Below are 49,863 nucleotides of genomic sequence, written 5' to 3' on the forward strand. Positions count from 1 at the left end.
GGCGATTCACTCGCCGAGCAGTTTATGTTTTCCAACGAATTTTTGATGAAGAAATTCCCCTCATCTCACCCACCAAGAATTCAATATAAAAACAGCAAAATCGCTGTGTAAAATGGCTCCTACCTCAAGGCCAAACCAAGCAAAAAGCCGATACTGGCTCTTTGCTCTTCACATTTAACACTATTAAATAATTGTCTTACGGGTTCTTAGGCGATTGAAATTGACGTAAACCTCTTTACCACAGTCTAATTTAACAGTGAAACCCGAATACTCCTCTTTGATTTCAATGAGTTTTTCGTAATTCTCTTGGAAGTAGGTTTTCGTCGGAATGGATGCGTCTTTAAAGCTGATAAACGCGCCGTATGCCCCTTCTATGGTGGTGTCGCGGCTAACCTCAATCCAATCAAGTGCACGGTTTACATAGCGGTAGACTGGATTTGCTTGACCAAGGCGTTTGCTGTCGTAACTGCCGTCGTACTTTAACTCAGTATTCCACCAAGTTTGGTATTGAATGGTGTACTGCGCCGTTGTATACGGGAAGGCAACACGTTTCTTAGCATCATCACATGTATCATTGGCATAAAACTTACCCGAGATAGCACCTAGAGTGACATAACTAAATAGTCCAAGTGGGGCATTTTGTGCAAACAATAAAGGCGATGTGAGTGAACGCAATAGCGCCAACTTGCCTTGTTCGGTAAGGCCAGACTCACGCACGAGCTTTGAGGTGATTTTGTGTGGCGCTGGGGCGTCGAAGTCTGGTGTAAATGGTTCACCATCAAGGCTTGCGGCAAGCGTCCCCTTTAATCCCAGTTTTTTGAGGTTAGCCACAGAGTTTCGTGACCAGTCAGACATCAATGCTTCGCTATAGTTCTGCTTGGTGTCCGTGCCTGTCACCTGCACTTTAGCAGCAGGAAAATATTGCTTAGCAAACTGAATCAGCGCTTTTTCGGAGCCTTGCCAATAACCATACATGGTACTTGGGTGCTTTAAGGTCTTTTCGTAGCCAGATGACTTTTCACACTCGCTAACATCTGGGACCGCGTTGATTTTTAGGTTAGTACCAACTAAGTTCTCGGTATCCTTTCCCGTGTCGTTAATGGCATTTTCCCACTGGCTGAGCAACTGCCAAGTTGCTAAGTCTGTAGAGCCAACTGCCTCATTATTCCAGTTAATTTCAAAGCGGTGGATTTCTTCAGGTAGCTCAAAAGCTTTGACTCTAAACTCCGTCACTATTCCATAGCTTAACGCTCCGCCTCCGCGTAGCGCCCATAATAGATCTTCATTTTCAGTTTCAGATACCTCAACTCTTGAGCCATCTTGCAAAATAACCGTTGCACCAACGAGTGACTCACAGCACATTCCTTTTGCTCGCGTCCATGGGCCCCAACCACCGCCTTGAATATACCCAGCTAACCCAACCGTGGCGCAAGTGCCATGTGGAATGGTTAACGGTGGAATATCCTTGTAACCAGATTCTGCAAGCTTTGGGACTAATTGATAAAAGCGATAGCCCGAACCAATATGGGCAATATAATCGTCGCCTTTTTTCTCGATGGAGAAGTCTTTTAAACCGCTTAAATCCAGCAACACCACATCTGTGCCGCTGCACTCCCCTTCATGATCATGGCCACCTGAGCGCACCCGAATGGGTAAGTTAAACTCTATCGCTTCTTGATAGGCACGCATCACATCATCAGTATTGTTACACATTACAATCACCGAGGGCGAAAACTGAAATCGTGTGTTAAAGATAAGCGCTTTAGCTTGATATTCTCTGAAGCGCTCCATCGAAGTATCACCCGTTGGCAATAAAGTAAGTAACTGCTTTGCAGAAAAGCCATGCTTGCTTTCTAACGCAAGTATAAAACCTTGTGTCGCGCGCCAGTAGCGGTCAATACGCTTTTGTGCTTCGTCTAACTGATATTCTGGGATAGGTTTGCTGATTTGCTTAGGCATTATTGTTTCCTTGTGCTGTGCTCTTTCCACATGGACAGTCGTCCACTTTTTTACCCGTAATGGCTTCGGCGAGATCCTGTATCGCCGGTGCGAGGTCTTTTTTATCAAGATTTACTTTAATGATGTATGGCTTACATGGATTTTCATGAAGCGTAGCAAAAACCCCATTTAGATCCGCGACGGTCTCTACATGTAAATATTCGACAAAATACGCGCTCGCTAATGATTTATAGTCCCAACGGTGTAAATCATCAAATGGTGCAAATGCGCCAGCAGGTGTAAACGCACAGATATCAACAAACGACTGCTCAATTGCATACACTTGATTACTCATTACAAACACTGCCGTATTGAGTTTATTACGGCTAATGGTAGACAGTGTTTGGCACATCATCATGAATCCACCGTCGCCCGCAACCACAATACTACGTCGATTGTCAGCCAAGGCTGTGCCAAGTGAACAACCGGTTTCATGACCTAACGATCCCCAAGCTGCGTCACTAATAAAGCGACTTTCTTCAATACCAGTTAAACGAGCCGCCATATAAAGCGAAGAGCTTTCACCTAAAATAAGGTTGAAGTCACGCACCTTCTGGCATCGGGCTAGCTGCTTCTGGTATGTGCAAAAGAAGTTTTCGTAGGTGATGGCATCGCAATCATGCACGGGACTGTTCAAATAGGGGTTTTCCGGCAACGAGCAAAGCGTACGATGCTGCATGGGATAATGCTCAATATACACCGTTAAATCATCAATAAACTGTGCTAAATCAATATCACTAAAGCGCTCGCAGCTACCAATTCTTGCTTCGCCCATATTCACGCGGATCAATTCGTTTCCTTGCGTTTTTAACATGGTCAGGTAATCGTCGGTGAATATCGCTCCCAACGCTAAAATGCAATCTCGTTTGCTAACAAAATCAAATGTTTCAGGCCATGACGCTTCACCCGCATAGGTGCCAACAAATAGCTCTTTCCCAAGCCCTTGCGCCTCACTTAATACTGATTTAGCTAGCGTGGTCGTGGTATACGGAATATTGAGATTACAGAGCAAGTTCTCGACTTCCCTTTGTATGCCAAGCCGCGTGATCTCGATACCTAATAATACCAATGGCTTCTCAGCCTCTTTGAGTCGGTTGATTACTTTATCGAGTAAGCTTGCCATCATCGCAGGATTAGATGCAGGTCTTGGGATAACTAAATGGCCTTCTGGTTTATCACAAGTTTCGCCCCACACGTTCTGCCATGCTTCTAGATAAATTGGCCGCTTTTCACTCATGGCGAGGCGTAACGCATTATCAATAACCTCAGGGGCAGAAGCGGGATCCGAAAGAATTTCACTGGCAACAGTGACATTTTCAAACACCTTTTTATCAGCGCTATAGTCGCCGGTAGAGTGATGAAATAACACACCTGTTTCTTCGATGTCGGCACGGTTTTCAGCAGACGGGCTTGCCGATATAACGACAACAGGATTACGCTCGACATAAGCGCCGGCTATCGCGTTTAGTACGCTGAACGTGCCAACGCCGTATTGCACCGACACCGCGCCAATACCTCTGTATCTTGCATATCCATCCGCCGCGTACCCAGCCCCAAGCTCGGTAACATCGCCTACTGCGTCAATACCAGGAAAGTTATCCAGTGCGGTCATAAACTCTTGCACATAGTCACCAGGCACTTGAAATACCTTATCTAGGCCCAACTGCTTTAACCGCCACAGTAAATGGTCGGCAACCGTAAAATTAGCGGTACTCATGATTAATACCTCGATAAGCGAACTCAGTGACTTCGTCTAGCGTGTCTGAGCTGGCATTTGGCTGTTGCGCTGAATGCTGACACGAGCACCCACCTTTACGGCAATCTACTGGTAAGTAGTTGTGATGTGACTCAAGCCACTGTTCATACTGAGCTTTGTCTTTAGATAACCACTTCGGTGTTGGTAAAGCAAAAAACTCAGCCAATGTCGATTCAGCCGTATTTAACGCCCCTTCAACCCAGCCTTGTTCATAGGAATACGCTTCGCCAACAATATAGATTTCTTCGCTTGCAACAGGGTGGCGCATTCTGCACATGATCTCATCGAGACGATAATTGGCTTTCCATTCATGCCAGCCACCGCCATAAGGGTCATCCCCCCACTCTTGGTAGATTGCAGAATATGGCATTGGGAGTGCTTTTTGATTATGTAACGCTTGAATTTGGCGATGTGCCGCTTCAACCATCCCGGTGGTAATTTGATACTGATTTTTAGGTACTATCTCATTTTCGGTATAACCTTCTGCACCATAGGCTGGCATAAAGCCTTGGTAATGCTCGCCCTTTTCTAAACCTTTCCAGTAAGGAATAGTGCCAATATCATTGTATGAAGCCATTAGCAGCGAGTTGGTATTGGGCTCACCATAGGTATGCTCTACTTTACATACTTGTTCGCCTTTTTCGTTAGTCTCGTATTCAAGGCATTCTTTTTGGTCGCATTCCGTGCCCATGTAATAAGTTTGACGGATTGGTAAGTCAGTCACAGAGCGACCAGCAACAAGGCCCAAACTGCGCCACCAAGGTTGCTCGTAAGCCATAAACATCTTAATCGCTTTTTGGATAAGCACAGACGGAATGTTTTCTTTCAACCAAGGGTCGTCAAAGAACGGCGATTCAATTAGCTCAAGCGAGCGCCTTGGCATAGCCAAAATAAGCCGCTTCACTTTAACGCTGTAAGCTGGAGCATCTTTATCAACCACTTTCCCACTGCTAGTCACTTGTGTTGGTTGAAAAGTGAGTTCATAACGGTACTCGCCACAATGGTGCAGCTCAATTTTTGCAAGTCGATGCAACATGTTAACGCGCTTACTGCGGTCAAGGCAGCCTGGTGCCGCTGCAAACTCTTCACATAACTTCAGCGGTAACGCCTGAAAACCATCTTTGAGAGTTTTAAATACCGTATCATCGCTATATTCAGTGGCTGGCAACTGAGTAACCGCACTGGCATTCGCCACATTAGCATCGTAGCCACCCGCTTCTTTCATAAAGAGGTATGCTTCGTTACTCAACACATGCTCAAGCAAGTTCCAAAAGCCAAAGCGCCAAATTTCCTTGCCAAATACTTTGACTTTCATCTGCTCTGCAAGAGACATATCGGCAAAGCCCGGACAGATGAGGTTCATGACTTTAACTTGAAGATCTTCCGGTCCATAGCCTCGCTCTGTTTCTTCAAGCTTGTATGGGATTTTGTCTGGACATTCTGCGAAATCACGATATCTAAAATATTGTCCACGCAGATAAAAGAGGTTGTTTTCACTGCCCGCTTCAGGAGAGCTTTCTGCATTTGAGGGGTATAACGGCAGCTTTGAGCCCATCGGGAAGTCTTTGGTTTGGAGTTTTAGCTCATCTACCAGCGTACTCACCATCACATGATCGTCAGGAATAAACCGCATTCCACCAAGCTCAGCCACAACGTTGGGCAACCCCGGGAGTGTGCGACTATACAAACGACCACCAATACGATCACTATACTCAAATAAGCCTATGCGATGTGTATCACCAAGCTCTTGTTGAAGACGCCATGCACTATAGACACCCGATACACCGCCACCCACAATGGCAATATCTAGTTCTTTACTCATTTTAATATGCTCCTTTAGGCTATTACTCTAAAAGCATATTTAAGGGTGGTGATTTTATCTATTACATCAGGTTACAAGGGGTTACAGTGCAATTATGGCTAGTATAAACATCGTCTTTAATAAACTAGCATCACCTGACAGATTTCTTGCTCAGCAAAAAGCACCATTATATTCCAAAAAGTTAAAATTAAGTTTCACAAAAACAAAAGGTTGCTGTGTAACACAGCCCTACTCCGTAATGAAAACATGCTTGTATAAGGCGGTTCACCCGCCGAACCGTCATGAATGTTGACAAATCCAAAACCGTAAAGCTTTACCCTGTTTTGTACTTATCTTTGGCTTAATTACTCAACAGCCTTATCTCGTTTCTGGTGGGCGCATTTGAGACATGAAAATGCTCAACTTCAACATCATTTCCAAATGCCTGTGTAAGTAAGTCTGAAAATTGCTCTGAAGTACGCTCGGGATCGAGGGTGTAAAGCGGCTTTAGCGCTTCTTTTTCTATGCCTTTTTGCTTTGCAAGTTGAAGTAGCTTACTGCCCATATCAACAAAACCATTGCCATCCATACTGCCAACAACTTCGCCTTTCACTTTGAATACCGCAACTTGAGGCGCTTGATCAAACATCAGTTTACTTCGCAAAAATTCATCTCTCGCTAGTTGTTCTTGATGGTTAGCTTGCCTGCGCGTATTCATTTCATCGTGAACAAAACTTGTATACGAACGGCCATTAAAACGTTCAAAAACTTCAGCATTGGTTGGACGATTATTTTCGCCATAAACTTCAACTTTGCCTGAACTGGAGTACTGTTGCTGAACTAACGCTTTAAGCTGATTAATATCACCATTGGCTTGCTCTATCAAAGCTTCGACTCCACCTTTACCTGTAATATGTCCTTTGTCATTTTGATAGGCCATCAATTTGCCATCGACCACTATACCTAATTGCACCTCCCGCGCTTGCCCATGATGCAAGTATTGCCACTGGGCCGCCTCTGAAGAGACTTCACTGAGCTCGAATACCTGACTTAAATGAGTCATTTGTTCATGTGATACCCGAGTGGCCTTTTCTTCATCAACCATGTACATTAGATTGGTTTTCCCCACTAGGTCCTTAGGGTTCTCTTGGCTATGCAGATTTGACTGTTCAGCTCCCCCTCTTTGGGTATAAGCGTTCATATTTATGTTATTCGTCGAATTGATGTACATAACTCCACTCCTTGCTCTCACCTAATAACTTTATTCATTTGCTGCCTGTCTCATACAGCAATAAATAAGCCAAACTTTATTCAATCACATGAAAGTAGGAATATTCATTCACATATCGCAATTACGGTTCCTTTCGCATTTATTGCCTCTAACTGGAGAACTGAATTCCCCAAAAAGGGCAAATTGTTGCCACGAGCAAAAGGGATGAATCAAATTACTTCCCCACGGATCATAGAGGTAACTAGGTATCTGCTATTTGGCAGTGTAACTAGCCGAACAATTGAAATGAAAATTTCACACAAAAACTTTCAAAAAACTCAATTTTTACGCAAACAAACGTTGACCTTACCACCGTGGCAATCTTTACAGTTACTTAACTAATTTAACCAAACCTTAAGCATGACTTCACCTTGATTAACACTACTGAACTCATGGAGTACGGAAATTAATTTCCGTTTGATGTCCTTTTATTGGAGTTAATTAGGCGCGGCAGCCAAGGATAGTGAACACATTTAACTCAACAAAAAAATAGAGACTAACGAAATGAAATTAAAAGAAAAAATGGTTGGAAAAGTAGAGCAAAAGCTCCTAGAGATGATCCGTATGGATGTCGCTGAACACTACCCGACTGTCTCCGCCTTTTATCTAGAAGGTGGGCATTTTGATCCGCGTTATTCCGCTACCGAATTCTCAATAGATTCAATGGTAAAGGTGTTAAATGTCGCGAACAACGCGATTCTAGAGCACAAGAAAAAACTTAAAGTGGTGCTTGGCGTGTTGATAGACGATCTGGGCTTACAGTGCGGTAGTGAATCTTGTGATATTTCTGCATCCCCAGCAATGACCACCGACAGCCAAGGGCTTGCGCCATTACCTGACGAGCTAGAAGCCGTATTAAGTGATTACAGCATTGTAAAACGCGACCGTTTAGTACTTCAAGGTGAGCGCAATTGTAAAAACCGTGGGATCCAATCTTTACGTAAAATCATTGCGCAAGATTTAGCAAGTTTCCCACAATTGTCACTCGCAACGAGCAACGGTGTAACTAAAATTCTATTCGAAAACAGTAAGGGAGTAGACATTGTTTTAGCTGAATCAAAAGATAAGGATATATGGACTGCAAAATGCCCGCTTATCATGGCGCAGCACTATAAAGATACATACCAAAAAGCACTGAAAATGAACCCTCAGGCAGGGGTATTCCACATTATAGACTTCTCTGAAATGGATGACTTTCACAAAGTCGTGAACGGTACTGAAGTAGCGTTAGGACTTTTCCTACAAGACGAAAGCCTTGGCGACAATATCGTTAAGATCTCCAATATCTTCTTGTCTGACTTTGATATGGAAGATTATTCCATTAACACCCAAACCAGCACCCTAGCCGAAGCTTGCGACGCGTAACGCACGCATTTATCCGCATCAATTTGACTGTTGCCCCAATTTTATACGGAGATTTTTTATGTCACTCATTACAGCACTAGAGAGTAAGTCCACCACGGAAGCGTCGCTACGCTTTCCTATCTATTTAGATCATAACGCCACAACACCGTGCGACGAAGCAGTGTTACAAGCCATGTTGCCTTACTTTTGTAACGACTTTGGTAATGCTGCGAGCATGTATGGTTTACATGGCTGGAACGCCCATAAAGCGGTCGAACAAGCCCGTGAAAAAATTGCAGGTGCCCTTGGCGCACAACCTGAAAATTTTATCTTTACTTCTGGCGCGACTGAAAGCAACAACTTAGGGATCCGCGGCGTGTTTCGTGCTTGTAATCACAAAGGCAAGCACATTATTACCTCGTCGATTGAGCACCCTGCAACGCTTGCAACTCTTAGAGATCTAGAACATGAAGGCGCTCGCGTTTCTTATCTTGCGCCGTTACCAGATGGCAGCTTTGATATTGACGCAATGAAGGCCGCAATCACGCCAGAAACGATTTTAATCACCGTGATGTACGCAAATAACGAAATTGGCACCATTAATCCAATCGACGACATTGCCTTTATTGCAAAGCAACATGGCATTCTATTTATGTCTGACGCCACACAAGCGCTAGGCAAGGTCGATATCAATCTAACCACTTGCCCGATTGATATTTTAACTTGCTCGGCACACAAAATTTATGGCCCTAAAGGGGTTGGCGGCCTGTATTTAAGACATCAGCATGGCAATAGAGTGGTTGATATTAGACCGCAGATCACCGGTGGTGGAAGCGAGCAAGGACTACGTGGTGGCACGTTAAATGTGCCTGGCATTGTTGGTTTTGCCAAGGCTGTGGAACTTGCCCAGCGAGAACTGAGCAATGGCGCAATTGACAAAGTTGAGCAGCTAAGAGACAAGCTAGAAGACGGTTTATTGGAGCTGCGACAGGTGCAAGTCAATGGCATGAGCGAAGAAAGACTCCCCCATGTTTGCAACGTCTCTTTTCATGACACCGACGGTAAAAAAATGCTGAGCTTATTAAAGAAAAGCATCTCAGTCAGTACCGGCTCAGCTTGTTCGTCAAGCAACCTATCGCCAAGCCACGTATTAACCGCACTTGGGCTATCGGATGAACTGGCGCAGGCAACCATCCGCTTTAGCTTAGGCAGACATACTACAGAAGCCGAAATTAACTTCGCACTCAACAAGGTTAGAGAAGTCGCTGCGCTAACTTTACTCGTTTAAATAAAACTAAATTATTCCAGAGCATATGCTTAAGGAGAAAAATATAACAATGAAAAACCTATCAAATTTAGCCAATGCACTCGATTACTCGGACATTATTCACCTTGAGTTTTACGTGCAAGAGCAGCTTGCAAAGGGGAAAGAAATTTGTGATTTGATCATTGGAGATTTTGACACGCAACAATTTCCGATGCCCGACTACCTTACCGCACAGATCCAGCAAGCTTACGAGAACAAGCAAAACGATTATCCCCCGCTTGAGGGGGTGTTATCACTTCGCGATGAGGTAGCAAAACAAACTAAAAAGCGCTTTAACGTCAGCTATAACCCAGATACGGAGATGTTGATCTCTGGCGGTGCAAGACCTTTGCTGTATTCTGCGATGCTCGCCACAGTGAGCGCAGAAGACAAGGTGATCTACCCTGTGCCTTCTTGGAATAACATGTTTTACACCACCATGTGTGGTGGCAAGCACGTGCCAATTGAAACCAGCGAAGCAAATCAGTTTTTACCTACAGCGGAACAGCTTCAAGCGCATATATCTGATGCGCGCCTTATCACCTTATGCTCACCACAAAACCCTAATGGATCCATGTTTTCAAAGCAACAGCTCAGTGAAATCTGCGACATGGTTGTGGCAGAAAACACGCGCCGCAGAGCGATAAACGCCAAACCGCTATATGTTATCTACGACCAAGTGTACTGGATGCTGACAATGCAAGAGGTTGAGCATTATCATCCGGCGTCGCTTTGCCCAGATATCAAGCCTTACTTAATTGTGGTTGATGCTGGCACCAAAGCTTTTGCCGCAACAGGCATTCGAGTTGGGTGGGCGACAGGCCCACACGAAGTGATAGCAAAAATGCAGGTGATCCAAGAACATATAGGTGCAATGGCCCCAACGGCAGAGCAACTTGCCACCGCGGTGTTATTTCAAAATGAAGTGTATCTACAAAGTTATTTAGCCGGCTTTAAAGAAAAAATACTAGCCTCAATGGCGGTACTGCATCAGGGTGTTCAGGATATGAAAGGCGCAGGCATGGCAATCGATTCATTTATACCAAATGCCGGCATTTATATGACCTTGAAGATCGACGCCATCAATATGGAAACCCCCGATGGAAACGTACTCAAAAATGCAGATCAAGTCAGTCGATATTTAATTGATAGCGCAGGATTAGCACTGGTGCCATTCGCCAGTTTTGGCTGTCGCTCTAAAGCGTCACAGCTTTGGTATCGCGCCGCCGTTTGTACTATTTCACCGAGCGAAATTGAAGCGGCGCTGCCAAGATTACAAAGTGCACTGCTCGCACTTACCGAGTCAAAACTATTACTCGAAGCTTAGCGCTATTCTGCACAACAAAAAAGCCAGTCTTCATCATTGAAGACTGGCTTTTTAACGTTCGGCTACTTTAGGCTATTTTGGCAAAGCCCATCTAAAATTGGACAGTTTGCATTTTCGTCACCACTACAGTTATCCGACAGCTGCTTTAAGGTTTCACGCATTTGCTGAAGTTCATTGATTTTATGTTCAATCTCATTCAAATGATGCTGCGCAATCGATTTGACTTCACGGCTAGTACGGTCAGGGTTTTGTAACAAATCGAGTAAAGATTGGATCTGCACAATAGGAAACCCCAATTTTCGTGCTTGCTTTATCACACCTAGCAATTGTAATTGTTGCGAGTCGTACAGCCGGTAACCCGCTTCACTTCGTTTGCTGCACTTTAGTAGCCCGCTTGCTTCATAATGGCGGATCATCTTTGCAGAGAGTCCAGTACGCTGCGCGGCTTCGCCGATTGTGATCAGTTTTTCCATGACGTTTACTCCTTTGGTTGCCAACGTTGCAATAACAACGCATTGCTAATGACTAGTAAACTACTGGCCGCCATCGCCGCACCTGCAAAAATAGGGTTAAGGTAACCCAGTGCTGCCAATGGAATGCCAATGACATTAAAGATAAATGCCCAAAATAGATTTTGCTTGATTTTGCGATAGGTTAATTTTGCCATCGCTAAAGCAGATGCCACTAAGCTTGGCTCGCCACGCATCAGCGTCATTGCCGACGCGCTTACCGCCACTTCCGTACCTGTTGCCATTGCGATACCAAGATCAGCCTGTGCCAGCGCTGGGGCGTCATTGATCCCGTCGCCGACCATTGCCACACAGTAACCTTGCTGTTGGGCATTAGCAATATACTCAGCTTTGTGCTCTGGCAGAACTTGCGCTTTATAATCGTCCAGTTCTAGCAACTTAGCATTGTACCGTGCACTACTTTGGCTGTCTCCGGTCAACATTGCAACTTTGATCCCTTGCTGCTTAAGCTGTTTGACCGCTGTAAAGGCATGAGCTTTAAGCTCGTCAGTAAAGTAGAATAGCGCCAAAAACTCGCAGCTCAGTTCACTATTTTGGCTCACTAACCAAGATAAAGAAGCGCCCGGTATTTCTTCTGGTAGCGCAGGCAAAGTTAAGCCTAACTCTTGCATCCAAAAACCGCTCCCCAAATAGACTGTTTTATCTTGGTATTGTGCTTTAACGCCTCTACCCGCTACCACTTTAAAGTCGCTTACAGGAAGTAATGACAATTGCTTTTCTTGTGCTTTGTTTACCACCGCCTTGGCAAGCGGGTGTTCGCTGTATTGCTGTAACGATGCCGCCAGCTGTAGCACTTCGTCTTGATGATATGTAAAAGTGTGCATATTGCTAAGCTCTGGTTTGCCCACCGTAAGCGTGCCCGTTTTATCAAAAATTACCATATCGATGGCCGTTGCTTGCTCCAATGCACCAGCATCCTTTACTAAGATCCCATAACGCGCAGCAGTGCCAGTACCTGCCATAATCGCGGCAGGTGTTGCTAAACCAAGCGCACACGGGCAAGCAATAACAAGAACCGCCACCGCATTCAGAATACCTGTTGGCCAATCTCCTGTGCTGAGCCCCCATGCAAAAAATGTAATGAGTGCAATCACCAATACCGCAGGTACAAATACCGCACTCACTTTATCCACCAACGCTTGCACAGGTGCTTTCGCACCTTGTGCTTGTTCTACCAAACGAATAATTTTTGCCAAAGTTGATTCCGCGCCAACACTGGTTGCATCCACTTCAAGCACGCCATCAAGATTCACCGAACCACCAGTCACTTTATCTGTTTGTGCTTTATAAACAGGCACGCTTTCACCGCTGATAAGCGCTTCATCTACCTGTGAGTGACCTTCAGCTACAACACCGTCAACCGGTATACGCTCACCAGGTTTGATCAATAGTCGTTCGCCACTTTTTACTGCCGAAGCTGGGACTTCTTGCCAACTGTTATCACGCCAGACCATAGCCGATGTTGGCCTTAAGCTTTCAAGCGCTTTAAGGGCGCTGGTTGTACGCCGCTTGGCTCGGTGTTCAAGATACTTACCTAACAGCACCAAACTCAACACGGCACTGCTGCTTTCGAAGTATAAATGGGGAGCGCCATGCTCACCGCTGAATGTCCACCACAAATACAGCGACAGGCCATACGCTGCACTGGTGCCGATGGCCACCAGCAAATCCATATTCCCCGTCCCCGCTTTTATTGCTCCCCATCCGGCACGATAAAAACGCGCACCAAAATAAAACTGAACAGGTGTTGCCAGTGCCCATTGCATCCATGCCGGGAGCATCCAGTTTTGGTTAAACAGCATGGCAAACATGGGTAACACCATAGGTAGAGTGAGCGTCAGTGACGCCACTGCTGGGAACCAATCAGCGCGATAAAAGGGAGTTGCTGCAACTTGTTCGTTTAACTCATCCGAGTCAGCTTGTGGCTGTACCACGGTGTAACCGACGTCGTTAAGCTTGGCTTCTATTTCAGCGAACGGTAACTCTGCCACTAAAGTTAAGGTTAGCTTTTCAGTCGCTAAATTGACCTCGGCTTTAATTACCTGCGGTAATGCTTGCGCCGCCTTTTCCACTCGGCTCACACAAGACGCGCAAGTCATGCCTTTAACTTGATATTGCACTTCACTGGTATTGACCTTGTAGCCAGCATCTTTAACCGCACTCACCAGCGCCGACACTTCCGCACTGCCTTCAACAGACACCGCTTCCAAGGCTAAGTTAACACTGGCACTGACAACGCCAGACACTTTCTCTAAGGCTTTCTCAACTCGGCCAACGCACGAGGCGCATGTCATGCCCGATACATTAAATTTTATTACCTTGTCCATTTCTATCTCCGCAAACGCGTTAATTCTCATTGTTGGACACTAACCCTTACCCTCATGGTAAGGTCAAATAAAATTGTTCATTCATCTAACAGAAGCTTATTGTTAAATAGTAGTTGACCTTACCATCAAGGGAAGCTTCACAGTGCAAGCACTTTAATCCACAAAGGAAATAATGATGTTAAGACTAAGAGTAGAAAAAATGGTCTGTGGTCACTGTGTAAAAGCAATCACAGAAGCAATGCAAGCGGCTGATAGCCAAGCGCAAGTGAATGTCCGCCTAGACGATAAAATCGTTGAAATTTCAAGCACCAAAGGAGAAGACGAGGTTATCGCTATTATTCGTAATGCAGGCTATAACGCAGAACTCATCAACGAAAGCTTTGCCTAACTCCCAGAACTTATCAATCCAAGTCGACCCAAACCACTTTGCATTAGTAAGGTGGTTTATCCACTCACTTCCACCTTCATTGCCACTCGCACCTGTTTTATACAGCTCACGTTAATAAACGCTCACAATAATTCACACTTTGACAAAGCGCAGACAATGCGGAACAATTACGCCATTTGTATTAGGTAAAATCAATACAACTGCGACTAAAGGAATAATTTAAGGACAACACAATGAGCTTTATCGGCGCCGGTGCAGGCAGCGAAGCCCAGAGCGTGCAATACAATGTCGACGCGCAAACTGCCAAATTACGAACCTCAGGTTCAGCTTCTTGGCGACACAACAATCCAGCCTTACTGCCATTGAATATTAGTGCAAAGCGAAATCAAGCGCTGGGACAAGCCTACCGTATTGCGATATTTCCCGACCGTGCTGCGGGAGAGCAAGCCTTTTTAGAGGAAATCGAAAGAGCCAAATACGGCGATTTTACCTTAGGCCAAATGGTCAATGCGTTTATTCCTGACTACATCATCGACCCACCACAATGGGATGAACAAAACCAAACGGCTGTTCTACCCCATATTGAGCCAATAACGGGAATGGATGTTAATCTGCCTATTAGCGATCCACAAGCATTCTTAGATTTGGTAACCCTTAAACTGGGTTGGCAAGTAGGAACTGAGAGTGATGTTGCCAGAGATTTTGAAGCCGAAGCCAGACAAGCAGCTATCGTTTCAAATACCAATGTTCTCATTAACGGTAGAACCGCTGTGCATAGTGGCAGCGGCGGTGTGTTAAGCACAGTAGACGTATGTTTGACTAAGATAGGCAAAGTGGTTGTGCCTATTCCTTATGGCAACATCGCCCGCTCATCAGACGCCGCAAGCGTTGCCAGCTCAGTAAAAATTCAAGGTAACGGTGCAGCCAATATCAAGTCTAACTTTTCAAAAAGTACGGGAGACCAGCCCGGTAATAAAAAAGGTATCGCTAGTCGAACATTGGGTAAAAAAGCAGAGTTTCTGCAAGGCAGCTTTGATGTTTACATCGAGGGAAAACCGGCGGTTAGACAGGGAGATTTAATGGTATCTAATAATAAAAATACGCCCCCCGCACCATTAAACCAACCCGGTGGTGCCACTCCTGCAGGCCTTGATGTAGTAATTGGCGCAGAACCACTAAGCCAAGACGGTACGAATAAGATCAATATAAAAGTGTCGGGCAGTAGCAAACCTAGCGATGAAGAGGTGAAGATAGGATGAGCCACACTTTACCAACCAAAACCAATGCTAACGGTAATTTTAGAGAACTTGTTTTTGAGGGCTACGCAAGCGACAAAGAGGTGGTGTCTTTGATGCTCAAAGACACCTCGGTTGATGGCACGAAAGAAGGCTATTATAAGGTCCCCCTTTACACTTCAAACACGGTAGATCAACAAAGCAGCGATGCCGACATTGAGCTGGTTCACATTTATCCATTTTTATACGACACGCCAGAACAACAACTACAATCGGCCTCTCCGGTAACCAGCGGATTTATCTATATTTATGTCGATGGCTATTTATGGCGTGAACTACAAGTTATCGAGCCTGAAGACTTTGACGCTCCGGCGCTATTCTCAGATGTGAATTTGTATTGGCAAAAAGGTTTTTTAAGTTGGAAAAAGTCGGCCAATAAGCCTAACTCACGACCGCAAGGCACACGTGCAGCAACCTGTAAGCCAACCAGCAGCATTCTCGTCCCGCATAAACTAAATGGAAACGAAGTAAGCGTAGAAATCGCATGGTCTGAAGTACAGTGGTCATGGGAGCAGATCTTGTTGTTTGGCGGGTTTAATGAGCAGGATCCGCGTTTAAATACCGGCACGCCACTCGCTGACGAAGAAAGACATTGCCCTGCCCCAGAAGGTGCAGCAGCGCTCAGAGCACAGCGCATGACTAAGTTGGATAACTTAGGGCAGTTTGCCACAGGCTATAACGACCAAGGCAAAGTAGTTAACACCCCGACACTTCATCAAAAACTGCACCTTCCAGAGCGCGATAAAATCGCCCAAGTGCCGATTTTTGACGGGATCCATGTGGCTCGATATTTCATCTCACAAATTCAAGATCTCACCACGGATATTCAGCATTTACTCAACAAATTATCAGGGTTAGATAGTGCAACCGGTGAAATTGATCTGCAACAACAAGCTAAGTATGAACTCGCCAGCTTTATGGTGCAGGTTTTTTACCATCAAGCCGATTCGATTTTAGATAAAGACATTGAAATTCAAGGCAGTGGAGAGACTCTTGTAGAATCTGATGAAGATGCGGTCGACTTTGCCAATAAATTAAAGGACTGGCGCACTTCTCATTTAGAGGAAGATAAGTTCTTTAAGTTTTTGGAAGAAAAGGCCTTCCAAAAACTTGCTCGTCGCATTGCAGAAATCTCTGACGAGCTAGTCGAGTTCTTAAATCAAGAATCTCTTAGTGCAGGTTTTACTGAGTGCTTTAAAGACTATGCCTACCAATCAGATCTGAGGTTCTTTGAAGCATACGACTTAGTCACCGATGTATTTCTCGCGTTAAAGCCTCACCCAGCCGCACCGCTTGCACACCTTAATACAGACAAAGAGTTTTGGCATGAGTTAAGTTCAGGCTATCAGGGGCAAGATTTTATCCTGCAATGTCTGGGTCAACACCCGACAAAACCAGCTAAGCAAATCACCCAATTTTTGTTTCCAAAGCCCACAGGCGACAAACTACACGACTACGAAAAGGCGGAATATGATCGCTTTGCATTGCCTTTAACTAGCGCCAAAATACAAAAGATCCATGCTCAAGAAGCCATTTTGCCACAAGAAGAGAGTGAGCAAATGGGGCGCCGCCTCTCCCAAGTGATTATGGGTTTAGCAGGCAGTTTATTCGAAATTCCAGAGGCCGCTTATAACCTCTCTACACATCCGGGTACGCTTGGGGAACAAAAGGCCCAAACTCGAGAGGCAATGGATGCAACACAACATGAGATAGCGCAGTCAGAACAAGCCCTTATCAACGCTGAAAGAGAAAAAGCAAAAGCATTTAAAGAGTTACAAGAAAAGCGTGCTGAATATGAGTATAAGAAGAGTGTGCTTGAAAACTTAACAGAGCAAGAACATGGAATGAGCAGAGCGCAGCTTGATCAACAATTAGAACTGGAACGTGCGCGTCTACGAGAGTTAGAGGCTAAATTTGCTAAAGCAAAAGTTGCCGTCAGTCGTTCTAGAAAACAGGTCAACTCTTTTGTGAAGGTAAACAATGCTTGGAAGAAGTATCCGTTTGCAAAACTCATTGATGCAAAAGCAGATGTGCTGCAACCTTTGATGCGCTTGGTCGATATCTCAGCACCTGGGTACTTAGTTGAAGTGGAAATGAGAGTACAAGATTACCTCAACGGGAACTTTCCTGAAGGGTATATGCCACTTGATCCTCAGTCTCGAAAATTGGCTGCAGAAAAGCAAATTAAAGAACTCAACCAAATTATTCGCGGTAGTAATAAACGCAAAATAGACGTTGGATATAGAGGCTCTAAGCTCAAACTATCGTTAGAAGACGTACTAAATTTAAACAAACGACTTGAATTTCTAACCCAGTCTCTCAATCAAGCGGAAACCATCACAACGATAGAAAGCAAAAACAAAACCATCGCATACTTGATAAAAATTACTGGTGCTGATGTATCAGCCAAGTCAGCAGAATCAACAGCCCAAGCAATATATGATACGGCGGTAGAAGAAGCAAAACAGTATACAACAGAGCTAAATAATCAACATGCAACACTTAAAAAGTTGTCTGATAGGCTCGCAAACTTACAAAAATGGCAAAATGCGGCTGTTACGGAGTCTGTATCTGGGCAGTCGTTAAAGGGAGGAATGGCGGGTATACTCGGTATTGTATATATCTTTGAAGTCGCTAACTTTCGACAAGCTTTTTTGAATTTTGAATTCTCACAAAGAAAATTTGCTGATATTACTGGTGCAATTTTCGACTTAGCGGCTATTCATTTCTCTGCTCTCTCTATGGTCACAGAGATGAAAGTTGGGTTACCTAGCCTACGCCAATATCAAGAATTTCAACAGTACAAAATGGCGAAAGGAAATCTCAGCGCCATTCGTAAATTTGGCCCTGAGTTTGCGAAAAAAGCAAACATCATTACATGGACAGCTAGATTAAACCTCCTAGCATCTGCATATAGTGCCGGATTGTCAGGCTTTGATGCCTATTACGCGTTTAAGCGTGGCGACTCTGGTGGTGCTGCTGGCCTTAGTATTGCAACTGTAGGCTTTGTCGCGCTAGCGGTTGAAACCGCGCCAACCATACTTGCCACGATCACCAGAGGCGTTATTTTAAACCCCATGAGTAAACTGGGCTATGTAGGACTCATTCTAGTATTACTTGGATATGGTATTTATTATCTATTACGCGATGAACCACTAGAAGCTTGGATTAAAGCGTGCCCTTGGGGCAGTGACGCATATGGTGGTGGCGAGCGTGATTGGTTTGGTGATAACCCCTATTACTGCTGGAAGACAAACCCTGAATATGCACTTCATAGCCTCTATGATCAGTTATTTTCTCCAAAAATATTTAGTGACGTATCTGTTGTACAATTACACACTCCCTCTCGGATATATGACAAGGTAACCTCCAAAGGCAAGTTCCAAGTTGCAAAGTTTAATGTGCAAATTCCAGGTCATATTCCAGAATCAGAGCTTGGTTACTTAGACATTCAGCTAGACATTCGCCCACTATTAGCTGGAAAACCTTGGAGCTCGTTAATTGCTGTTGCACCCACGGGGCAAGCTCAAACAGCATTGGATTACTTTTGGCAAAATACCAATATCATCGTTAATCCTAATTTAACGGGTTTCATTATTGAATTTGAAGAAAGTGCACTTTATCCCTATTTTGATAAATTCAATCATTCTAAAATTCAAATCAGAATGCGGTGTCGAAAATATCCTAGAGGCAAAGGAGCAACAATATACTCAGGCTCATCTCAAGAGTTAAGGTTACCTGCGTCAGAAAGAGACGAAGAAGGAAAAATAGAAAAGCCAGATCTTTGGGCTGAGCAAGTCATTAACGTCGAAATCGAAGATTATGGCATGAGCCCTGCTGGCGTGTTGCAGCGACTCCTAAATTAACTGAAGGCTACCAATGAGAGACAAGTTAAAATCCAATCAATCAGTTCTTGCTTTTATAGTAATTTTGGTAAAAAAAATTGTTGAAAAGGTGATGGAAACTGAGGGTAAAAAGGAAACGCAAACGTTAACTCCTTCGGCACCTGTAGATAAGGTAGTGCATGATCGGCCAATAGTAGAAACACCGCTGCTAAAAATAGAGGACTCGACACCACGAGACTTTAACATTAGCAAAGGGATGCTGAAAGTGAGCCCTACCGTATCTTCTCACGCTCAACCAGTCCAACAAAATAACCTCTTTTCTTCTGATAGGCGAGTAGCGCTTGGTGGTGCTGACTTTTCACGGACTGGTAAATTAGCAAACATTGTATTTGCCTATATGGCATCCATCATCGCGCTACTTTCAATTATTTTTTATTTCGGTAGTGGTGATAGTTTGTATTTATGGCTCACCACGGGACTACTAGCATTTGCTTTGCCCCTGTTTGTCTATGTTTACCGTGTTAAACACTATACTTCTGAAGTGCTACGGGTAGACTTCTTCCGAAATACTGGCCTTGTCACTTTTCCCATTGGCAATAACGAAGGGAGCTTCTCGTTAACACTTGATGAAGTTGAACTGTATATTGTAAAGGTCTCCTCGGGTAAAGGTGTGAGGCATAATCTCGCGTTTTTAGCCCCACAGCGATACCCAAAAACACTTAAGCGCCAGACACTTTATTCAACCGATTGGGAGCCAAAGGATATGGACAGCAGCGTGCAGTTGTGGAGTGAAATCCACCGTTTTATGGATACCACTCAGCCCATACCAAGTTCGTTTTATAAAGGTTGGCAAGAAACGATAGAAAGCCCCTATCTTGACCACCAAGACCATATTCAAATATTAGGTGAAGATTTAGTAAATCAAGCCCCCTTTTATGACCTAAAAAATAACCGCCCACTAGATAAAGAGTTTTGGTAATACTCGAATTAATCTCTATGACATGGAGTTTTTGTGACAATAAAAAAGTTAATTAAGAAATGCGTTGAGCATATTCTAGATGAAGGAACGCCCACTCGTGCAATCAGTGATGTGAGTGTGCAAAATCAACAACCCAAATATGGTCAAGCTTATCAACAACAGTCGCAACAAGTAATACGGAATGGTCAGCAAGTCACGATGACAAGATCTCAAGTTTCAACAAAGCGAGAGCCCAACCCAGTCGCTGAATTTTTGATTAAAACCATTGTTATTTTGATAGGCATCTTTGCAGTTGGTGCTTTATGTTTCGATGCATATTATTTAAATAAACGAGGCGACAATGCAGCAGTCGGCTTAATGATGGCAGCCGTTGGTGTGATGTATGGGTATCACTTTATTATGGCAAAGCTTAGCGATTACACTCAGCTTGTAAAGACATCCCGTTTTGTAGGATGGGGCTTAAATGTAGCAGGTACGTTTTATAGCCTGTTTATCTTTGCTGATTTGCTGTCTGACTTTCGCGGGCACTCAGAGGATCAAGTAGCCCTTATCATGGCGTTCATCAATATCGTTTTTATAGGACTTTTGTTCTTTCTAATGCATAAGATAACGCAACCCATAAAGCAAATTGATTAAACTCCTTGAAATAGTAAGCCACCGCAAAAATCGGTGGCTTACTATTATGAGCCTGAGCGCATTCAGGAAACCTGATTTACTGACTCTTTTGCATTAACTTTAAATAGTTGTTGTAAATATGGCTTACTTGCATCGTTGATTTACCTGCACTTATACCATGGCAACTAAAGCAGTTAGACGACTTAATTTGTGGCTCACTGCCTGTTACATCACTATCGATGGAAGTTTGGGTATAAGTTTCCATAGTAATATTGGCAACCGCCAATGAGCCGCGTAACGCCTCGTTGGCTCCCTTACCCACAATATCGCCACTAATGCCATTTGCAAAATCGTAATCTTGCGTGCTCAGCCAGATTGATCCGGCGTAAAAGTAGTTACTCCAAACGGGATTCTTTTGTTCCAGTTTTACATTCACTAAGCTATTTAGTTCAGTAATATTATTGAAGTTAGTTTCATCTTGAGCTTGTTGTGCCTGACTCCCCACCAGCTCAGGGTTATTACCCGCTATATATGGATTGCCGTTTGGCACGCCGTATTGATATAACCGAAACGTGTTGGTCGTAGTTTCAGAAGCTGGATACGTTAAATGTGCATTTTGCACTTCTGTTCCGCCCCGATAAAATAGCAGATCGTGACTATTACTCACTACTTTATCTTGCTGTAAGTAAGCCGTGCTTTTCTTAAACTTTCCCTCAGAGCTGTAGTAATCTGGTGCACTCAATTTATGCTCGAACGTCGCCCAAATAAACTCTGGGTGATTTTCAACCACACCGACAACATGCATGCCAACGAGCGCTACTTCTCCCGTACCGCTATATTTATTGTCTTTTTGGTAAACCGCTTTTCGAATATAAAAATGCTCAGCTAAATCAAGCTTTGGATAGACTTGCTGCAGCGCCTTGACATCCATCCAAGCAACCTTTAACTCAACCGACCCCACAGCAAATTCAGCTTTGCTATCTGCTATAGGGTGAGATATTGCTGACTTCATATAAGTATCGTTAACGTGGATCGAATAATGTACGGGCGTCCCACCAAACTTGCTGTAAATAACACCACCTGATCCTGCTTGATTTATATCTTCCAAGATCAACACATTTGCGGGGCGAAGTCCGGTTGGATTTAATAAATCATTCCAAGGAGCAAAATAAGGTTTGAGCGCATTATCAACCTGCCAAAACCCAGAGCCAAACATCAACAAGCCGCCAGGAGCACGCTTGTCAGGCTGCGTTAAATAGAGAAACTTATTCCACGACCACTGATGAAAATCGCAGTTTGTCGAGAGATCTTTACCATCTTTAAATGCAAACGGACTATTTGCACCTTCAGGAGGGTTTGGCACTGGGCTGCCAAACCAATCGTTATTCGGTTTACAAGAAGTATCGTTCGAGTAAGCAAGCGCACTTGGCGCAGCCAGTGCACTTGTAGCAAGCAATAATGACATTCCAAGTAGTTGGAGTGTAGTGCGTGTAATTGATGACGGTAGCATGATGCTTTCCTTAAGATGTAAAACTCCTGTTAAATCTAGTTCATCAAAACAGAAGTTATCAATTACACAGCATTACATTCAATCTGTATTTCACCCTTTTTAATTGCTTAAAACCGCATGTTTATCGCCTGCTGATCCGTTACTCACTGCGGTGAGCGAAGCTAAAGCTTTGCTCTGGCACCAGCTGACCGCTTAAATCATTTGGTGTTGAGTAAAACGACACATTGAGCATGTCTTTTTGGTTGTCTAATTCGATATGCGCAAAACCCCAAGTAAAAGCTTTATTCCAGACTAGATCGTACTCTGGGTAACGCTTTTCTTGATAGTTAGCAAGCGGTGTATGCGTGCCGCGCATTTTTGATGCGGCGCCACTGATAATAAGTGGTAACTTAGGCTTTGTGTTTCCGGGAAGTACACGCGAGCAGTCGTCCGTTAACAGTTCCAGATCATGCTCATGGCCTGCAATATATGCATCTGCGTACTCACATAGTTCGGGTAAGATTAAGCGGCGTAATACATGTGCTTCGTCATATTTAGTGCCACCAATCGACCAAAGTACATGGTGTCCATATACAATTTTCCATTTTGCGGTTGAGTTTTTAAGCCCATTTGCAAGCCAAGCTAATTGCCTGTGATCTTCCCCATCGACAGGTTGCTCGTGCTTTTCAATGTCTTCAACTTCGGCTTGACCACTAGCCAGTGCACTTGCCAATCCCTGTTCACTACCATCCGGTTTTAGTGGAATTTCGTAATAATGCTGACCTGAGAGCAACATATTGGTATCGAGCACAAAAAACTCGACGTCATTCCCTTTTTCACCAAAGGTGTAGCTGTAATAACCTTTGCCATCCATATGAAAATTAGCTTGCTTAGCCATCCACTCGGTCTGTAATTTAACGCCGCGACGAGACGTCTTCCAATCGTGGTTGCCTAATGCTGAGTACACGACCAACTCTGGGTTTTGAATAAGGAGCGGCTTTAGCGGCCCTAAAATCAAGTCATCCATACGCTTTTGGTCGTCCTTGCCATCGTTAGCCGCCGCTCCATCAGGATAGATATTATCACCAAGCTGAATAGCAAAGTCGCATGGCTTTTTCTCACACAAAGAGGCCATTGCCTGTCCAACCACCAACGCACCGGTTTCCTCCGTTGCGGTTTCGGTTCCCGGATAAACATAGATAGGCGCATGGTTGAACTCTTCGAGCGGGCGATGCTCTTCTAACCAATCCGCCTTTTCAGCAGCAATAAACTCAGCCTTATTTTTAGGTGATTTAATGTGCTTTGTTTTAGGGTAATCTGGGTGGTAGCCGCCATCACCAAAGGCCAGAAAGTTAATATTTTCCGCGGCCTGCGCTGCGCCACTAAGCGCGAATAGTAAAGCTACTGATGTTATTTTCATTGTTACTGACACAATGTTACCACTGCATCCTCCTGCATATAAATAAGATGGGTGTCCTGCTAATGCCCTTCTGCTAATGCCCTTCTGTTAATACCAAAGCTCGATACGATGGGTGCTTTTACAAGGACACCCACCTTTATTTCTTTCTTAGAAAGACGTTACCGTTACTCCAAGCTCAAATGAACGGCCATAGGTTTCGTATTGGTAGTTGTAACGAGTGTCGCCTTGATAAATACTCATCGGCTCGTCGGTTAAATTGATCGCGTTGAAATAAAGCTGAGTTTGCTCGGTATAAAAGTACTTCATGCTAAAATCGAGTTGCAGATGGTCGTCTTGGAAAACGCGCTGCTTGTTCTCTTCAAACAAAAAGCTTTTACTCTTGTACGATGCACTTAACCTTGCGCTTATTTGGCTATTTTCATAACCAAACATTAGATTGCCCACGGTGTCGGATTGGTTTGGTAGATTGTCATCTGCGTCAATAAATGTACCATTAGCTAAGAACATCAAACCGTTTTGAAAGTTCTTCGTGTACGCAAGCTCCACCCCTGTCAGTTCAGCGGCGCCGCCATTAACGCTTTGAATAACTTCTTTATAACCTTGCCACTGACCGTTATCTTGCACCTCGGCTTTGGCAATAAAATTATCGATGTTTTTGTGAAAAACACCCGCAGATAACACGCCAATCGCGCCGGGGTAATATTCTACCGAAACGTCATAGTTTGTTGACTTGTATGGGTCTAAGTCTGGGTTTCCGACTTCGGCTTTACGCTCAATTTCAATTTCGCCATCATCTTCTGTGGTCTCTGTTTCTATGATTTGAAATGCTGCTGCATCTTCAAAGCTTGGACGCGCAAGAGTTTGTGTATAGGCAAAACGGGTGATCAGCTTGTCGCTGATTTCATAGCGTAATGTTAAGTTTGGTAATAAATGGTCGTAGCTATCTTCAACTTGCCATTGGTTGATCTCGACGCGTTCAACGTCATTCACTTCATCATTAATGAGTTCAACACGATTACCACTCGTTGCATAATCTGTGTCTTCGTATCTAAAACCTGCAATAACATTGAGTTTATCAATGTTGACCGTCAGCATGGCATAGAGTGCGGTGACGGTTTCTTCACTGGTATATGAGCGACCTTGTGTTTCAATGTCAGTTTCAAGCGAGTTTAGCTCAAGGGCACTGCGATTACCGTAAAAGTAGTCGCGGATCTGGCCGCGACTTAAACCCGGACCAAAGGCCCCAAGATCATACTCAGGTTCATTGGCGGCAAAGTCTTTCGCCGTTAGGTCATCAAAGCCGCCGTCATATAGCTTGGCGTCAACGTGGTTAAACTTTTCACGGTCGGCATATTTACCACCAAATTTAATTTGCGCATTGTGACCAAGTAAAGTGAAGTCTTTAGTTAAGTCCAGTCTAAAGCTGGTATTTTCATCTTCACTGAGGTTGTTCTCCCAGACAATTTCATCGATTTCAAAATTGCTAAGCTGCTGAGAAGCTTCATCCGCTGCAAGCGTGGGAGTCTTACCATCCAGTACATACCCTAGCGCAAAGTCTTCTCCAGCAAATGAGGTATCCAAGCGATTTGGCTCGCTTTCATCTGATTTCGAGTAGCCAATGCTGTATTCAATAAACCAATTCTGCACTAAGTTTTCACCGCCCAAAACCACAGATAAAATGCTTTGCTCTTCATATCTGTCTTTGGTATCTCTATCCATTTCTGCACCTGAGAAATAGGCCGCATTTTGGCTTAGCTCATCGGCAAATACATCGCCTTTGTCAAACTTGTACTCATTGCGTTGACGAAACTCATCGTCAGAAAACTTGCTGTAGAGCGTGCGTAAGTAGTATTTGTTAAACCCTTTGTGATGCACATCAAGATTCAGTGCCGCCCCTAAACGCTCTCGCGTAATATGATAGTGGCGCTGCTCCATTTCCTCAGCACCAAAGAAGCTCACTTCTTCTCCTGAGTTCACATCGTCCATTTCTAGTTCCATCCAGCCGCCGTCGGTTTCCATATTATGAGAACCAAACTCACGCTCAAACCAAGATACCGCCGTTGCAACCCCAACTTCCACCTCTTTGCCTGCGGCATAAATATCGGTGAAGCTAAACGACGCTTTTGGGCTAGTTTCGCTCACCTGTTCATTGTGTGATGCTTGTAACGTTACGCTGTAGCTCTGCCCTTCTCGGTCAAAAGCACTGAGGCTTTTTACTTCGATGCTACCGCCCACCGCCGATGCATCCATATCCGGTGTGACCGTTTTGCTCACCTCTAGGCTTTGCACCAATTCACTTGGGATGACATCCATCGCCACCGAGCGCACGCCCGCTTCAGGAGAAGGCACGTTGGCTCCATTGATGGTCACGTTATTGAGATTTGGGTCGATCCCACGAATTGCCACAAAACGGCCTTCACCTTGATCTCGTTGAATGGAAAGTCCAGGCAAACGTTGCAGTGCTTCTGCTGCGTTTTGATCCGGCAATTGACCGATGGAATCCGCGCTGACGATCGACTTAAGTGCAAGAGCATTTTTTTGTCGGTTTAGTGCTCCTGCTTGTCCGGCTCTTTGCCCCACAACAATAATATCGTCCATTTGGCCCGATTGAGAACCAAGCTGTACTTGAACATTAGTGACTTGGTTATCAGTAATCGTGATGCTTTTAGTCACTGTTTCAGCCCCAAGATAACTTATCTCAAGCGTATAATTACCCGCAGGGAGATTGGTTGCGGTAAAGCGGCCATCGCGCTCAGAGATAAGGGTTCGGTCTAATTCTTTGATCACCACTTTTGCCCCTTGAAAGTGGCTCTTTTGCGATACGGAGCTAACTTGCCCTGTTAGGGTGTTAGCATTTGCAGCTGAGCTTAACGTCAGTCCAGCACAGATCATCGCAACGGCAGAAAGCGTAAAGCTTGTCGGTAGGTTTTTTTTCATTATTTGCTCGCACATGTTGAGTAGAATTTTAGCGCCCCGCTAAAACGTCGCGGCTACCCTAATGCGAAAACGTGACGCTTTTATTTCACTTGAGTGCGCTGCAGCCTATAACAGGGCGTTTATGACGACCGAACGTGTGAATTTGAGCCGATATGACCCCCAGCCCTTAGGATTTTGGCAACGATGTTTAACCTGAGCTATGTATATCAATCGGTTTGCTAGCTGCTGTTATGCAAAAATGTTGCGGTTTTTGTCATAAAAACATCGCCTTTACTGAGCTAAATTGACCCTATAAGCACCAAGCGCAAATTTTTACTATATCGCTCTACATTTTGACTAGACAATAAACATGAAACTTCAGCCTTTTTTACTTCATCAATCGCGGTGGTTGCTACTAGTGCTACTCACACTAGTTGCCATTACCATCACGGCCTATACCTCAGTACTGCGACCGCTGTCGGACGTCAATTGGCTCGATAGCCTTGGTGAAGGTGGCCTCACGCTGATGACATTGATTTGGATTGCGGTGACCTTGCTCACTCGACCAAAAGGACTCGTCACTAACCTACTGTTTGCAGGGTTGAGTGCCATGTATGTTTCAATGTTGTGGGATTTTTTAGATGAGATGGTGGTGTTCACGCCCCATTATTTAACCAGCTTTGAAGCGATCCCTGCTTGCTTTGGCATGGTACTGATGAGTATTTCAGCCTATTACTGGTACAAAGAACAAAGCATATTCAATCAAACCCTGATGAAAAAAGAGCGTTTTTATCGTGACCACAGCATGACCGACTTTGTCACCGGCCTCTACAGCGTAGAGTATATGCAAAATCAAGTTCGCCACGAACAATCTCGCCTTGCCAATGGCAATAGCCCATTTTGCTTAACGCTATTCGATATATGTGATTTTGCCGCTTATTCTCGCCAGCATGGTATGCAAAAAAGTAATCAGTTACTGCGCGATATTGCCGATATGCTCTCTCTGAGCATGCGTGAGAGTGATCTGCTATGCCGTTTTGCGGCAGATAAGTTTGTGGTCGTTCACCCACAAACCAACCATGTTCAAGCCCAAGCTTTTGCTAACCGTGCGGCAGAATTTATCGCCCGCCATGCCAACTATGATGACGGTAAAAACCAGCCGCAATATAGTGCAGTGAGATGGAGTTGTATCGAAGTTGATGACAAACACTGCGAATTTGAATCTCTGATAGCAGCGCTTGTGAACGAGCTGAATCAGGCCAAGGAAGCCGCGGCTTAATGTCCTATTTTGAGTGCCAAACAAAACAACTTGCGAGTCGCTATTTTGCACTCCCCTTAGTGGAGCTGGCTTCTCAACGCGGTGTACATGCAGACATCATTTTGAAAGGCAGTAAGTTGTTTTATACCGATCTGCACGCTAACCCAACCTTCATTAGTTATGAGCAGTTTGAAACAATAGTAAGCAACCTTATCAGTCAGGCGAGCTGTCAGGAAGTCAGTTTTATTTACGGCCAATACCTACTTAATACGCTAATCAGTCACCATGCCGAGCTGCTATTTAATTGCCACAATATACAGCAATTACTCAAAGTACTTCTGCTTAAAGGTTTGGATATATTGCCTTTTTACCACGTTAGAAAACTCCAGACAGAAACAAGCTGCCATTTACTGTTTTCACCCGCCATTGCAGAAGGTAAGCCTGCGGTCACGCGATTTTTATGCGAAGCAATGGCAAGCCTTTGTTGTGGCTATCTTAAGTGGCGCAGCCCAGAAACTACCTTGACATTGCAGTTTCCGTATACAAAGCCAAAACAAGTCGCGCAATACTTAAGCCATATACACCTAACTTATAGCTTTGATCACAGTGATTTTGCCGTTGTAATGAGTAACCAAGCTTTAGCTCAGCAGCAAATTGGCACTTTTCCTTATTTAGTGGCTCGGCAGTTAAAAATCTTGCCCTCACCACAGCGTGGATTTCTCGCCCAGCTACACCGCTTACAATTAAAATATCCTAAATATCATAGTGAGCAAATCGCCGAAATGATGGGCATGAGCGCTGCAACTTTTAAACGCAAACTCAAGCTACATCAGACTACTTTTATTAACGAAAAAGACAGACTGCATCGTCAACAAGCCATGTTTTACGTGACCGAGCAAGGCTATTCCAATGAACAAATTGCAACCGCTTTACAGTTTAGCGACATCACTAATTTTCGCCGTGCATTTAAGCGCTGGACGGGATTAACGCCTTCTTATTTTCGTAAAATTTAACTTTATCCCCCATTTTTTCTTCTACACTGAAATGGATCTTGCGGTTACTAGGTCTTTTATAACGTGACTGCGTTTCGATAATCCTAGGCCGAAGCTAAGCACGTTAATTGATAACAAAGAGGATTAAAAACATGAAAGCATTAACGGGCGCTGCAATGGCGATGATGGTTGCGGGTTTAGTGGGTTGTAATAGCACAGAGAACAATTCCACGAGTGCACAAGCTGCGGCAGCTGAAACAGATTTAGTGCATTGTTATGATGTCAATGTTTGTGGTGGGCATAATGATTGTAAAACAGCGAGTAATGCCTGCTCAGGACAAGCTTCTTGCAAAGGCACCGGCTTTGTTGCGATGCCGAGTAAAGCATGTAGTGATGTCGGTGGCAATCAAAAAGACGCTTGGGTTGGCAGTGTCGCAAAGGCCGACCTTGTGCACTGTCACGATGTCAACGTTTGCGGAGGCCATAACGATTGTAAAACCGCAAGTAATGCTTGTGCGGGACACGCTTCTTGCAAAGGGACTGGATTTGTCAGCATGCCAGCAAAAGCTTGTGCTGATATTGGCGGCAAAGTGAAAAGCTAATAAGCGTTAACCTCGGCGCGTGTTTATCTATCAAGGTTCTGATTGCAATAGATAAACGCGCACTATGCATTAAAAGAGCGCAATTATGTCAGTACCCTTTTTGGGCTTTGGTCTTGGCCTACGCACGTGTTATTTTGACTCTATTATCGATACTCGACCACAAGTGGACTGGTTTGAGATTATCTCTGAGAATTACTTTGTCGACGGCGGCAAGCCTTGGTATTACCTCTCACAGATTAAAGAGCACTACCCCATTGTGATGCACGGAGTATCGATGTCGATAGGCAGTACTTCGCCCCTAGATATGAATTACCTTGCCCAACTTAAACGCACCATCGCACGGGTTGAACCCGAATGGGTGTCAGATCACCTCTGCTTTAGCAGCTTAGGCGAATTTAATAGCCATGATTTATTGCCACTTCCCTACACTGAAGAAGCGCTGGTACATCTCACCGCAAGAATCAATCAAGTACAAGATTACCTTGAGCGTCCAATGATCTTCGAAAATGTCTCAAGTTATTTAAACTACAAACAATCTGAGCTGACAGAATGGGCGTTTTTGAGCGAATTACACCAGCGTACGGGATGTCAGTTATTGCTCGACATCAACAATGTATATGTAAGCTCGCGCAATCATCAATTTGACCCAATGACTTACCTAAACGCCATACCAACACAAGCGGTTGCTCAAATCCACTTGGCTGGCCATAGTGATTTTGGGACGCATATTGTTGATACGCATGACCAACCTATTTGCGAAGAGGTATGGAGTTTGTATCGACAATACACTCAAAACAGATCCCCTATTAACACCATGATTGAGCGTGATGATAACTTTCCTGAACTCGCGGGATTATTACAAGAGCTGAACTTGGCCAAAGGAATAGCCCCTTGCAGTTGGAGAACAGATGGCTGATCTCGTCGCGCTGCAACACGCCTTTATTGCGATGCTAAAAGGCGATGACAGCCAATTAATGGCTGAAATTGAATATCAAAGCGGCCTAAATGTCGCACAACGCGCACAAATATACACTAATGCTTACCACATCAGATTAAAAAAAGTGCTAGAACAAGATCATGAAATGCTTGGCTTTTATTTAGGTGATGCACTGTTTGATGAGATGTTTTCGGGCTATCTAGAGCACTTTCCTTCGCGTTCGACTTCACTGCGCCAGTTTGGCGATGCGCTTCCTGAATATTTAAGTCAATTTGAGCCATTTAAACGCTACCCTATTCTCACTGAAATTGCACAATTTGAGCGTACATTACTCAGCGCTTTTGACGCAGAAGATGCACCTCAATTGGGACTTGTGCACCTACAAAAAATTGCAGCTGCACAATTTCCAAACTTGCAATTTACCTTACACCCCAGCGTTCACTTATTGCGATTTACACATAATGCGGTCGACAGCTGGCAAGCGTTAAAGAACAGTACACCAGTCCCTGAAGTGTCGACAAAGCCAAACTACTGGATACTCGCCAGAGAGCGCGATATGCGCACTGGCTATCATTCGTTAACGGAAGCCGAATTTAGTTGTCTACAAAGTATGAACAATGCACTGCCGTTTAGCTTTGTCTGTGAATACGCGGCCGAGCAAAGTGATGATCTAGCACAAGGCACGGCTATGGTGATGCAGTTGCTACAAAAAGGGCTTAACTTGGGATGGTTTAGTGGCTTTAAAGTTGCCATATAACCAAGATATTCAACAAATCGGCGCAGAAAATGAAGATCAAAGAAAAGTTAAAGCTGTATCAGTTAAGTTTAATAGTAAGCATGGCTTTCGCCTTGGTTGGCTTTTCTTACAATATCTGGCGCTTAGAAGAGACTGAGCGAAACAATAACATCCGTACCGCTTGCTTCGAAATGCTCAAAGAGCTCGCCGAGCTCGAGCAGCTGATTTATCTTTCTCATTACGATAAAGACATAATCAATGGTAATCCGCGCAAAGGGTGGATTAAAGTCGGTTTGCTCAATGACTTTAGCTACCTGACTAATGACGCTATAAAACTAGAAGCATCCACGCTGAGTAAGACATGGAGTGAAAACTGGCAATCAATTCAGACAGAGCCTCAATCAGTAACATTGTTAGTCCAAAACATTGACGAAGTGAGAGGAGAAATCAAAATACTGTTGAGCGATTTAGACTAGCGCCGCGCTCTACTCGCCCTAATACCTTCTCTAGAGGGGAGCTTATCTGCCTCTATATTTGCTCGAACCACCTCTTCATAGGATGAGTCACAACACAACCTGAAATGTAAAGATAAATTAACAAAATTCATATTCATCATGCTTGTTTGAATTTTTCATGCCTATTTATTTCACCTTTTTCGCAGTCTTACCCTCTTTCCAAAATAGAAATTAACCACCTGTATTTATTGATAATATGCAAAGAAAGAAATGAATCTCTCATTTAATTTAGAAGCTAATCTATGCAGTAAGAAATGCATTGTAAATTTTTTTTGTATTTTTTGTTTATTTTTTAAGCTTTACTTCTATCCTAGTGTAACCAGTCGAAATTATGTGCAATTTTTATTTAGCTGGCGTTGTTCATTAACTCAAAACAAACGCAACCAAGCGTTGAACTTTGGTGAATAACGCGTCTACAGCAGCTGGATAAGTTCATAACCTTGAGATTGGTAAACACAATTAAACAAAACAACATGCAAGGAACAACAAAATGCGTAAATTAAGTGCTATTAGTTTTGCAGTGTTAGCGGGTTTGACTTCAGTCAACGCACAAGCCGCTAAAATACTTAGCGTAGAGTCAAACAAAGCAATCGATGATCAGTATATTGTGGTGTTCACAACACCTTCTGTTTTAAATGTCAAAGACAGTAAAGCGGTTGCAGCCTTCGCTAATAAGCAAGCTAAAGCGTTACAGAATAAACATAACGTAAGCATTACAAAAGAGTTTGGTGGCGTGCTAAACGGTGTGGTGATTAATGCATCAGCAAAGCAACTAAAAGGTTTGCTTAATAACCCAAATATTGACTATATCGAACAAGACCAAGTGGTTACAGTGACCCCAGCCATCACAGCAAGCGGCGACCAAGCTAGTCCAACTTGGGGTCTAGATCGCGTAGATCAACGTAATCTGCCGCTAAACTCAAACTACCATTATGATTTTGATGGTACTGGCGTAACGGCCTACGTTATCGATACAGGTGTTCGCATTAGTCACAATGAATTTGGTAACCGTGCATCACATGGTTATGACTTTGTTGATAATGACAATGATGCAACAGACTGTAACGGTCATGGTACCCATGTTGCTGGCACAATTGGTGGCGGTGAATATGGGGTAGCGAAAAACGTCAATATCGTTGGCGTAAGAGTATTGGGTTGTAACGGCTCGGGTTCATATTCAGGCGTTATCTCTGGTATCGATTGGGTTAAAAACAATGCATCAGGCCCATCCGTTGCTAACATGAGTTTGGGTGGTGGTGTTTCTCAAGCGGTTGATGACGCAGTAAATAACGCAGTTGCCTCAGGCGTTAGCTTTGTTGTTGCGGCGGGTAATGACAATAGCAATGCCTGTAATTACTCACCTGCACGAGCGGCCAATGCAATCACTGTGGGTTCAACCACAAGCAGCGATGCCCGTTCTAGTTTCTCAAACTATGGTAACTGTCTAGACATTTATGCACCAGGTTCAAGTATTACTTCTGCTTGGTATAACTCAGATACATCAACCAATACCATCAGCGGTACTTCGATGGCCGCACCGCACGTTGCGGGTGCTGTTGCGCTATATTTGGATGAAAACCCAAGTCTAAGTCCGTCACAAATTGATAGCTTGCTGAGCCAACGCTCATCAAAAGGTAAAGTATCTAACCCACAAAGTGGTTCGCCTAACGAGCTACTTTATACGCTAGCTGATGGTACAGATCCGGACCCAGATCCTGATCCAATCACAGAGCTAGTTAATGGCCAAGGCGTTAGTGCATCTGGTGCATCTGGTCAGCAAACCTTCTATAAGTTGGTTGTTCCAGCAGGCGCAAGCGCACTGAACTTCTCACTTGCTGGTGGTACTGGCGATGCCGATCTATATGTACAGCAAGGCACACAACCAACGCTGAATAGTTACGCTTGTCGTCCCTATCTGAATGGTAACAATGAATCATGCGATTTCACTAATCCGACTGCTGGTGATTGGTACGTGATGCTAAATGGTTACGCTGCGTATGCAAATGCAACGCTCACTGGCACTTACTCATCTGATCCTGGTGGCTGTGGTAGCAACTGCTTAGAAAATGGCATTCCAGTAAGTGGTTTGGCTGGTGCATCTGGCCAAGAGTTGCTATACACCATTGACGTCCCGGCCAATGTAACATTAACAGTAGCAAGTTCTGGCGGCTCTGGCGATGCAGATTTGTATGTTCGTAAAGGTGCAGCGCCTACGACATCAACCTATGACTGTCGTCCGTTTTTAAATGGTAATAACGAGTCTTGTAGTTTAAGTTCAGGCCAAGGCGCAACCTATTACATCAAATTGCGTGGCTATTCTAGTTTCTCTGGCGTAACACTTGTTGCGAGCCACTAAACTAAATTAGTTACAAATAAATCTCATTTCGTTTGGGGTTTATTGAAAAAACAAGTACAGTGGTGGCTCGTTTGAGCCGCCATTTTTGTTCTTAATGAGTATTGTATTAGATCTTTACAGCCAATTATTACATCAAGGGTTTTATGACCATGTATCTGACGGTGAGCTACACAACGAAGTACCACTCATCTGTAGTAGCATCTCGCAAGTAAAACTCGATGGTATTATTTACCATCGCTCTGCGCAAACTGCGGCGATGATGCCTGAAAACTATGGTAGTTTAATCCTTATCACTGAAGGAAGTGGTTGGTGGTTGACTGAACAGTCTTTACAGCGTGCTGATCTAACGCAGCTAATCTATCTTGAAGCAAATCAAAGACATGTGTTTCACCTTCCTACACAATACCTCGCTGTTAGCTTCAACTTTCCAATCAATTGGCTAGCCTCTCGAACCGGCAAACGACTTCAGCATGGTCAAGCGCTGACCATTCCCTTTGGCCTAGCAACATTATTCAAAAGCGCCTTAACCGCCACAACGTTAAATTTAACAGCGGCAAAATGGCTAGAAGATGAAATTGTATTGCATCTAAGTGCTTGCCAGCCGACCCAATTACCAAGGTCGCCGTTAGCGGAGTTAAAACAGCTCATCTCTACACATGCAAATGATGAAGCATTTTGTATCGACATGCTATGTGACCATTCAGGCTGGTCAAAACGTTATATTCACAAACTATTTGCCGCATCTGATCTGAGTGCCAGTGAATATCTTATCCGCACTAGGCTCACTCATGCTTATTTTGAGTTACTTAATAGCTCTGCATCATTAAATCAAATCGCTATCAATAGCGGATTTAAAAATCAGGCGCACTTCAGCCGTCGTTTTAAGCAATTATTTTCTCTTTCACCCAAGCAAATTTCACAACGAGTGCACTCTTAGACAAAACTGAAGCGCGCAAATATATATAATAAGAATCACTCTCATTATCCATAGTAGTAGAACAATGAAAATTAACACGCTCTATGCTGCAGTGTGCCTCTCACTGCTTTCTCAAACCACCAGCGCCAATGAAGGCCAAAAAGATGAGTTAGAAAGAATAGAAGTTCAAGGTAGCCAATATAAAAGTACCGGAACAAAGTCGTCTTTAGCACCAATCAACGCGCCCTTTTCTATTTCTCATATAGATCAGGATACCCTGCAGCTACGTCAAGCTGACTCGGTCAATGCTGCGTTACGCTATGTTTCTGGTATCACACCAGAAAGCCGCAGTACAGTCACCATTTTTGACCAATACACTATTCGCGGTTTTGAATCTTATCGAAACTATTACGATGGCCTAGAACTGCAATCCAATAACCTTTGGAATTTATACCCTCAAGTTGATGCCTTTGCCACCGAAACCATTGAAGTACTAAAAGGCCCAGCATCAGTGCTTTATGGCTCAGCACCGCCAGGTGGCATGGTGAACCAAATCGCAAAGCTTGCTAACGGCACTGAGCAAACACAGGTTCGCCTGAGAGTCGGTAGCAGAGCGCTCAAAGAAATCGGCGTTGATCATGGAGGTGTGATCACCGATGAACTAAGCTATCGTGCCATTGCGCTATCAAGAACAAGTGATGGCCAGCAAAAAACAACGGAAGAAGAACGCACTGTGTTTGCACCTTCACTGCGCTGGCAACCGAACCATGATACGGCGTTAACTGCACAGCTTTATTACCAAGACGATCCCAAAGCCATACCATCTACTCCCTTACATAGTGTTGGTACGCTTACGCGCGCAAGTTACGGTTATCTAGATGCCGATGCATTTGCAGGCGATATCAATTGGGCTAATTTTGATAGGACAACGCTAATGGCAGGGCTAAAGCTGGAACACAGTTTGTCTGACGATTGGTCTTTGTTTGCCAACTGGCGTTACACCGATGCAGAAGGCCTGCAGCAAAATACCTACAACCAAAACTTAATAGCAGATAGCGATACCATACTTGCCCGTTCAGCATATAAAACCGATGAAACGCAACACGGCTATGTTTTAGACAACCAATTGTCGACTCACTTTACGGTTGGCGATTCATCACATCACTTGCTCTTGGGTTTTGAATACAAGACATTAACCTCTACAGTAGGATACTGGGATACACTCGGGACAGGCACACCAAGTATTAATCTAGCAGCGCCCAATTATGCAGCGTTTGATATAAGCGCTTTACCACTTAACTTTTATACCGAAGCGCACGATATTGAACAAAGTAACCGCGCGCTTTACGTCCAAGACGAAGTGACAATATCAGCGCTAACTCTATTGGCTGGTCTTAGATACGACAGTTTCACCAGTGATGTTATTGCTGACAAAAACTACGCAGGCACCGAGTGGCAAACGGAATCAACTATTGATGACACCCAACTCACCGGAAGGGTTGCCGCACTTTATCAGCTGGATTCTGGTTGGCGACCTTACGTAAGCTATAGTCAGTCATTTGAACCCGTTGCAGGAGAAGATAGCGTAACTCAACAAGCCTTCAAGCCAACTGAAGCAGAACAATGGGAACTTGGCGTTAAATATCAATCTCGCGATACGCAGCTAACATTTGCGCTATTCGATCTCACCAAGCAGAATGAAATCATTAACAGCAAAGACTTTGTCACGAAAACCCAAGCCGGTGAAATCCAGTCCAAAGGTATTGAGCTTGAGGCTTCTCACACCTTTAACGAACAAGTTGATGTGCAGTTCAATGCCACGCATCTGGACCAGAAAGTCACTAAAAATGAATTAGATCAAGATTTGGTGGGGAAACGCTTGGTGTGGGTTGCAGATAACACCGCTTCGCTTTGGATAAACTATTATCCAAGCCTGCTAGACGCCCTTAAAGTCAGTGTTGGTGCTCGTTATGTTGGCGAGAGTTATGTTGGCAAATACAACTCAGATACCGTGCCATCCTATACCTTATTCGACATCGCGTTTGATTATGAACTCAGCGAGCAAGCCAGGATCACCTTTAGCGTTAGTAACCTCAGTGACAAGCGTTACGTTGGCGCATGTTATGACGAAAGCAATTGCTGGATGGGGGCTGAGCGCAAAGCCGATATCGGTCTTCACTACCGCTTTTAGTCATTCATTTAGGAGAGCCTACGGAAGGACATAGACTGAAAGGTTTAAACGGACACCCACCTTAATGCACCTGCAAGCATTAAAGTGGGTGTCCTTGTTAATTCTTATTGTTAATTCAGCCTGTAAATTCATCCATTTATTCATTCTCATTTAGCTTTAACTCAAAGGAAAACAATGCGTAAAACACTATTTAAATGGCACAGTGCAATGGCATTAATCGCGATACTGCCACTCGCCGTTATGTCAATCACAGGTAGCATGTTGGTGTTTAAATTCGAGATAGATAGCCTATTACTTCCAACACAAGCGACATTGACTTATCAGGACCAAGACGTCCAACGTCAGTCCATGAATGTGCTCGTTAATTATGTCGCAGACACCCATCCAAATTATGAAATTGGTAGCTGGGAAATATTCGATGATGGCTACGAAGCTGATAGAGTCTATTTATTAAAGCATGGCACAGACACGTGGTTTAAAACGTATCTAGATCCGTACGCAGGCAAAATGCTAAGCGAGCCTGTGGGTATTCACAGCGACTTTACTGATTTTATTCTTCACCTACATTACACCTTACTACTTGATGATGTGAGTAAAACCTTTCCACACATGGGTGTCGTTATCGGTTTAGTTGTTGCCATACTTTTTACACTGCTCGGTGTTTCCGGCTTAGTGATATATCGGCGCTTTTGGCGGCGCTTCTTTAGCTTTAGACGACAAGCTCCTCGACTCGTCATGATGAGCGACCTGCATAAGGTAATTGGTATTTGGAGTGCGCCGGTATTACTCGCGCTTGGCATTACTGGCGTTTACTTTAATGCAGTGGAGTATTACCACGAGGCTTTTGAGCATCAAGAAGATGAGCACCATATTGTCAGCCACACAATGTTTAACCACTCATTAGATTTTGATGCCATGATGACCCAAAGCCATCGTGCGGTTGACGGACTTAAACCGACCTACTGGCTATTTCCATTTGAGCCAGAGCAAACCAGCATTACCATTTTTGGCAGCGTGGCCGATGCCAACCCGTTCATTAGTAACTATGCAGCAACGGTTAGCTTTGATGCGCAATCTGGTAAACAAACCTTTGCCTACGATATTCGAACGGCGTCTACTTTAGACAGGGTAATTGACAGTTTTAGAAAACTCCACTTTGGCCACTTTGCAGGGCTTACCAGTAAAATAATTTGGTGCATTATGGGACTCGCCCCGGTGTTGCTTGGTTTTACTGGGTTATATTTATGGTGGCAAAGAAAGCGTAAGAAACTCAAGAGTAAGAAAAACCGTCAACTCGCCTTAAGCTGACTGTTCAAGTTTCAATCCAGATCCGTTATTGTCTTTATTATCAGCAAATAACGAGCGATCACTATGAAACAACTTGGGCTAATTGGCGGTATGAGTTGGGAGTCAACACAAAGCTACTACCAGCTTATCAATCAAACCGTTAAAGCAAAGCTTGGCGGGCTACACAGTGCCAAGCTTTGCTTGTATAGCGTCGACTTTGCCGAAATTGCTGAGCTTCAAGCAGCAGGTGATTGGCAGAAAATGACAACCATTTTGGCAGGTGCAGCTACTTCGTTGAAACGTGCAGGCTCTGATGCCATTGTGATCTGTACCAACACCATGCATAAAATTTCAGGTGAAATTAGCGTAGCGTCAGGATTGCCTGTACTGCATATTGCCGACGCAACCGCGAAGCGACTTAAAGATGACGGCGTAAAACGCATCGCGCTGTTAGGTACGAGATTTACGATGCAGCAAGACTTTTATAAAGCACGATTACAAGACCTTCATGGCATTGAGGTCATAACACCTGATGGGGATCAACAAGCTTTAGTTCACAATATCATTTATGACGAATTATGTCGCGGTGAAGTCAACGCAAGTTCAAGGCAAACTTATCTAGACATCATCGACGCACTCTATCAACAAGGGGCTGAAGGGATTATTTTAGGTTGCACAGAAATAGGTTTGCTCGTTCAGCAAGGGCATACTCAAATCCCTCTTTATGACACGACTAAACTTCATGCTGAAGCCGTTGTAGAGTGGTCACTCGGGGCAACATCTTGCTTTATTCATGAGTAATATCAAACTTTGTTGTAATTAAAAAAATAACAACGAAATCGCTATTGTCGCGATTACTTGGCTACTATAGAATTAAATCTCACTTATTCTAATTAAATCAGGGATGTATTATGACCCAATACGACGAATATAAAGTTATCCATGTAGTTGAAGGTGGCTGCGGCACACTGTTACTTGGCTCAAGTGGATTACCGTTAAAAAAGCTTGAAGCAACTTTAAATATGGAAGCGCAAGATGGCTGGCAACTTGTTTTCCAAGTTATCGAAAACAAACGTTTTATGCTATTTTGGAGCCGCGAAGCCGTGATTTTAACACTGGGCCGTAAGCGTGCTTAAACACTTTGCTCTGTCTGCCATTCGCCGCTATCAAGCGAATGGTGGAGCAAAAGCCCACTTCAATATAAGTTGTAACTTTACGCCGTCATGTTCTGAATATACTTATCAAGCAATCGAAAAGTACGGCTTCTTTAAAGGCGTGCGTATCGGCTTTTGTCGGATTAGGCGCTGCAATGACCCAGATTGTATTGAAGTAAAGTCAGATCCCCTACCGTAACCTAATCCTAGGAGTTTGCATGGACGAAATAGCATTAAGAGAACAAGAAGAAGCGTTGAGAAACCAAGTTGCTCAGCTAAGTCCTGAAGCGCGCAAGCAGTACTACCAACTGGAAGAACAGCTCGTAAAAGATCCTGATACTTACGCGGTACTCAATTACTTTTTTGCTGCAGGTTTACATCACTTTTATCTGGGTAAAACAGCACGGGGTGCAATTAACCTCACTTTAATGCTATTAGGGCTTGTGTTTATTCTCTTTTATGGCTGGATACTGCTAATTTTAGTGTGTTTAATTGAGCTACCTCAGTTATTTAATAGCCAAAAAATAGTGAGAAAATACAACATCGATGTGATGCGAGAAGTACTAGATGAGCTCAAAGATACACAGCAGAATCAAACAGTCTAAGCAAACTCATTGGCTTTGGATTATAGCGGCCACGGTTGTGGTCGTTTTATTTAGTGGTTATCAGTTTTATACCAAAGGTGTGCCTTACTTCGCTGAAGAAATCTCAGCCTCATTGCCCAAACCAATCTACCAAGTCATCGACGAAAGTAGCCTAAACGAGCTAGACAACTCGGAATTTTCTGAATCAAAATTAAGTGAAATCAAACAGCAAGAGACTCGCGCTTTATTTGTCTCACTGCTTGGCACCAATGCATCGAGTGAACGCGAGTTTAAACTTGAATTTAGGCAGTGGAAAGATAAAGCCAACGCCATGGCATTGGCCAATGGTAGCATTGTGATCACCGATAACATGGTCGAACTGGCATCGACTCAGCAAGAGCTTAGCGCAGTGTTACTCCACGAGATTGGTCATGTTGAGCATAATCACGTAATGGAATCTCTTGTGAGCTCGTCTATCGTATTTGTCAGTTTGAGTGTCGTATTGGGTGACATCTCTGCGCTATCAGATCTAATGATGCAGGGCGCAATGTTAGGTATTAACCAAAATTACTCTCAGCAAGCTGAGCTCGAGGCTGATTTGTACGCACATGAAAAGCTAATGGCGCTGTATGGTAATAGTGACGCAATGATCTCTATATTCGAAAAGCTCGCCAAGGAAAGCGACGAACAGCATAGTTGGTTAAGCACACACCCAAGTTTTGAGCAACGCATCGAGCAGCTCAAACAAAACCCGTAACCCGTAACCCGTAAACGAAAATAGCACTAAGATTGTTAAATCCCCCTGCAAACAACAGTGATTATTTCTTTTTACTGTACAACCCTATTACATTTTTTAACTTGTCATCCCTGTTTCTAAATTGGAGAATCTGCTTTTAAATGAATCACGGGTAAAAAATGAAATCAACCAAATCTTCTCTGTTACTTATAACCGTAGCCAGTATCAGCACATTTCTTATGGCTTGTACATCTGAGACAGAATCTGAGCTGCTGAAAACAAATGCAATTAGTGCGGATATATCAATAACTTCAAATGGGGAGAGAGCCCGAATTGTGGCTGAGCTAAACGTCGGGGACTCGTTCGGATCTAATGTAAACTTAAGCGAAGGCGATACACTAAGAGCAATCGTAAATGGTCAGACAATCCAATTGACTAAAGATACTGACATTCTAGATATTGATTACGAGGGCAGATCCTCAGTTGTAACTAGTAACAGCCTGTATACTATCCAGTTAAATCGCAAGAAAGAAGCAAATGCTTCAGCGTCTGTGGAGCTTCCTTTAGGCTTTTTGGTACTTACCCCCGAAGCAAAGAAAACTTTTCGATATGATGAAAATATTGAAATTCATATTGATGGAATAGACTCAGCTAGTGACGCATCTCTTATCGTTAACTATGCATGTTCAAATAATACGGGCGGGTTAGTGACTGGCTCTTTCTCAACACAGTTTGGAAACTCGACCAACAATACATTCAATGCAAAAAGCGCTGGTCTCATAGATCTAGAACAGATTGCAACTTCAAAACCATGTGAATTTGACATGGAAATTCAGAGAGTTAGAACAGGTCATTTTAACGGTGAACTTAAAGAAAATAGTTTAATTAGAGGTATCCAGTCAAGAGTTATTAAAGATCTGAAATTTACTTTCTAGTTTACATAATTTTTAAGTCGCTATACGTATTTCAAAAAAGGTGGAATAAGTCCACCTTGACCCAAAACCTGAGTTCATATTGGATAATAAACAGCCTTTCTTAACTTTTTAGTATCGCTACGCCACAGGCTTTTATAACCAGCGCTCATTTATCGTCTCCGATACACTTCACTTATATAAAATTATTCCCTACAATGTGCAGCAGTTTCGAGTTGAGATTATTATGTGTAAGGGAATGTCAAAACTACTTATTATGATGACAATCTTGGTTGCCTTTGTTGGGCAAGCATTAGCATCTCCCTTTTTTGTATCTGATGATGACATTATTATCACGCAATCAATCACATTTGAATCTCAAAACGAATACCAGCAAGGTGCAGATGATTGTTGTGACACAGATTGCTGTGAGAACGATTGCATTTGCCCCGAAAACACCTGTGCAACCTTTGCATACATTCCTATAAACCCTATTGCCTCAGAACTCATTCGTTTTGGTGGTCCTGTACGATCAACTCCAACTCCAGATATTCATAGTATTGCGACCTCATTCTATCGGCCTCCTATTTTACCGCTTAGGCTACAGCCAAACTAAATTCTTACTAAAAATTTAATTTATATGCTGCGAAAGTTATACCAATTGACTTAATTAAGCGGTTTATTTTGAGGCGAAAAAATCTTGTCGATAACACAGCTACCGCGCCCTGCTATCGCCAAGGTATCTACACCCATGTAGGCAAGACGAAAATATTATTATTTAGTCGTTCTAAATAAGAAGCTTTTGACGTAGCTCGCGTCAGGTTTTTTCCTCAATTTGAGCTGGTATTAAGCTAATAAAACTTCGCGTTGTTTTGCATTACCTGAGGTAAAACATGCTTAATCAATATTCAAAGGTGGCGCTGGCTATCTTACTTGGCCCGTCTGTATCTTATGCGGGAGAACATGAACATCATGGCGAACATAACCAGAATAAAATAGAGAGAATTCAAGTAACCGCGTCACGACTTGGTCGGATCGTGAACGAATCGGCAACTAGAACTGAAATTATCAATAGTGAGGAAATCCAAGAAAAAGCCTTAATGCGGCCCGGAAATATTTCTATGCTAGTTGCTGAAACTGGCGGTGTACGAGTACAAAATACCTCTCCGGCTTTAGGCAGTGCCAACATAAGATTGCAAAGCCTGTATGGTCGCTATACCCAGCTACTTAGTGATGGTTTGCCATTATATGGTGGACAAACTGCGTCAATTGGGTTGCTTCAAATCCCTCCAACCGACTTAGCCAATGTTGAAATTATCAAAGGATCAGCTTCTTCTTTGTATGGTGGATCAGCCTTAGGCGGGGTGATTAATCTTATCTCTCGTACACCAGGGGATGAACTTGAAGGTGAAGTGCTACTCAATGCAACATCAAAAAGTGGTCAAGATATTACCTCCTATTTTGCAACCCCACTGAACTCAAGTACTCGTGCGTCAATTACTCTGGGACTTCATCATCAAGCTCAGCAAGATTTAGATGAGGATGGCTGGCTTGATATAGCAGGCTATGAGCGCGCGACCGTTCGCCCACGTTTTTATTGGGAAAATGAAGATGGTGCCAACCTTTATTGGACGTTTGGTGCGATGAGAGAAAATCGTGAAGGTGGTACGCAACAAACAGATACATTACCTACAGGTGAATCATTTCCTCAACAGCAAGACTCATTAAGGTTAGATAGCGGTTTTATTTTCGACCAACCACTTAGTGAAGAAATAAACCTCAGTGTTCGTGGTTCAGCGATGCACCAGGAGCATGACCATGTTTATGGGATGACTCAAGAAACAGATAACCATGAAAGTTACTTATTTGAATCTAGTGTATCGGGTTATCGTGAAGCTATTGCTTGGCTTGTTGGAGTAGCTTATCAGTCTGACCGCTTTGAGTCTGATGACTTTTCAGAGTTTAACTATAACTATCAAGTACCTGGGTTATTTTCACAGGTAGACTATGACACAGAAAAAGACGTTTCAATATCATTGAGCGCCAGAACCGATTGGCACAGTGAATACGGCACTCAGTTTAGTCCACGTGCATCCATTTTGTACAATCCAAACAGCTGGACAATTCGCGGATCCTACGGTCAAGGCTTCTTTGCGCCGACACCTTTTATTGAAGATATTGAAGACAGTGGCCTGTCTCGCCTTGAGCCTTTAAGTAACTTAGAGGAGGAACTGGCGACTACAGCGTCTATTGATCTCAGCTATGTATTTGATGACATTGAAACAAGTGTCACCCTGTTTGCCTCGGATGTCGACAATGTCACTGAGCTTAAGGTCATCGAAGCCCAAAACCCGAATACAAATAACCACGTTCGATTAGTGAATAACCCAGGCCAGACCGAAATTCGTGGCGCAGAATTGCTTTTGCGATACCGCTGGCATGACATCAAAATAACTGGAAGCTACTTATATACTGACGCAACAAAACTTAGCGGATTAGGCACTAGCCGAACTCCATTAACCCTAACACCAACACATTCTGCTGGTGCAGTAATTATGTGGGAGAAGCATGGCAGTCACCTACTAGGCTTTGAAGCTTATTATACTGGTACACAGCATCTCGAAAATAACCGTTACCGTGATAGAAGCGACGCATACTGGCACTTAGGCTTACTTGGTCAAATCACTCTTGGTAACATAAGTTACTTCTTAAATGCAGAGAACTTGCTCAATGTTCGGCAAACTAAAGATGAGCCAATATTGCTAACTCAACAGGCTCCGAGTGGACGATGGACAACTGATATTTGGTCTCGTAACGACGGATTTACGATCAATGCAGGGATCCGCATTAAGTTTGGTCATTAATTAGTTCTGAGCTTTGCTGAAACGATACCGTTTCACGCGCTAATTCACCAGCAAAGCCGTCTGAGCATAAATAAGGGTAAGATGGTTCAAAGAACCTGAACCATCTTACCCTATTATCTGACAGCACTTATACCAACTGGTTATTGCTTTACAACGCCAGCATTAAAATTTCTTTCGCCTTCGCTAAATCAATATCGCCGTGCTCACCTAATGCCGTCATGCCGTTCTTTTCTAGGTTAGCGATAACTTCCTGTACTGCTTTTTCGTCTAATTGGTAATCGGCTAAACGCGTTTGCACCGCCATCGACTCAAAAAAGTCCTGAACTGCTTTTATCGTTTGGTCAATTTGCTGTGCTTCATCCGCCGCTGTAATACCAAATACACGCTCACCAAGTTGCTTGATTTTCTCGGCTTTTTTGTCTCGTTGCACATACATCACCGCAGGTAATACAATCGCAAGCGTTTGCGCGTGGTCAAGGTTATACAATGCCGTTAGCTCGTGACCAATCATATGCGTTGACCAATCCTGTGGTACGCCTTGACCAATAAGGCCATTTAGCGCCATAGTTGCAGACCACATAACGTTTGCTCTTACATCATAATTGTTAGGCTCGCTTAACGCCTTTGGCCCTTCGCTGATAAGCGTTTGTAAAATACCTTCTGCGAATCTGTCTTGCAGTGGCGCATTTACTGGATACGTTAAATACTGCTCAATCACGTGAACAAACGCATCCACTACTCCATTACTCACTTGGCGAGGCGGTAGTGAGTAGGTGTATTCTGGGTCGAGTACCGCAAACTGCGGCTGTACCGTCGGTGACGAAAACGCACGCTTTTGCGAAGTTGCCTTTTTAGTAACCACTGAGTTGCCGTTACTCTCAGAGCCTGTAGCAGGTAAAGTAAGCACAGCACCAATCGGTAATGGATTGCTAAAGCTTGCACCTTTTACCAAAATGTCCCAAGGCTCACCGTCAAAATTCACAGCTGCCGCCACAAACTTTGCGCCGTCAATAACACTGCCGCCGCCAACTGCAAGAATAAAATTCACATCATTCTGCTTTGCCGTCGCGACCGCTTGCATTAGCGTTTCGTATGTTGGGTTTGGCTCCACACCACCAAATTCCACAACCTCAACACCTGTCAATGCACTCATAGCTTGGTCGTAGACACCATTGTTTTTAATCGAGCCGCCGCCGTACAGTAGCAGCACCTTTGCAGCTTCTGGTAATCGTGAGGTGATTTCACTCATTTGGCCTTTACCAAAAAGAATTTCGGTTTGATTTTTAAATACAAAATTAAGCATGCTCAATTCCTTACTGTTGAATATTCGATACTTTCGCTAACATTTCTAGCAGCTTTTTTGCTAGTAATTTGTCTGAAAATGGGTTTTGCCCCGTAATTAGCTCTCTATCAACAACCACTTTTGGCTGCCATGCATTTGCAAACTGCATCTTTCCTCCAGCCTGAGACATCGCTGCTGCTGGGTAAAAGTTGAGTTTTTCGCCATTTAACGTGCTTTCAAATACCTGTTCTTCTGGGTTCGAAAATATCGTCATTTGATATCCGTCATAAATCCAGTTTTTCGCTTGAGCAGGTGATTGTGTTGTTAAACTCTGATAATACGCTTTTGGTTCACTTTGCGCCGACAGCAACGTAATTGGGCCGTGGCAAATCGCGGCTGTAGGTTTATTCTCGCGGTTAAAATGGCGCAAAATTTCACCCACCTGCGGATTATTCGCCAAATCAATTAATGGGGCGTGTCCGCCTGGAATAAATACCGCATCAAACTCGTCTAACCCCGCAGCAAGGATCTCGCTAAAACTCGCGGTATCGTTAATATCTGGCAGATTAGCAATAAATTTTTTGATGCTTTGTAATTTAGTCTCATCACCGCCAAAGTAATCAACCGTCACTGACTTTTGATCAACAGCAGGGGCATTACCTTTTGGTGTTGCTAATACTAGTTTATATCCAGCATCCACCAACGCCTTTGCTGGGATCCCAAACTCATTGAGATAATAACCTGTTTCTATTGTCTCGCCACTGGCAAGTTCCATCGAGGTTTCGCTCGAAAGTAACACTAATACCTCACCTTCACTTGCATGAGCGCTAAGCGCAAGTGCTGAACCCAACAACGATGACACCCACACTATCGTATTCACTAAACTCTTGTTCATCCCGGCTCCTCATACCAGTTCAATATCGACAAGTTTAGGTGATTTGCGGATACAGGAGAATTCGGATAAATTGGTAGGAGCAATCAGAATATTTATGGCTTGAATGTTTTATGTCTCATCTCACCCAACTAAAAACCTTTGTGGAAGTATACCGCTGCAAAAATATCACCAAGGCTGCGGCCAACTTGGGGATGTCGCAGCCGGCTGTCACTGCACATATTCAAACCATGGAAGCGGTAGTAGGAAAAGCCTTGTTTGAACGTCAAGCACGAGGTGTAAAACCAACGCCAACAGCACATGACTTAGCGCTGCAAGTGTCTGGTCATATCGATATTTTAGAGCAGAAGATCACCTCAATTCGGGCACGCTCCAATGCGGTGTTTGGCACACTAAATATTGCCGGCCCCGCGGAGTATTTAAGCTTTGTCTCCGGTCCACAAATCGCCAACTTATTGCAAGCGGGCAACATTAACGTGGTACTTCATATTGGCAATAAAATTAACATTTTCGACGCACTAATAAACGACACCGCCGACATCGCCATTGCCGCCTCTGCGCCAGATCCCACAACCTTTGACTATCTCGTTCTAGATAAAGAACAACTGTGGCTAGTGATGAACCGTTTAGAGGGCCGAGAAATCCAAGACAGCGATATTACCGCCGACTTACTCTCAAGCTATAACGTCGTCACGTACGACCAAGACTTACCTTTGGTAAGACAATACTTTGACCGTGTATTTAATGCGAGCTGCAACTCTAACGTCATCGCTATTTGCCCAGACATTAGAGCAATTGCTAACATCATTCGCTCTGGAATTGGTTACTCCGTTCTCCCCGATTATCTCTGCCGAGATCTCATTAAAGCAGGTGAACTGATCCAGCTTGGCCCCATAGGCCCCGAAAACAACATCTATTTGGTATGGAAAAAGGGCGCGTTAAAGCACCCTCGCATTGCTTTTGCGAAAGATGTGATCTCCGCCTTTGCTAATATTAATTATCTTTCGAATTAAAAAGTTGTAAAAAAATTATTTTCCGCAGATTTCTGCTGAGAATTCCTGTTACCTTGCTGTAAATTAAAAGAGACGGGTTGGAACAACAATGGACTATCAAAGCCAATATCGTGACTTAACTATTTATTACGACGCACTAAAAAAAGCAACAAAGCAAAGTGAAGCGGTACCAGACACCACAGAAAAATGGCTGGCACTCGTAGAAACGACCTTATTTGAACTACAAGAGCTTGCCCATATGGAAAAGGCTTATATGCAAAAATCAAGAACGATGAATAACCTAATTGAGTTGGTGTATTCCAGCGCCCCAAGCATGGACTAGCAACTAAAGGGTATTACTGTTGAATTTTGCATCGACAAGAGTGCTACTACTAGCACTCTTTTTTTCGCTAGAAATGGAGTTAAATAGATTTAAAGATTAAACGATAGAGACGAGATCCTTATAGGTTTTCTGCAGTTCGCCACTTGCAAATACCATTTTATAGGCAGGAATTCGAGCACTAAGACTTTTATTAGACATGTTGTCCTCTGAGTTTTTTAAGCACATAGACAAAATGACCCACACACGAAGCTAGCTTTGCAAGGGGCCTGAGTCATCATTAATTGTCAGATATCATATCAAACTATCAAAATCGAATGGTGCTTCATATACGCTAAGCTAGGGTGTAAGTAAAAGAAGCGGGCTGTTTTGAACTATTGGCATAACTATAGTGCTAAGTTATACTTAAGAAGTCAGACAAGAGGTGTATTTATGGCTGTTACTTCGGTGAAAAAAGCAAAAAATGTTCAAACATTTATACCTAAAATGAGCAACTTTGAAATAAGCGCTAAATACGAAGGTCTAAGCTTTAAAAAAGAGAGCGTGAGCAAATCAATTGCTGATTTAAAAGCAAAATATGCGAGATAAATACGGCGTTGCTCAGGATAGTTATTGTTATCCAAAATCTGACGTACTAGTTAATAAGCTTAATATTACAGATGCAAATGAGTTAGCGGAAGCTGAGCTAGCGTTTACCGCCTTTAGATATAGTAAATACTCTTCTACAATCAAATCCCTCCACGAATTTAGTTTAAATCATTTACGACATCTCCACTGATTTATTTCAAGATGTATATGATTGGGCTGGCGAGATTAGAACTGTTGACATTTCCAAAGGGGAAACTCGGTTTTGTACTTGTTCACGAATCAATGTTGAAGTACAAAAGCAGTTCCAGCAAATTGAAACATTGGATATAAACGCAGCTAAACCAGAAATCTTAGCCCAGCTTGCGGATATCTACTGTGAATTAAATATTATTCATCCCTTTAGAGAGGGCAATGGTAGAACTCAACGTTTTTTCTTTGAGGAGCTAATATTTTTCTTAGGCTTTTCTGTCAATTGGCCAGACATATCAAAAGATGAATGGGTTCAAGCAAATATAGATGGCTACTACGGTAATTTAAAACCACTAAACACCATCCTAACACTCGCGACGAGATAGCTTACCCCACACGTTTAATGCCTGAATTGTAGCGAGTGCTAATCCACATACAGCACGATATGTTAACAGCCCTATTTTGGTGCTGACTCAAGATACCCAACTTGTAGCGGAGCATTTCTTCGAGCTATAAACCCGATATAAAGTACCGCGACACACAGCAGCATAGGCACTGATTTTAAGTAAGCAAAATAGTCATAAAAGAAGGTTACTTCCCAGAACACCTTTGCGGTTTCTTCGTTTATACCTAAATGCTCCAGATTGCGCAGAAAGTTCTCCATTAACGCAAAAAAATCTATTAACGCTAAGGTCAAAACTAAGAAATGTAATGGCCCCTCCGCATAGTTTTTTTCAAACACAGAAGGGCTTCTTCCTCGAGTAAGAAACACAGCAAAAGCCATCCGATGTTTTAGTAAAAAGAGTAATTGTAGTGGCATAGTTAATTTGGCCACCCATTAAGAAAGAAATGTTATGCTATTTGCATACAAATTTGGGTGAAAAGATGACGAAATTAAAACGCGCAACGTATTCTGCTGCAATCAAATTAGATAC

41 protein-coding genes and 1 pseudogene are annotated in these 49,863 nt (G+C 43.6%); 30 read left to right on the plus strand and 12 right to left on the minus strand.

From position 1 onward, the window contains the following. Nucleotides 1-183: 183 nt before the first annotated feature. The 4 genes from CWC03_RS10370 to CWC03_RS10385 form a co-directional block, all read right to left on the minus strand. Nucleotides 184-1,959 (minus strand): FAD-binding oxidoreductase, encoded by a 1,776-nt coding sequence (locus CWC03_RS10370; protein WP_128727380.1) that lies wholly within the window; start codon nt 1,957-1,959, stop codon nt 184-186. Beyond that, entirely contained in the window at nt 1,952-3,715 is a 1,764-nt protein-coding gene (locus CWC03_RS10375; RefSeq protein WP_138581861.1) for an alpha-keto acid decarboxylase family protein, read from the minus strand. The genes CWC03_RS10370 and CWC03_RS10375 overlap by 8 nt, the downstream gene beginning before the upstream one ends. Then, entirely contained in the window at nt 3,702-5,576 is a 1,875-nt protein-coding gene (locus tag CWC03_RS10380) for a flavin monoamine oxidase family protein (RefSeq protein WP_138581862.1), read from the minus strand. The genes CWC03_RS10375 and CWC03_RS10380 overlap by 14 nt, the downstream gene beginning before the upstream one ends. Nucleotides 5,577-5,916: 340 nt before the next feature. Next, a complete protein-coding gene (locus CWC03_RS10385) occupies nt 5,917-6,786 on the minus strand; it encodes a hypothetical protein (RefSeq protein WP_138581863.1) in 870 nt (289 codons plus the stop codon). Between the two features lie 543 nt (nt 6,787-7,329). On the opposite strand from CWC03_RS10385, the gene CWC03_RS10390 reads away from it, so the two are divergent. From CWC03_RS10390 to CWC03_RS10400, 3 genes are read left to right on the plus strand one after another with little or no spacing between them, the layout of a single operon-like run. Then, nucleotides 7,330-8,190: a hypothetical protein gene (locus CWC03_RS10390; protein WP_138581864.1), complete on the plus strand. Its 861-nt coding sequence runs from the start codon at nt 7,330-7,332 to the stop codon at nt 8,188-8,190. A gap of 58 nt (nt 8,191-8,248) precedes the next feature. Beyond that, nucleotides 8,249-9,457 carry a cysteine desulfurase family protein gene (locus CWC03_RS10395; RefSeq protein ID WP_138581865.1) on the plus strand — a complete coding sequence of 403 codons (1,209 nt, stop codon included), beginning with the start codon at nt 8,249-8,251 and terminating at the stop codon, nt 9,455-9,457. 49 nt (nt 9,458-9,506) lie between these two features. Continuing rightward, nucleotides 9,507-10,802 (plus strand): pyridoxal phosphate-dependent aminotransferase, encoded by a 1,296-nt coding sequence (locus CWC03_RS10400; RefSeq protein WP_138581866.1) that lies wholly within the window; start codon nt 9,507-9,509, stop codon nt 10,800-10,802. Nucleotides 10,803-10,864: 62 nt separating this feature from the next. Here CWC03_RS10400 and cueR read toward each other — a convergent pair whose 3' ends face one another. Continuing rightward, on the minus strand, nt 10,865-11,275 hold the full coding sequence (gene cueR / locus CWC03_RS10405; RefSeq protein WP_138581867.1) for a Cu(I)-responsive transcriptional regulator: 411 nt from the start codon (nt 11,273-11,275) through the stop codon (nt 10,865-10,867). Between the two features lie 5 nt (nt 11,276-11,280). Continuing rightward, complete coding sequence (locus CWC03_RS10410) at nt 11,281-13,659, minus strand: heavy metal translocating P-type ATPase (RefSeq protein ID WP_138581868.1); 2,379 nt, start codon at nt 13,657-13,659, stop codon at nt 11,281-11,283. Nucleotides 13,660-13,834: 175 nt separating this feature from the next. Here CWC03_RS10410 and CWC03_RS10415 point away from each other — a divergent pair, with 175 nt between their 5' ends. From CWC03_RS10415 to CWC03_RS10435, 5 genes are all read left to right on the plus strand, one after another. Further along, nucleotides 13,835-14,047, plus strand: coding sequence for a heavy-metal-associated domain-containing protein (locus tag CWC03_RS10415; RefSeq protein ID WP_102058457.1), 213 nt, complete (start codon nt 13,835-13,837; stop codon nt 14,045-14,047). Between the two features lie 233 nt (nt 14,048-14,280). Continuing rightward, entirely contained in the window at nt 14,281-15,306 is a 1,026-nt protein-coding gene (locus CWC03_RS10420; protein ID WP_130165881.1) for a DUF4150 domain-containing protein, read from the plus strand. After that, nucleotides 15,303-19,208: a hypothetical protein gene (locus CWC03_RS10425; protein WP_138581869.1), complete on the plus strand. Its 3,906-nt coding sequence runs from the start codon at nt 15,303-15,305 to the stop codon at nt 19,206-19,208. Before CWC03_RS10420 ends, CWC03_RS10425 begins: the two co-directional genes overlap by 4 nt. 13 nt (nt 19,209-19,221) lie before the next feature. Then, nucleotides 19,222-20,166 carry a hypothetical protein gene (locus CWC03_RS10430; RefSeq protein WP_138581870.1) on the plus strand — a complete coding sequence of 315 codons (945 nt, stop codon included), beginning with the start codon at nt 19,222-19,224 and terminating at the stop codon, nt 20,164-20,166. 33 nt (nt 20,167-20,199) lie between these two features. Next, a complete protein-coding gene (locus CWC03_RS10435; RefSeq protein WP_138581871.1) occupies nt 20,200-20,802 on the plus strand; it encodes a hypothetical protein in 603 nt (200 codons plus the stop codon). Nucleotides 20,803-20,878: 76 nt separating this feature from the next. Here the strand turns inward: CWC03_RS10435 and CWC03_RS10440 are convergent, their stop codons facing one another. From CWC03_RS10440 to CWC03_RS10450, 3 genes are all read right to left on the minus strand, one after another. Next, on the minus strand, nt 20,879-22,291 hold the full coding sequence (locus CWC03_RS10440; RefSeq protein ID WP_138581872.1) for a hypothetical protein: 1,413 nt from the start codon (nt 22,289-22,291) through the stop codon (nt 20,879-20,881). Between the two features lie 139 nt (nt 22,292-22,430). Next, a complete protein-coding gene (locus tag CWC03_RS10445; RefSeq protein ID WP_138581873.1) occupies nt 22,431-23,690 on the minus strand; it encodes a metallophosphoesterase in 1,260 nt (419 codons plus the stop codon). A 147-nt stretch (nt 23,691-23,837) separates the two neighbouring features. After that, entirely contained in the window at nt 23,838-26,627 is a 2,790-nt protein-coding gene (locus CWC03_RS10450) for a TonB-dependent receptor (RefSeq protein WP_138581874.1), read from the minus strand. Nucleotides 26,628-26,976: 349 nt separating this feature from the next. Here CWC03_RS10450 and CWC03_RS10455 point away from each other — a divergent pair, with 349 nt between their 5' ends. The 18 genes from CWC03_RS10455 to CWC03_RS10540 all read left to right on the plus strand — a co-directional run bounded on the left by CWC03_RS10455 (nt 26,977) and on the right by CWC03_RS10540 (nt 44,645). Then, nucleotides 26,977-27,885, plus strand: coding sequence for a GGDEF domain-containing protein (locus CWC03_RS10455; RefSeq protein WP_138581875.1), 909 nt, complete (start codon nt 26,977-26,979; stop codon nt 27,883-27,885). Next, a complete protein-coding gene (locus CWC03_RS10460; protein ID WP_138581876.1) occupies nt 27,885-28,877 on the plus strand; it encodes a helix-turn-helix domain-containing protein in 993 nt (330 codons plus the stop codon). The genes CWC03_RS10455 and CWC03_RS10460 overlap by 1 nt, the downstream gene beginning before the upstream one ends. 131 nt (nt 28,878-29,008) lie before the next feature. Then, complete coding sequence (gene bufA2, locus CWC03_RS10465; RefSeq protein WP_138581877.1) at nt 29,009-29,458, plus strand: BufA2 family periplasmic bufferin-type metallophore; 450 nt, start codon at nt 29,009-29,011, stop codon at nt 29,456-29,458. Nucleotides 29,459-29,543: 85 nt separating this feature from the next. Then, complete coding sequence (bufB, locus tag CWC03_RS10470; protein WP_138581878.1) at nt 29,544-30,374, plus strand: MNIO family bufferin maturase; 831 nt, start codon at nt 29,544-29,546, stop codon at nt 30,372-30,374. Continuing rightward, the gene (locus tag CWC03_RS10475; protein ID WP_138581879.1) at nt 30,367-31,152 is read left to right on the plus strand and encodes an HvfC/BufC N-terminal domain-containing protein; all 786 of its coding nucleotides are present in this window, start codon (nt 30,367-30,369) and stop codon (nt 31,150-31,152) included. The genes bufB and CWC03_RS10475 overlap by 8 nt, the downstream gene beginning before the upstream one ends. Nucleotides 31,153-31,181: 29 nt before the next feature. After that, a complete protein-coding gene (locus tag CWC03_RS10480; protein WP_249314001.1) occupies nt 31,182-31,607 on the plus strand; it encodes a hypothetical protein in 426 nt (141 codons plus the stop codon). Nucleotides 31,608-32,136: 529 nt separating this feature from the next. Continuing rightward, nucleotides 32,137-34,002, plus strand: coding sequence for a S8 family serine peptidase (locus CWC03_RS10485; RefSeq protein ID WP_138581880.1), 1,866 nt, complete (start codon nt 32,137-32,139; stop codon nt 34,000-34,002). Between the two features lie 94 nt (nt 34,003-34,096). Next, on the plus strand, nt 34,097-34,939 hold the full coding sequence (locus CWC03_RS10490; protein WP_138581881.1) for a helix-turn-helix transcriptional regulator: 843 nt from the start codon (nt 34,097-34,099) through the stop codon (nt 34,937-34,939). 64 nt (nt 34,940-35,003) lie between these two features. Further along, on the plus strand, nt 35,004-37,109 hold the full coding sequence (locus CWC03_RS10495) for a TonB-dependent siderophore receptor (RefSeq protein ID WP_138581882.1): 2,106 nt from the start codon (nt 35,004-35,006) through the stop codon (nt 37,107-37,109). 174 nt (nt 37,110-37,283) lie between these two features. Then, entirely contained in the window at nt 37,284-38,417 is a 1,134-nt protein-coding gene (locus CWC03_RS10500) for a PepSY-associated TM helix domain-containing protein (RefSeq protein WP_138581883.1), read from the plus strand. A 63-nt stretch (nt 38,418-38,480) separates the two neighbouring features. Then, complete coding sequence (locus tag CWC03_RS10505; protein ID WP_138581884.1) at nt 38,481-39,197, plus strand: aspartate/glutamate racemase family protein; 717 nt, start codon at nt 38,481-38,483, stop codon at nt 39,195-39,197. A gap of 110 nt (nt 39,198-39,307) precedes the next feature. Next, the gene (locus tag CWC03_RS10510) at nt 39,308-39,532 is read left to right on the plus strand and encodes a DUF4177 domain-containing protein (RefSeq protein WP_010369821.1); all 225 of its coding nucleotides are present in this window, start codon (nt 39,308-39,310) and stop codon (nt 39,530-39,532) included. Further along, nucleotides 39,525-39,749, plus strand: a complete 225-nt coding sequence (gene yidD, locus CWC03_RS10515; RefSeq protein WP_138524375.1) for a membrane protein insertion efficiency factor YidD — start codon at nt 39,525-39,527, stop codon at nt 39,747-39,749. Before CWC03_RS10510 ends, yidD begins: the two co-directional genes overlap by 8 nt. A 19-nt stretch (nt 39,750-39,768) precedes the next feature. Further along, nucleotides 39,769-40,155, plus strand: coding sequence for a TM2 domain-containing protein (locus CWC03_RS10520; protein ID WP_138524373.1), 387 nt, complete (start codon nt 39,769-39,771; stop codon nt 40,153-40,155). Then, nucleotides 40,118-40,891: a M48 family metallopeptidase gene (locus CWC03_RS10525; protein WP_138581885.1), complete on the plus strand. Its 774-nt coding sequence runs from the start codon at nt 40,118-40,120 to the stop codon at nt 40,889-40,891. Before CWC03_RS10520 ends, CWC03_RS10525 begins: the two co-directional genes overlap by 38 nt. A 158-nt stretch (nt 40,892-41,049) precedes the next feature. Then, complete coding sequence (locus CWC03_RS10530) at nt 41,050-41,805, plus strand: hypothetical protein (protein WP_138581886.1); 756 nt, start codon at nt 41,050-41,052, stop codon at nt 41,803-41,805. Nucleotides 41,806-42,040: 235 nt separating this feature from the next. After that, nucleotides 42,041-42,397, plus strand: coding sequence for a hypothetical protein (locus CWC03_RS10535; RefSeq protein ID WP_138581887.1), 357 nt, complete (start codon nt 42,041-42,043; stop codon nt 42,395-42,397). A 277-nt stretch (nt 42,398-42,674) separates the two neighbouring features. Then, nucleotides 42,675-44,645 (plus strand): TonB-dependent receptor plug domain-containing protein, encoded by a 1,971-nt coding sequence (locus tag CWC03_RS10540; protein WP_138581888.1) that lies wholly within the window; start codon nt 42,675-42,677, stop codon nt 44,643-44,645. A 148-nt stretch (nt 44,646-44,793) separates the two neighbouring features. On the opposite strand, the gene CWC03_RS10545 is transcribed toward CWC03_RS10540, so the two are convergent. Then, nucleotides 44,794-45,948: an iron-containing alcohol dehydrogenase gene (locus tag CWC03_RS10545; RefSeq protein ID WP_138581889.1), complete on the minus strand. Its 1,155-nt coding sequence runs from the start codon at nt 45,946-45,948 to the stop codon at nt 44,794-44,796. A gap of 10 nt (nt 45,949-45,958) precedes the next feature. After that, a complete protein-coding gene (locus CWC03_RS10550) occupies nt 45,959-46,822 on the minus strand; it encodes a type 1 glutamine amidotransferase domain-containing protein (RefSeq protein WP_138581890.1) in 864 nt (287 codons plus the stop codon). A 110-nt stretch (nt 46,823-46,932) separates the two neighbouring features. Between CWC03_RS10550 and CWC03_RS10555 the strand changes: the two genes are divergently transcribed. The 4 genes from CWC03_RS10555 to CWC03_RS23780 all read left to right on the plus strand — a co-directional run bounded on the left by CWC03_RS10555 (nt 46,933) and on the right by CWC03_RS23780 (nt 49,314). Then, the gene (locus CWC03_RS10555) at nt 46,933-47,832 is read left to right on the plus strand and encodes a LysR family transcriptional regulator (protein WP_138581891.1); all 900 of its coding nucleotides are present in this window, start codon (nt 46,933-46,935) and stop codon (nt 47,830-47,832) included. A gap of 88 nt (nt 47,833-47,920) precedes the next feature. Next, a complete protein-coding gene (locus tag CWC03_RS10560; RefSeq protein WP_010369844.1) occupies nt 47,921-48,154 on the plus strand; it encodes a hypothetical protein in 234 nt (77 codons plus the stop codon). Between the two features lie 429 nt (nt 48,155-48,583). Beyond that, nucleotides 48,584-48,739 (plus strand): hypothetical protein, encoded by a 156-nt coding sequence (locus CWC03_RS23450; protein ID WP_017217632.1) that lies wholly within the window; start codon nt 48,584-48,586, stop codon nt 48,737-48,739. A gap of 224 nt (nt 48,740-48,963) precedes the next feature. Continuing rightward, nucleotides 48,964-49,314, plus strand: a complete 351-nt coding sequence (locus CWC03_RS23780) for a Fic/DOC family protein (protein WP_249314003.1) — start codon at nt 48,964-48,966, stop codon at nt 49,312-49,314. A gap of 71 nt (nt 49,315-49,385) precedes the next feature. Here the strand turns inward: CWC03_RS23780 and CWC03_RS23785 are convergent. Continuing rightward, nucleotides 49,386-49,742 (minus strand): annotated as a pseudogene (locus CWC03_RS23785) (helix-turn-helix domain-containing protein); the annotation flags it as partial. Nucleotides 49,743-49,863: the final 121 nt, after the last annotated feature.

The sequence above is a fragment of the Pseudoalteromonas sp. S2755 genome (genome assembly GCF_005886535.1).
In the GTDB taxonomy this organism is placed as follows: domain Bacteria; phylum Pseudomonadota; class Gammaproteobacteria; order Enterobacterales; family Alteromonadaceae; genus Pseudoalteromonas.

Coding starts and splice junctions, on each gene's coding strand:
- CWC03_RS10370 (WP_128727380.1), bottom strand. CDS start 1,959: ATGCCTAAGCAAATCAGCAAACCTATCCCAGAATATCAGTTAGACGAA.
- CWC03_RS10375 (WP_138581861.1), bottom strand. CDS start 3,715: ATGAGTACCGCTAATTTTACGGTTGCCGACCATTTACTGTGGCGGTTA.
- CWC03_RS10380 (WP_138581862.1), bottom strand. CDS start 5,576: ATGAGTAAAGAACTAGATATTGCCATTGTGGGTGGCGGTGTATCGGGT.
- CWC03_RS10385 (WP_138581863.1), bottom strand. CDS start 6,786: ATGTACATCAATTCGACGAATAACATAAATATGAACGCTTATACCCAA.
- CWC03_RS10390 (WP_138581864.1), top strand. CDS start 7,330: ATGAAATTAAAAGAAAAAATGGTTGGAAAAGTAGAGCAAAAGCTCCTA.
- CWC03_RS10395 (WP_138581865.1), top strand. CDS start 8,249: ATGTCACTCATTACAGCACTAGAGAGTAAGTCCACCACGGAAGCGTCG.
- CWC03_RS10400 (WP_138581866.1), top strand. CDS start 9,507: ATGAAAAACCTATCAAATTTAGCCAATGCACTCGATTACTCGGACATT.
- cueR (WP_138581867.1), bottom strand. CDS start 11,275: ATGGAAAAACTGATCACAATCGGCGAAGCCGCGCAGCGTACTGGACTC.
- CWC03_RS10410 (WP_138581868.1), bottom strand. CDS start 13,659: ATGGACAAGGTAATAAAATTTAATGTATCGGGCATGACATGCGCCTCG.
- CWC03_RS10415 (WP_102058457.1), top strand. CDS start 13,835: ATGTTAAGACTAAGAGTAGAAAAAATGGTCTGTGGTCACTGTGTAAAA.
- CWC03_RS10420 (WP_130165881.1), top strand. CDS start 14,281: ATGAGCTTTATCGGCGCCGGTGCAGGCAGCGAAGCCCAGAGCGTGCAA.
- CWC03_RS10425 (WP_138581869.1), top strand. CDS start 15,303: ATGAGCCACACTTTACCAACCAAAACCAATGCTAACGGTAATTTTAGA.
- CWC03_RS10430 (WP_138581870.1), top strand. CDS start 19,222: ATGAGAGACAAGTTAAAATCCAATCAATCAGTTCTTGCTTTTATAGTA.
- CWC03_RS10440 (WP_138581872.1), bottom strand. CDS start 22,291: ATGCTACCGTCATCAATTACACGCACTACACTCCAACTACTTGGAATG.
- CWC03_RS10445 (WP_138581873.1), bottom strand. CDS start 23,690: ATGAAAATAACATCAGTAGCTTTACTATTCGCGCTTAGTGGCGCAGCG.
- CWC03_RS10450 (WP_138581874.1), bottom strand. CDS start 26,627: ATGAAAAAAAACCTACCGACAAGCTTTACGCTTTCTGCCGTTGCGATG.
- CWC03_RS10455 (WP_138581875.1), top strand. CDS start 26,977: ATGAAACTTCAGCCTTTTTTACTTCATCAATCGCGGTGGTTGCTACTA.
- CWC03_RS10460 (WP_138581876.1), top strand. CDS start 27,885: ATGTCCTATTTTGAGTGCCAAACAAAACAACTTGCGAGTCGCTATTTT.
- bufA2 (WP_138581877.1), top strand. CDS start 29,009: ATGAAAGCATTAACGGGCGCTGCAATGGCGATGATGGTTGCGGGTTTA.
- bufB (WP_138581878.1), top strand. CDS start 29,544: ATGTCAGTACCCTTTTTGGGCTTTGGTCTTGGCCTACGCACGTGTTAT.
- CWC03_RS10475 (WP_138581879.1), top strand. CDS start 30,367: ATGGCTGATCTCGTCGCGCTGCAACACGCCTTTATTGCGATGCTAAAA.
- CWC03_RS10480 (WP_249314001.1), top strand. CDS start 31,182: ATGAAGATCAAAGAAAAGTTAAAGCTGTATCAGTTAAGTTTAATAGTA.
- CWC03_RS10485 (WP_138581880.1), top strand. CDS start 32,137: ATGCGTAAATTAAGTGCTATTAGTTTTGCAGTGTTAGCGGGTTTGACT.
- CWC03_RS10490 (WP_138581881.1), top strand. CDS start 34,097: ATGAGTATTGTATTAGATCTTTACAGCCAATTATTACATCAAGGGTTT.
- CWC03_RS10495 (WP_138581882.1), top strand. CDS start 35,004: ATGAAAATTAACACGCTCTATGCTGCAGTGTGCCTCTCACTGCTTTCT.
- CWC03_RS10500 (WP_138581883.1), top strand. CDS start 37,284: ATGCGTAAAACACTATTTAAATGGCACAGTGCAATGGCATTAATCGCG.
- CWC03_RS10505 (WP_138581884.1), top strand. CDS start 38,481: ATGAAACAACTTGGGCTAATTGGCGGTATGAGTTGGGAGTCAACACAA.
- CWC03_RS10510 (WP_010369821.1), top strand. CDS start 39,308: ATGACCCAATACGACGAATATAAAGTTATCCATGTAGTTGAAGGTGGC.
- CWC03_RS10520 (WP_138524373.1), top strand. CDS start 39,769: ATGGACGAAATAGCATTAAGAGAACAAGAAGAAGCGTTGAGAAACCAA.
- CWC03_RS10525 (WP_138581885.1), top strand. CDS start 40,118: ATGAGCTCAAAGATACACAGCAGAATCAAACAGTCTAAGCAAACTCAT.
- CWC03_RS10530 (WP_138581886.1), top strand. CDS start 41,050: ATGAAATCAACCAAATCTTCTCTGTTACTTATAACCGTAGCCAGTATC.
- CWC03_RS10535 (WP_138581887.1), top strand. CDS start 42,041: ATGTCAAAACTACTTATTATGATGACAATCTTGGTTGCCTTTGTTGGG.
- CWC03_RS10540 (WP_138581888.1), top strand. CDS start 42,675: ATGCTTAATCAATATTCAAAGGTGGCGCTGGCTATCTTACTTGGCCCG.
- CWC03_RS10545 (WP_138581889.1), bottom strand. CDS start 45,948: ATGCTTAATTTTGTATTTAAAAATCAAACCGAAATTCTTTTTGGTAAA.
- CWC03_RS10550 (WP_138581890.1), bottom strand. CDS start 46,822: ATGAACAAGAGTTTAGTGAATACGATAGTGTGGGTGTCATCGTTGTTG.
- CWC03_RS10555 (WP_138581891.1), top strand. CDS start 46,933: ATGTCTCATCTCACCCAACTAAAAACCTTTGTGGAAGTATACCGCTGC.
- CWC03_RS10560 (WP_010369844.1), top strand. CDS start 47,921: ATGGACTATCAAAGCCAATATCGTGACTTAACTATTTATTACGACGCA.
- CWC03_RS23450 (WP_017217632.1), top strand. CDS start 48,584: ATGGCTGTTACTTCGGTGAAAAAAGCAAAAAATGTTCAAACATTTATA.